This is a genomic window from Maricaulis sp., from assembly GCF_015665295.1.
Classification (GTDB): Bacteria; Pseudomonadota; Alphaproteobacteria; order Caulobacterales; family Maricaulaceae; genus Maricaulis.
In genome coordinates this window covers 1-56,204 of the sequence record NZ_JADFAJ010000011.1, presented here as the reverse complement: position 1 = coordinate 56,204, position 56,204 = coordinate 1, and the positions used below count along the sequence as shown (strand labels likewise).

Here is a 56,204-nt window from a genome sequence, read left to right as displayed (position 1 = left end):
AAGCCAGCTTTGCCTCTGTCGACCGCGATGGCAGCCAGGATTTTGACCTCGCCGAACTCTTCGAGGAGGCCGGCCTCACCGCCGACGGCCATCTCGGCCCGGAACTGCGCGCCGAGGTGACCGGCTCGGTCCAGACCGCCCTGGCCGAGCTCGGCATGGACGCCCAGCAAGGCGTCGCCTCGCCGGACTATCTCGCCCGCGTCATCGCCAATGCCGAGCAAACGGCTGCACAAAGCGTCACCGCCGTCTTCCACATGATCGACACCAATGGCGATGGCCGCGTCACCCGCGACGAGTTCATGAATTACCGCGTGGAGTGATTGCGCCGATGGACCCGGCCGCGCTGCGGCCGGGGCTGTTGGGGGGGGCAAAGAAATTCGAGATTGGTTGTGAGGCGGGGCTCAGGGCGCTTGCGCGCTCCAAATCGATTGTTCTCGTTGATCTCAGAAACTGTCGTTTTTAACACCCGATGACCTAGGACCCAACTGATCAATTGGCTAGATAAACCGAGGTTGATATCAATCCAATGTCTCCGCGATTGCCTCCACTCGCGGCCGGAAGGTGTTGACGTATCGATTCACACGCTCGCGCATCCACGAGACCAACTCCGCGCGATTGTTGGAGTCGTGCAGCGGGCCAAGAACATGCGCTTCGCCTATGTTGATCTTTCCAGACTTCGGCTCAGTCTGCCGAGCCTCAGGGCCAAGCTCTTCCAGGATGTCCTCGATTTCGGGAAGCATCGCGCGAGCAATTTCACCACCAAAGCCGGTGCGTGTGCCTGTGAAGAAAATTCCAGCCTGATTGCTGCTGCGGGCCAGATATAGGGTGATCCAGTTGTCTTTGATCATGGTGCCGCCACGGGGCGCGGGAAGCCAGAAATTGATCGTCTCGCTTGTCTTTGGTTTAGCCAGCTCTTGTGAGCGATCGTCCAGTTCTAGGTTGGAAAGCACGTCAGTCCAGAACGCAAAATTCTCGCCGCTGATGAGGCGTTTGGCCTCGTCTACGGTCTCGTCTTGCTCTTCTTCTTCGGTCGAGCCGTCATCGATAATTCGGGGAGCGCCATCCGGGGCGAAGCCAAACACGTATCGACCTATGATGGTTGTCTTCGCTAACGTGCGCGGCGTGACGAGACGTTGCCCGTCGGTGGTCTCGAATACAGGCAGTTCGACAAGGCCGAAGCTGAACTGCAATGCGCCTGATCCAGTCAGGTATTCGCCTATCGCCTCGACTCCCTCGCGAATGCCGTCTCCGACAACGAGGAGCACGCAGCGGCCATCCCGCAAGTTTCGGGTGACATTGTCGGTGAACGTCTTCTGATCGAGGTTTCCCGTGCAAGAGGCCACAAAATTGAATAGCTCGAAGTCCGCCCCTTTGCGCGCGGCGCAAGCTCGCTGGAGGTCTTCGTAGGACCACTTTTGAAGCTCTTTGGCGTAGTCGATGATCTGCCCGACGACTTCACGTCGAGCCTGGGGGTTGTTCCAGAGCTTGCATTCGACAAGCAGTGGCATGCCCGTCGGAGTGATCATGAATACATCGATAGGTCCGGCCCGCGTGGGCAGCTCATCACAAACAGGAACGGGATCGACGCAGGTTGGGTCGATTTCGTTCAGCGGCAAGAGCGCCGGGTGGTTGAGCACGAGGCGCTGGATAAACGCCTCGTCGTATCCGCGCACCTCTGCGCTCCCGCTCCGTTGCACCGGGGAAAGGGGCTTCGCTACAGTCCCGCTGGCGTCGATCAATATCGGTGATCCATATTGCCGCATCGATATCTCCTGGCTCACGTCGGCCTTTTTGCGCATCGATCTGTGCCAAAACCGCTTCCGCTCTGTTCAGGCGCCCCGGCGCAGACCTTGCCATAATCTGCTTGCTGGGAGTTCGCCGTATCGGGTTCTTCAGGTCAAGGGCGGCGCAGCCGCCGCTTCGCGGTTTCACCCTTGAGCTGAAGAACCCGATACGGCCTGCTGGCTGACAAGCAATGTATGGATCGGTCTGCGCGACGGCGCCGGGGTGGACGGGGGAGAGAGATATGTCACCTGTCCCCCACCCGCTTGTCATCCCGGCCGAATGGCCTGCGAAAGCAGGCCGCAGAGCCGGGACCCATTATCGCGAAAGCTGGCCGCACCGGGCGTATGGGTCCCGGATCTGCGCCCTGATCAAGTCAGGGCTCCGCCCGGGATGACAAGGGTATTGGAAACCCCGGACCCACCGTCATCCCGATGACAATCGGGACCCAGTCTGCGACGCGACGTCATTGCAGGGTTCGGCGAAATCGGGTCTGCGAGACTGGGTCCTGACTTTCTTCAGGATGACGGTATGTGGCGGGGTGAGTGTCGGAAAAAGTGCGGGACGTGTGCCTGCCCCCCAACCGCCCCCCGCATTTGCTCTCCCCTCCCGCGATTGTTAAGACTCTGCGACAGGAAAGCCGCCTGATTCACGCTGTCGATTCGCGCCCGCGCGCGAGGCTGGGTGAAGGGCGGCGATTTTCGTGACGGGCCGGTCGGGGCAAGCATGACCGGCTTCGCGATACAATGAAAAGAGGGCCGCCTTGAGCGATCACGACGACACGCCGAACACCCCGGACGAGGGACCCGAGAACGGACCCGAAAACGCTGGCGGCCTGCCGCCGGCCCTGCCGGACGGGATTGGCAATATCGCCATCGAGGACGAGATGAAGTCGTCCTATCTCGACTATGCGATGAGCGTCATCGTCTCGCGCGCCATCCCGGATGCGCGTGACGGGCTGAAGCCGGTCCACCGCCGCATCCTCTACACGATGCACGAGAACGGCCAGACCCACGAGAAGTCCTACCGCAAATGCGCCACCGCCGTCGGTGACGTGATGGGTCGCTACCACCCGCATGGCGACCAGGCCGTCTATGACTCGCTGGTCCGCCTGGCCCAGGAATGGTCGATGCGGGTGCCGCTGATCGACGGGCAGGGCAATTTCGGCTCGGTCGATGGCGATCCGCCCGCCGCCTATCGTTACACCGAAGCGCGCATGCAGAAGGTGGCCCAGTCGCTGCTGGCCGATATCGACAAGGATACGGTCAATTTCATCGACAATTATTCGGCCGAGCGCCAGGAGCCGGTCGTGCTGCCGGCCCGTTTCCCCAATCTCCTGGTCAATGGCGCCGGCGGCATTGCCGTCGGCATGGCGACCAATATCCCGCCGCACAATCTCGGCGAGGTGATCGACGGGACGCTGGCGCTGCTGGAAAACCCGGCCCTGACCGAGGGCGAGCTGCTGGATTATATCCCCGGTCCGGATTTCCCGACCGGTGGCCTGATCCTCGGCCGCTCGGGCGCCCGCAATGCGGTGCTGACCGGGCGCGGTTCGATCGTGATGCGCTCGCGCACCTCGATCGAGGAAGTCCGCAAGGACCGCATGGCGATCATCGTCCATGAAATCCCCTACCAGGTGAACAAGGCCTCGATGATCGAGAAGATCGCCGACCTGGTGCGCGAGAAGAAGATCGAGGGCATTGCCGATCTGCGCGACGAGAGCGACCGCAACGGCATGCGCGTGGTGATCGAGCTGAAGCGCGATGCCAATGCCGATGTCATCCTCAACCAGCTCTATCGCTGGTCACCCCTGCAGACGAGTTTCGGCGCCAATATGCTGTCGCTCGTCGGCGGTCGTCCCAAATTGCTGGGTGCGCTGGATATTCTCAAGGAATTCCTGCGCTTCCGCGAGGAAGTGGTGGCGCGCCGGGCCAAGTTCGAGCTCAACAAGGCGCGCGACCGGGCCCATGTCATCATCGGTCTGGCCCTGGCGGTTGCCAATATCGACGAGGTCATCGCCCTCATCCGCAAGGCGCCCAATCCGGCGACCGCGCGTGAGCAATTGATGGCGCGCGACTGGCCGGCTGTCGATGTGGCGCCGCTGGTGGAACTGGTCGCCGATCCGCGCTCCATGCTGCGCGCGGACAATACGCTGCGCCTGACCGAGGAACAGGCCCGCGCGATCCTGGAACTGCGCCTCAACCGCCTGACCGGTCTGGGCCGCGAGGAGCTGGGCAATGAGGCGGCGACGCTGGCCGAGCAGATCGCCGACCTCCTGGACCTCTTGCGCTCGCGCGAGCGGGTGCTGGGCATGATCCGCGACGAGCTGGTCGAGGTGCGCGACAATTATGCGACGCCGCGGCGCTCGGAATTCGTTGATGCCGAGCTCGATTTCGAGGACGAGGATCTCATCCCGCGCGACGAGATGGTCGTCACCGTCACCCATGGCGGCTATGTCAAGCGAACGGCACTGTCCGACTACCGCGCCCAGCGTCGCGGCGGCAAGGGCCGGTCCGGCATGGCGACCAAGGACGAGGATTTCATCTCGACCCTGTTTGTCGCCTCGACCCACGCGCCGCTCCTGTTCTTCTCCAATCGGGGCATGGTCTACAAGACCAAGACCTGGCGTCTGCCGCTGAGCGCGCCGAACACGCGCGGCAAGGCGCTGATCAACCTGTTGCCGCTGGAGCAGGGCGAGACCATCACCTCGATCATGGCGCTGCCCGAGGATGAGAGCGTCTGGGCCGACATGAATGTCATGTTCGCCACCAACAAGGGCACTGTCCGCCGCAACCGGCTGTCGGACTTCGTCCAGGTCAATCGCAATGGCAAGATCGCGATGAAGCTGGAGGAAGCGGACGACCAGATCGTCAATGTCGTGCTGTGTACCGAGGATGATGATGTCTTCCTGACCACGCACAAGGGCCGCGCGATCCGCTTCCCGGTGACCGATGTCCGCATCTTCGCCGGCCGCAACTCGGTCGGGGTGCGCGGCATCCGCCTGGCCGACGGGGATACGCTGATCTCGATGGCGATCCTGCACCATGTCGACGTGACCTCGCCGGAAGCCCGTACCTATCTCAAGCACGCCACCGCCATGCGGCGCGCGCTGGGTGACGAGGAAGACGTCGATCTCACCCACCATGATCCCGACGAAGAGGCCGAGGATGAAGCGGCCCTGTCGACCGAGCGCCTGGCCGAGCTCGGCGCGGCCGAGGAATTCCTCCTCACCGTCGGGTCCGACGGCATGGGCAAGCGCTCGTCGGCCTATGATTTCAGGGTGATGGGGCGCGGCAATAATGGCGTCGCCGCCACCGACATCAAACGCGACGTGCCCTTGTCGGCCAGTTTCCCGGTCGAGGATGCCGATCAGATCATGGCCGTCACAGATGGCGGTCAGTTGATCCGCTTCCCGGTCGATACCGTCCGTATCGCCAGCCGCTCGTCCCGCGGTGTTCGCCTTATCCGCCTGAATGAAGGCGAGAATGTCGTCGCCGTCGTGCGCATCCAGGATGCCGGCGATGATGGCGAAACGGTCGAAGAAATCGATGCCGAGGGCGGCCCTGCCGCCCCGGGCGATGCGGATGCCGGTCCGGCCGCCGGGGGCGAGACCGGACCCGGCGAGTAGAGCCAGCAAAGGGCCGGAGTGATTGAAATCGCTCCGGCCTTCTGCCAGACAAGGGCCGGGCGCCGGGCAGGCGCCTTGAGGGCATCAGGCCCGGGAGAGATTGGTCATGATCCGCACAGCGCTCTATCCGGGCACGTTTGATCCGCTGACCAATGGTCATATCGACATTGTCGGCCGGGCCGTGAAGCTGGTGGATCACCTGGTGATCGGGGTTGCCGTCAATGAGGGCAAGAATCCGCTGTTCAGCCTCGAGGAACGTGTCGACATGGTCCGCGCCGAGGTCGCCCCGTTTGCCGATGGTGCCGATATCGAGGTGCGCCCGTTCGACGGGCTGCTGATGCATTTTGCCGAGGAAATCGGCGCCCAGTCGATTGTTCGCGGGCTTCGTGCCGTGTCCGATTTCGAGTATGAATTCCAGATGGTCGCCATGAACCAGCAGCTCAATGACGATATCGAGACGCTGTTCCTGATGGCCGATCCGCGTCACCAGGCGATCGCGTCGCGCCTGGTCAAGGAAATTGCCCGTCTGGGCGGTGATGTCTCCGCCTTCGTGACGCCGAGTATTGAACGCCGATTGAAGGAGCGTCTTGCGTGATCATGCGTTTTACACTGTCCGCCTCCCTGGCACTCGCGCTGAGCGCCGCCGCCTGCGCCCGTGAGGCCGGGACCGATGCGAGCCAGGCTGAAGCCGGAAATGCCCGGGCTGATGCCGTGGCAAGCGCCCAGGCCGCGCCGGCGGCACCGCAATGGGAATTTCCCGAGGATGCCTGGCGGACGGCCGACCAGGAAGACCTGCTTTATATCGACACCGATCACGGCATGGTCATCGTCGAAATGGCACCGGAATTCGCGCCCAATCATGTCGCCCGCATGCGCAGTCTGGCGCAGGAACGCTTCTATGATTTTCTGGTCTGGCACCGTGTGATCGACGGATTCATGGCGCAGGGCGGCGGGGCCCGCTCCAATCCCGGCCATGCTGCGGAAGTCGAAGGGCTGGAGGCTGAATTCACGGTGCGCCGCGCCGGCGAACCGGTGGTGACCGAGCTGCAGGATCGCATCATCAATCCGCGCGCCTTGCCGCAGATAGCCAAGGCCGGCTTCTGGGATGGTTTCCATGCCGGGACGCAGACCGCCGCCCTGGCAGCGATCACCGGCGATGGCCAGGTTCAGTCCTGGCTACTTCATTGTCGCGGTGCGGCCGCGGCAGCGCGGACCGCCGATCCCAATTCGGCCCGCAGCCAGTTTTACATCACCCGCGGCAATGCCGAGCATCTCAACGCGCAATACACGTCCTGGGGCCGTGTACGAGTTGGCCAGGAAGCCGTCGATGCGATTGCCGTCGGCTCGTCCATGGATGATCCGGGCTTCCGGCCGGACAATATCCGCTCCATGCGGACCGGCGATGAGCTGCCGGCCGATGAGCAGGTGATCATCCAGGTGGCCGACACCGATTCAGCGGCCTTTGCCGCTTATCTCGACACGCTGCGCGACACGTCTGGAAATCTGCCGGACATTTGCGATATCACCGTGCCGACCCGGATTGTGGAATAGGAAGACCCATGGCTGAAGAACAACTCGTATTCACGCTTGAAGGCGGTGACGTCACCATCAAGCTGCGTCCTGACCTCGCGCCCAAGCACGTGGCCCGCATTACCGAGATGGCGAAGGAAGGCTTTTATGACGGGCTGAACTTCCATCGTGTGATCGACGGTTTCGTGGCCCAGGGCGGCTGTCCGAACGGCAATGGCATGGGCGGTTCCGGCCAGCACATTCCGGCTGAATTCTCGGCCGAGCCGCATGTGCGTGGCACCATGTCGATGGCGCGCGCCGCCGACCCGGACAGCGCCTCGAGCCAGTTCTTCATCTGCCTGGATGACGTGCCCTACCTCAACAACCAGTACACGGTCTGGGGCGAAGTGATCTCCGGCATGGAACATGTCGACGCGCTGCCCAAGGGCGAGCCGCCGGCCAATCCGGGCAAGATCATCAAGGCGACGGTCGTCGAGGCCTGAGGCCTTGAGCTGGATAAAGACACTCGATCGAAAGGCGGCCGATGGCCGCCTTTCGGCTATCTATGACCGGGTGGCCGGCAAGACCGGCCAGATCGACAATATCCTCGCTGCCCACGCGCTGCGCCCGCACACGCTGGAGGGCCATATGGCCCTTTATAAAGCCGTGCTGCACCATTACGGAAACAGTCTCGACAAGGCCTATCTGGAAGCCATCGGGACCTGGGTCAGCAAGCTCAATCGCTGCACCTATTGCGTCGAGCATCATTTCGAAGGATTGCGGCGGCTGGTCGCCGATGAAGAGCGCGCTGCACAGATCCGCGACGCCATCGACAGCGGCATTCCCGAGCGTGCCTTTTCCGGGCGCGAGCTGGCCGGCCTGCGCTATGCGGAAATCCTGACGCGTGCGCCCGACACGCTGAGCCGGCAGCATGTGATCGCCTTGCGCGAGGCCGGTTTTGATGATGGCGAGATCCTCGAGATCAACCAGGTGACCGCCTATTTCGCTTACGCAAACCGGACCGTGCTCGGCCTCGGTGTCAGCCATGACGGCGAAACCCTGGGGCTGTCACCGGGCAGCTCGGATGATCCGGACAACTGGTCTCACGACTGATCAGTCCGCCGACAGCTGCATCCGCGTCACCAGTGGGCGATGGTCCGAGCCGGTATTCGGTCCGGCCTCGATCGAGACGGTTTGCCAGGCCTGACCGGCAAAGACATGGTCGATCCCGATCAGCATGGGCGACACCCCGAAATTGGCCGACGGGTCAGCGCTGAACAGGCCTTCCGACGGCCAGGTCGGCAGGGCGACGGAGCGACGTTCGAGGGCCAGATCGCGTTCAATCCGGGCAAGGGCCCGGGACGGGGGGGCCGCGTTGAAATCACCCATCACCACCATGCTTGTCTGGTCCATCTGACCGAGCGAGCGGGCCAGATTGCGTCGCTGACAGTCCTGGGCTGCGCTGGGGAAGGGCCAGGTCAGATGGACGGAAACAACATTCGCTTCGCGCCCGTCCGGCAATTCGATGCGGGCCCAGACGGCCGGCGGCAGCTCCCAGTCACATGGCACCGCATTCTCGAAGGAAATCTCCGGCGGGTGGCGGACGCAGCCACTGTCCAGAATTGGCAGGCGCGACAGTAACCGGACCGAGCGGCAGCGGGCGATGTGCGGGTAGCCGGATTCGAGGGCATCGACGACGGGCTTGGCATTCCGGGTTGCTTCCTGAAGGGCCAGGATATCCGGCGCGAGTGCTTCGAGGACGGATGGTGCGCCGACCGGATTCGTGCTCAGACCCCAGAGATTGTGGGTGACAAAGGTCAGCTCGATCATGGCGTCGTCGCTGTCTGCGAGGGCTTGCCGGTCGGGGCGGCGAAGTCCTTCCGGAATCGCTGGCACCAGGATCGCGATACAGCCGAGGGCCAGCGCAGGCGCCAGCCAGCGATGGCGATTGCGCAAGGAGAACAGTGTCACGGCCATCACAAACACGACCACCAGCGGCCAGATCTGCCGCCAGGCATCGAAGCCGCGCCACATCGGGGCGAGGGTCGTGAAGGCAGCGACGCCCATGACGGCGCACAGGGCCAGGAAAGCGGAAATCGTGTGACGCACGTGATGAACTCGCCGTGTGAACCGGAGCTATTGGCAGGCTTTCTACACGCCAAAGATTGCGAAGCGGTGTGTCCGAATATAGACCCCGCAGCCATGCGTGTTTCCGATTTTGACTTTCACCTCCCCGAGGAGCGGATCGCCTTGCGTCCCGCCCGTCCGCGTGATGCGGCGCGGATGCTCCATATTGCCTCCAATGGCGTCTTTTCCGATCGCGGCGTTCGCGACCTGCCGGACATCCTCCGGAAGGGCGATCTCATGGTTTTCAACGACACCCGCGTCATCCCGGCCGCCCTCAGGGGCGTGCGTCCGGCGCGGGCTGTCGGTGGCGGCGGACCGGTCGAGGTCGAGGTCAATCTGCACAAGCGAATCGATGCGTCAGCCTGGCGGGCTTTCGTGCGGCCGGCCAAGCGCCTGCGGACCGGCGACCGGATTGCCTTCGGCGAGACGCTCGAAGCCGAAGTCACGGGCAAGTCAGAAGGCGGCGATGTCCGTCTGGTCTTCAATGCGACCGGTCCAGCGCTCGATGCCGCCATTGCGACCGCCGGAGAGATGCCGCTGCCGCCCTATATCGCCCGCAAGCGCGGCGTCGATGAACAGGACGAGGCCGATTACCAGACCCTGTTCGCCACCCATGAGGGCTCGGTCGCCGCACCGACCGCCGGCCTGCATTTCACGCCGGAACTGATGGCGGCACTGGAGGCGCGCGGTATCGAGCAGACCCGCGTCACCCTGCATGTCGGGGCCGGGACTTTCCTGCCGGTCAAGTCCGACGATACGGATGATCACCAGATGCATTCGGAGTGGTGCACCGTCTCGGCGGAGGCGGCGGCCGCGATCAATGCCGCCAAGGCCGAGGGGCGGCGTGTGGTTCCGGTCGGTACGACGGCCCTGCGCACGATCGAGAGCCTGGCCACCGGGCCGGGTGTGATCAAAGCCGGCAGCCGCGACACCGACATCTTCATCACGCCGGGCTCGGACTTTGCCATCACCGACATGCTGATGACCAATTTCCACCTGCCCAAGTCGACGCTCTTCATGCTGGTCAGTGCGCTGTCGGGCCTGGACGTCATGCAGAAGGCCTATGCCCACGCCATTGCCGCGGAGTATCGCTTCTACTCCTATGGCGATGCCTGCCTGCTGGAGCGCCGCACATGACGACCTTTCCCTACGAGATCCATGCCACCGATGGTGCGGCCCGTACCGGCGTTCTCAAGACCTCCCGCGGCGATATCCGCACGCCGGCCTTCATGCCGGTCGGCACGGCGGCGACGGTGAAGGCGCTCTACATGGACCAGGTCAAGGCGACCGGGGCCGACATCATCCTGGGCAATACCTACCACCTCATGCTGCGCCCCGGCGCCGAGCGGGTGAAGCGTCTGGGTGGCTTGCACAAATTCTCGACCTGGCAGGGCCCGATGCTGACAGACAGTGGCGGCTTCCAGGTCTGGTCCCTGTCCAAGCTGCGCAAGATGAGCGAGGAGGGGGTGAAGTTCCGCTCCCATATCGACGGGTCGGAGCACAATCTCACCCCGGAACGCTCGATCGAGATCCAGGCCGACCTCTTGGGCGCCGACATCTCCATGCAGCTGGATGAGTGCACCCCGTTCGGATGTTCGGAGAAAGAGGCGCGCACCAGCATGGAACTCTCCATCCGCTGGGGGCAGCGCTCCAAGGCCGCCTTCGGCACGCGCGACAGCCAGGCCCTGTTCGGCATCGTCCAGGGCTCGGTCTTTGAAAACCTGCGCCGCGAAAGTGCCGAGCGCCTGATCGAGACCGGCTATGACGGCTATGCCATCGGCGGCCTGGCGGTCGGCGAGGGCTTTGAGAAAATGTGCGATGTGCTCGATTTCACCACGCCGCACCTGCCGACCGAGCGGCCGCGCTATCTGATGGGCGTCGGCAAACCGATCGACCTGGTCGAGGCGGTCGCCCGCGGTGTCGACATGTTCGACTGTGTCCTGCCGACCCGGTCGGGGCGTCATGGCCAGGCCTGGTCGGATTATGGCCCGATCAATATCAAGCGTGCCGAGTTCGCCGAGGATGACAGCCCGCTCAATCTAGAGATCGATTGCCCGGCCAGCACGGATTATTCCAAGGCCTATCTCCACCACCTTTTCCGGGCCGGAGAATATCTCTCGGCGATGCTGCTCTCCTGGCACAATATCGCCTACTTCCAGCACCTGACGGCGCGCATGCGCGCGGCCATTGCGGCGGGTGAGTTCGAGGCCTTCCGGCGGGATTTCCGGGCGAAGTGGGAAGAAGGTCAGGCCGAAGCGGCAAAGCGGGCGGGATAGTCATGGCTGTAACGCTGCGGCAGCTCAGTCACGCCGAATTGCGCGCCGAACTCACCGCGTTTGCCGGTCTCCTGACCGCCTGTGTCGGGGCGGGCGCCTCGATCGGCTTCCTGTCGCCTTTCAGCCAAGGGCAGGCTGGCGATTTCTGGGCTGGTATCGCCGATCAGCTTGAGCGGAGTGACCGGCTGATCTGGTCGGCGCGGGACACCGCATCCGGCATGCTTCTCGGCACCGTCCAATTGATCACCGGCCTGCCGGACAACCAGCCGCATCGCGGCGATGTGGCGAAGTTGATGGTCTCGCCTAAGGCCCGTCGCCGCGGTGTGGCGGATGCCCTGATGGACGCGTTGGAGCGCCATGCGCGAGAGACAGGGCTGCGCACGCTGGTCCTTGACACGGTGACCGGCTCGCCGGCCGATGCGCTTTATCGCAAGCGTGGCTGGGTCGAGGTCGGGCCTGTGCCGGATTACGCGCTCTTCCCGGACGGAACGCCCTGCTCGACGACCTTCTTCTACAAGTCGCTGATCTGAGCATTGCCCCGAGACGGGCGAGGCGAAGGCCTTACTCCGTCTCTTCCTCCACCAGGCCATAGGCCTCGAAGGCACGGCGCATCTGGGCGGGCGGGCAGCCGAAACCGTCATAGAGACCGCGCAGATAGGCCCGGCGTCGCTGGGCCATGTCGCGCTGTTCGCGGGCTTCACGCTCGATGCGTCCGGCACCGCCGAGGAAGCGCACGACCGGACGGACCGGGTTCAGGCCGACAATCGTCGAGCGATACAGGCCGCGCGCGCCATCGGCGGCCGCGTCCGGCGCCTGGGCGGCGATATGGGCGCTCTGGCCCATCCAGGTGTCGTGATCATGCTCGTCTTCTTCCGCGAGACGACGCTCTTCCTCGACATCCGGGCCGAGCACGACAGTCAGGCGGGCAATGTCCTGGGCGACCGTCGAGCAGCGACGACGCGAGCCATCACCGCCATAGGGGGTGGGCACGGTGTCCTCGCCCTGATCAACCATGACCCGGCCCGGCCGCTCGCGCGGCAGTCCGACGGCATCCTCAAATGCCTCCGCTGTTTCCTCGCGCGCAAAGCTGCCGGCATTGCCGGCGGTTTGGCGTGTGGACGAGCATGCGGTCGCGGCTAACGCCCCGAGCAAGCATGCCAGCAGACTCAGTCTTCTCCTCATGCGCTGTATTTTAATCGGTGATTGCGGCGAAATCTCATCAAAAATGCTGAAATCCGCAGGCAAAGCCCGATTGACCCCCCCAAATCGCCCGTATAGGTTCCGCCCTCCTCGTTCGGGGAGCCGATAGCTCAGCTGGTAGAGCAACTGACTTTTAATCAGTAGGTCCAGGGTTCGAATCCCTGTCGGCTCACCATCCTTTTCTTCCATAAAATTCAAATGCTTGTTGCTCTTTCCGTTCGCCACCGGTTGGCGGATCTCTGGAGCCTTTTAACACTCGAACGTGTGAACTGGTGCGTGCTTAACAAGTAAGTTATTGAAATTCCTGCTAATTTCATCTGATTGCATATTCGTCGGTCTTTGGCTCGAATCGCTGGCACAGTGGTCGCCCTCCCGTTGAGAAGGCAGGCGGTCCTATGGGGAAGCCCAAGCGTCATCATTTCGTGCCACAGTTCGTAATCCGGAACTTCGCGAGATCGGACGGCCGAGTTTGGTATCTTGAAAGAGCGCGCGCCGACCGGAGAGCAGAGCTACGATCTCCGTCAGGCGTTTTTTGGCAGCGGCATTTGTATTCATATCGCGACGGCGAAAATCTGCGAGACCCGGCAGTTGAACGGGCGTACGGGCAGGCCGAAAGTGAATGGGCCCCCTTGATCGACAGGGCTGTTCGCGATTTGCGTGCAGGCCGGGCGCCATTGTTTACCGGACCAGAGCGGCGCTCTCTGGAAGGGTTTTTCTATCACCAGTTTATGCGGGTTCCCTATCAGCTTAATCGGGTGAAATGCGAGGAAATTGAACGTCTCGACGATGCGTTGCTGGATGGATCTGTGCCTGAGGAGAGCGTCGAAGGCGTCCGACTAGAGCTGCTTGATGTCCTAGATAATGCTCTGATCGACACCCTGGTGAAGGGTAGCGACAACATCGCGGAGGTGTTCGCTAGGAAAGACTTGTTCTTCGCGGTCCTCGCCAACTCAAAAAAGTCGTTCGTGCTGGGAGACGTGCCGATAGGACGGTTTCGTCAACGCGTGGCGAGCGTCCCCGATGCTTCACTCCCGCTATGGGACGCGAGTGTTGAAATGTCGATGCCGATCGCCCCGGATATCGCAATAGGCCTCTGCGGGGATGGAGGCGGCTACAAGGTTTTTGGAGTGAAGGACGATAGCGATGTTCGTGCGGTGAATGTTGCTACCATGCGCCGTAGCGATGCGGTTTGCTCCAGGTCAGAAATCCTAATTTCGAGTTTAAGTTCGATCTGGCCTGGTAAGGCCGATGGAGGGCGCGATGACCAGCGATGAGGCCGATGTGGTTGAGGAGGTTCCGGAAAGATTTGCTCGTTTGAGCGCGGAGCGACTTGCAAGACAGGTCGCTTCCTATCGAGCCTCCAAGGATAGTGCATGGCAGAAGGCAGAACAGGCGCTGCTCGAAATGAACAGGCTGCTCTTTCTAGCTAGCGGAGCAGCAGCCGGGTCGATCTTGATTTGGTTGGCTGATGCGGTCGCGGATGACGTCCCGATTGAGGCGTTCGTGCTAGCGGTCGTTGCCATCGGGATATTCGTCACGATCACATTTGTCGGGTTCCTGCTGCAGGATGGTTATGCGCTTCGCCAGCACGCGTTCGCGGCACATTCATTGGCGATGGCGCACGCTACAGAAGATCTTGAGCTCGCCAACCTTTCTGCTGCCATGGCAGGACTCAAGCAGCCGACCGAGGATATTGCCGCGCCGATACGGAACGAGTTGGCGGCATTGTCGAACAGAAATCCATACGACTTTTCAGAGGAGAATGTGCGGAAGGGGGTTACTCACACGCTCACAATGTGGCTCGGCAAACACACCCGGCGGGTTCTGTTGTTCGCGGCAATTGGTTTTGTTCTCGCTCTAGCGTGCACAATCGGAGCGATCTTCTGGAACTATTTGATGTGATGCGTAGCTTTCGCGTGTGGGCCAACCGGCTGCCGCGAAGAGTGTTGCCGTTTAACGTGGTTCATATAAGTGCTTGATTTCAAATGGCGCGAATTCGGCGGGCTAGACAGGTAACTCGTTGATTTAATGAAGTAATATTGTAAATTTTAATCAGTAGGTCCAGGGTTCGAATCCCTGTCGGCTCACCATTTCAGGATCTTCCGCCATATCACCTGAAATGGACATCCTCCGGCCGAGCAGATGGCTGATCCCCGGGCCCGCGCCGCGCGCGCTTTTCCGCGACGGGCTGGTCGTGTGACAACACGCCGTTCGCTCCGCACGCTTTCACGCCGAAAGAATGGGAGGGCAGGGGAGTGCTGGCCGATGCCGACAGCCGGTGGATTTGCACAAGGTGACTTCGCCGGCATCCCGTTCGCGGAGCTTTCCCGGACGCGCTCGCCGCCGATTCCAATGCGCCAGCTACTGAGGGGCGGTCGTTCAGTGCCGAAGCTGGGCCGGCGTTCTGTCACCGACCTCCCGTCACCCACGCCGTCTCGCCGCCATGGGGCGATCCGCTTCGCCCTGTCAGGGCGAAGAGCTACGGTCATCCCCTTTCCGATTGCAGGGCAATTCCACGCGCGCGCAGTGGCATGCTTGCGGCGCTGTGCGATGCCGGGATATATCAGCGACAATCCGTACCCCAACAGGGCCTGGTCAGGGAGAGCCTCGTGAGCGAATTCGAAACGGCGCGCAAGCAGATGGTGGATTGCCAGATCCGCCCGTCAGATGTCACGGACCGGCGCCTGATCGCGGCCTTCCTTGATGTGCCGCGACACCTCTTCGTGCCGCGCGCCCGGCGCGCCTCAGCCTATTCTGATTCCCAGGTCGCGATCGGCGATGAGCGCACGCTGATGCGGCCGCGCGATTTCGCCAAGCTGGTGCATGCGGCGGACATCCAGCCGGATGAGCTGGTGCTCGATATCGCGTGTGCCCGCGGCTATTCGACTGCAATCCTGGCGCGTATGGCCGGAACCGTCGTGGGGCTTGAGTCAGACGAGGACAGCCTGGCGCGCGCGCCCAGCCTGCTGTCTGACATTGGTGCCGACAATGCCGTCGTGATCGAGGGCGATCTGGCGGCCGGCGTTGCCAAGCAGGGACCGTTCGACGTGATCTTCGTCAATGGGGCGGTCGATGAGGTGCCCCAGGCCTGGCTCGACCAGCTGGCGCCCGGCGGACGTCTGGCTGCCGTGATCAGCAAGGGGCCGATCGGCAAGGCGACCATCTTTACCCGTTCGGCAGCAGGGATCGGCGAGCGTGTCGTTTTCGACGCCAATGTCGCGCCGCTGCCGGGTTTCCAGGCCGAGGCCGGATTCGTCCTCTGACAATACCCGGTGCCGACTTGTTTCCGGTCCGGAAGGAACGGAATCAGTGGTCTCGCCCGTTCAATCCCGACAGGCTCGGCCGCCGGTCCGGGTCTGCGTCTGGCTGCGAATGCGGCAGGGACGGGAATTGTTACGGAAATATCAGAGTGAACAGTGTTCACTTTTAATCATGGCGTGCCTATATGCTGGCGTGGTATGCGCGTGGGCAGATTTTGGCCGCACCCGGTCACCAACACTGGATCGGGACGGATGACGCGCTAGTATGAGGCAGGGCGCCGGACACGGTTCCGGCGCTGCAAGAGGGGTTCGTAATGTCGCGATTGAAGAATTTGGCGCTCGTTCTGGCAGCGGGTGCATCGGCCCTCGCGCTTGCCGGCGCCGGGCAGGCACAAACGCTCGAAGAGACGCTGGCACTGGCCTACAACTCCAACCCGACCCTGCAGGCCGAACGCGCCCGCCTGCGTGCCACCGATGAGGGGCGCGTCCAGGCCGAGGCGGGACGTCTGCCGTCGGTTTCAGCCTCGGCCTCGATCTCGCGATCGCACGCGGAAGGCGAAAGCTTCTCGCAGATCAACAATTCCACCAATAGTTACGAGTCGGATGCAACGCCCAAGAATTACGGCCTTTCGGCCAGCCAGCCGATCTATCGCGGTGGCCGGATCGACGGGGCGATCGACCAGGCGACCGCGGTCGTGATGGCGGGGCGTGAAAACCTTCGTGCGACCGAGCAGACCGTGCTGGTGAGTGCCGTCACGGCTTTCATGGATGTGCGACGCGACAGCAATGTCGTCGAGATCCGCCAGAACAATGTCGAAGTCCTCGCCCAGCAACTGCGGGCCGCGCGCGACCGGTTCGAGGTTGGCGAGATCACCCGGACCGACGTGTCGCAGGCCGAGGCGCGCCTGTCGCTGGCCCAGACCCAGCTGTCTGCCGCCCAGGCGCAGATGGCGGCCAGCCGCGCTGCCTATGAGCGCGTGACCGGTCAGCCGGCCGCCTCGCTGAGCGAACCGCCCGCCCTGCCGCCCCTGCCGGACAATCTGGCCGATGCCGCGGAATACGCCTTCGACAACAGCCCGCAATTGCTGGCTGCCCGTTATAGCGAAGAGGCCGCCCAGCATGCGATCCGCATTGCCCGCGGCGCCTTGCGTCCGGAAGTCTCGCTGACCGCCTCGGCCTCTTCGGCCCGGGATTCAAGCTTTTCCGGCGATGTTCGCGACAGCGCATCGATCATGGGCCAGGTCTCGATGCCGATCTTCACGGGCGGCCTCAACCGGTCGCGCGTCCGCGCCGCCGTGGCGCAGGAAGAGCAGGCCCGCTTCCTGGTCCGTGACGCGAGGCGCCAGGTCACCGAAGCCGTGACCAATGCCTGGTATTCCTATGTTGCGTCGCTGGCCGTGATCGAATCGAGCCGCCAGGCCGTGCGTGCCAACGAGATTGCGCTGGATGGCGTGCAGCAGGAGGCCTTCGTCGGCATCCGCACCACGCTGGATGTGCTCAATGCCGAACAGGAATTGCTCGAATCGCGTCTCACCTTCGTGACCGCCGAGCGCGACAGCTTTGTTGCCGGCTATCGCCTGTTGCAGGCCATGGGGCTGGCCTCTGCGGAAACGCTTGGCCTGGACGTGGAAATCTATGATGCCGCTGCAGGGGTTTCCCGCGAATCGCGTTTCCCTAACCTTGACTTAACGCCCTGGAATTAGGGTTTTCGAAGAGTCTCGGGCTGGACAGGCGAGTTGCGGCCCGGTTTATTCGCGTATCACGGGAGGCTGCCGCGTGCGGTGGCCCGCAAACGCCGACGAAACTGCAGACGCAGACTGCAGACGCAAACCGAAGACGCAGACTGCAGACGCAGACTGAAGACGCAGACCGAAGACGCAGACCGAAAACAAGGACTTGGGCGCTCATGGCCGATGCCGCTGAAAACGAACCGTCGATGGAGGAAATCCTCTCCTCGATTCGCCGCATCATCAACGAGGACGATGATGATGCGCCGGCCGAGGCTGAGGCCGTCGATGAGGTCCCGAAAAGCCAGGATGATGTCGATGCCCTGTTCGACGCGCCGGTCGAGGAAAGTGGCGCCGATGACGTGCTCGAACTGACCGAACGGGTCGACACGAACGACGCCGGCTCCGAACCGATGTCCGTTGATGATGATCTGATGATTGTCGATCGTGAGGAGGAGATCGAGGACGAGCCGGTCATGGCCGAGCCCGAGCCCGAAATCGATTTCGACGCGCTGGCTGATGAAACCGCCGATGGTATCATGAGCGAGCCGGCGGCCGCTGCCGCCATGGGATCGTTCCACACCCTGGCCGAGAATATCCGTATCTCAGACGAGGAAGGCCGCACGCTGGAAGGCGTGGTTCGCGCCCTGCTGCGTCCGATGCTCAAGGAATGGCTCGATGCCAACCTGCCGTCGATCGTCGACGAGAAGGTCCAGGCCGAAATCGATCGCGTCGCCCGTCGCCGCCGCTAGGCTGAACCGGCAGACCGAACAGACAGGGGCGCGTCCGTCGGGCGCGCCCTTTTTTCCGGGGCATGTTCAGCCAGGGCGCGCGGTCCGGGTCAGAGGTCCTGGGCAGCCAGCATGGCGCGGTATTCTCGGATTTTGGCGACATAGCGGACCGGCTCGTGACCACGGGCATAGCCATAGCGCAGCGTCGGATAGTATTGCGGATCCGACAGCAGGGGCAGGGTCTCGGCGAGGTCGTCCCAGCTGTTCTTGTCGCGGCCGAGGCGTTCCGCCAGTCGCCGTGCATCATACATGTGGCCCATGCCGACATTGTACGCGGCGAGCGCAAACCACAGCCGGTCCTCGCCGGTCACCCCGTCGGGAACACGCGCGTAGAGATCATCCAGATAGGCGGCGCCGCCCCGAATGCTCTGGCGCGGATCCGTACGGTCCTCAATGCCGACCCGTTCGGCGGTCGACAGGGTCAGCATCATCAATCCGCGCACCCCGGTCGCGCTGACCGCATCAGGGTCCCAATGCGATTCCTGGTAGGCCTGCGCGGCCAGCAATTCCCAATCAAAGGGCAGGTCTTCAGCGACGGTCTCGAAGATGCGGCGATAGCGCGGCAGACGATCGTCGACGCGGCGCACGAAACGCGCAATGTCGACATAGTCGTAATCGCCGTACTGCCCGAACCAGGTCTCGTCGAGGGCCTCGAGAAGTCCGTTGGCGTGGGCTTCGGCAAACCAGCTGGTCAAGGCGTCTGGCAGCCCGTCCACGCGCGGGTCCACGGCCCAGGCCAGGGGTTGCTCGCCCGTGAGATTTTGCGCCACGACCAATTCGGGATGGCGGCGCCGGGCGAAGTCGGCGAGATGGGAGTCGGCGACGGTGCAGTCGGCATCGCCGCCCTCCACCGCGTCCAGCAGCGGCATGGCAGACCCGGCCGGCTGTGTCCGCCAGCCCAGATCCGGCAGGCCGGCCTGCAGCGAGCGCAAGGTCTCCTCGTAGCTGGAGCCTTCCAGCACCAGGATATCGGTTCCGGGCAGGCTGTGACGCCGGGTCGGTGTCGGCCCGCCGCGCCGACAGACCAGCTGCTCGGTCACCGACTTGTAGGCGGGCGCAAAGGCAAGCCTTGCCGCCCGCTCTGCAGTCTGGGTCAATCCGGCTGCAGCGATATGACCCTCGCCGTTTTCGAGCGCACCGAGCAGGCGAGGAATCGAGTCGGCGGTCTCGAACCGCACCGCGACGCCCAGGCTGTCCGCGAAGGCGCGGGCGAGGTCGACCTCATACCCTTCGGGGCCGTCCGAGCCGTCCTCATAGCTGGTCGGGCCGGGCAGGGTCAGCACGATCAGCTCACCGCGCTCGCGAATCAGCGCCAGCGTGTCCGGTTCGGGGGCGGGCATGCTCGAGCGCGGGCTGCAGCCGGCCAGCAATGTCAGCAGGAGGCCTGCGGCGAGGCCGCGATTCCGTCGTGATCCAATTCGTCGAGCGATATCCGTCATCTGTCCAAGCTAGGGGCTGTGAGGTGGAAATACAAATCGCACTTTATGACGGTTGATCGGCCTTTGTTCCGTTTTGTTAACCATAGATGTTCCGCTTGTGTTCCGGGAACAAAATTGGTACACCGGAGCTCGGTTGCCCATACCTGAGGGGCGTGAAATAAGGGATGAAGGCTATGAGCAAGGGCGCGATTCGACTCGTGAAGAACGAAAAGAACATGGACAAGGAAAAGGCCATCGAGGCGGCGCTGAGCCAGATCGACAAGGCCTTCGGCAAGGGTTCGGTGATGAAGCTGGGCCAGAAGCCGGCCATGGAGATCGAGACGATTTCCACCGGCTCGCTGGGGCTCGATATCGCGCTCGGCATTGGCGGTCTGCCCAAGGGCCGGATCATCGAGATCTACGGTCCGGAAAGCTCGGGCAAGACGACGCTCGCTTTGCACACCGTCGCCGAGGCCCAGAAAGCGGGCGGCGTGGCCGCTTTCATCGATGCCGAGCACGCGCTCGATCCGATCTATGCCGGCAAGCTGGGCGTCGATGTCGGCGAGCTCCTGGTGTCGCAGCCCGATGCCGGTGAGCAGGCGCTCGAGATTGCCGATACGCTGGTTCGCTCCGGTGCCGTCGACATCCTGGTCATCGACTCCGTCGCCGCGCTGACGCCGCGCGCCGAGCTTGAAGGTGAAATGGGCGACAGCCTGCCGGGCCTCCAGGCCCGCCTGATGAGCCAGGCGCTGCGCAAGCTGACCGGCTCGATCTCGAAGTCGAAATGCCTGGTCATCTTCATCAACCAGATCCGCATGAAAATCGGTGTCATGTTCGGCTCGCCGGAAACCACGACCGGCGGCAATGCGCTGAAATTCTACTCCTCCGTCCGGCTCGACATCCGCCGGATCGGGGCAATCAAGAATCGCGACGAGGTGATCGGCAACCAGACCCGCGTCAAGGTGGTGAAGAACAAGGTCGCGCCGCCCTTCCGCGAGGTCGAATTCGACATTCTCTACGGCGAGGGCATTTCCAAGATGGGCGAGCTCATCGATCTCGGCGTCAAGGGCGATGTGATCGAGAAGTCGGGGTCCTGGTACTCCTACAATTCCGAACGCATCGGGCAGGGCCGTGAAAATGCCCGCCAGTTCATGCTCAGCAATCCGGACATTGCCAGTGAGATCGAGTCCAAGGTGCGCGCCAATGCCGGCCTGATCGCCGACGAAATGCTCACCGGTCCTGACCTGCCGGAAGAGGAAGACGTCGCGGCGGGCTAGCCGCGACTGGCGGACGCCACAACCGGATTCGACGGGCTGCTTCCCGGGCGTTGTCCTGCGGTGCTGATTGAGCGCATCGATCCGGGACATCGATCCGGGACATCGATCCGGGGCATGGCCAAGGCGCTGGCGCTGCGGGTCCGCCATCTCGTGCGCGTCGCGGGGGACGGCTCCGGCCGGGTCCTGCAGGGCGCAGGTTGAGGCCTCGATGCCGACCGGTCCGCGACATGTCCGTCACGCTGTCGCGACAATCGCAGCTTGATTGTGAACGGGTGCTTGGCTAGGCCGGGCACCCGTTTCTATATGTCAGTCTACAGAAACCGGTTTGTGTCGACCTGTCAGGTCGGCGCGCGACACTCCAGCCGACGGGATCGGACATCATGGCCAGCCTGCGCGACATCCGTGCGACTTTCCTCGACTATTTCGCCAGCCAGGACCATGAAGTGGTCCAGTCGGCGCCCCTGGTCCCGCAGGACGATCCGACCCTCCTGTTCGTCAATGCCGGCATGGTGCCGTTCAAGAATGCCTTCACCGGCCAGGAAAAGCGCGCCAAGCCGCGCGCGGCCTCGTCGCAAAAATGCGTGCGCGCCGGTGGCAAGCACAATGATCTCGACAATGTCGGCTATACGGCGCGCCACCACACCTTCTTTGAAATGCTGGGGAATTTCTCCTTCGGCGATTATTTCAAGGAAGAGGCGATCGCGCATGCCTGGCAGCTGGTGACCAAGGAATTCGCCCTGCCGGCCGACAAGCTCCTGGTCACCGTCTATGCCGAGGATGACGAGGCGCGCGCCCTGTGGCGCAAGATCGCCGGCCTGCCGGACGAACGCATTATCGGCATTTCGACCTCGGACAATTTCTGGTCCATGGGCGAGACCGGCCCGTGCGGTCCGTGCTCGGAAATCTTTTTCGACCATGGCCCGTCGATCGCCGGTGGCCCGCCCGGTTCGCCGGACGAGGATGGTGACCGTTTCATCGAGATCTGGAACCTCGTCTTCATGCAGTTCGAACAGCTCGGCCCGGACGAGCGCATCAACCTGCCCAAACCCTCCATTGATACCGGCATGGGACTGGAGCGCATCGCCGCCATCCTCCAGGGCAAGCACAATAATTACGAGACCGACCTGTTCCGCAATCTCATTGCGGCCGGTGAGGACGTGCTCGGCGTCAAGGCCGAGGGTGACGCCCTTGCCAGCCACCGCGTCATTGCCGACCATCTGCGCTCGACCTGCTTCCTGATGGCTGATGGTGTCAGCCCGTCGAATGAGGGCCGCGGCTATGTGCTGCGCCGGATCATGCGCCGGGCCATGCGCCATGCGCATATCCTTGGCGCCGGCGAACCGGTGATATGGAAGCTGGTGAAAGCGCTCAGCGCCGAGATGGGCGATGCCTATCCGGAACTGGTGCGGGCCCAGGCCCTGCTCGAGGAGACGCTTGAGGTCGAGGAGGAGCGCTTCCAGCGCACGCTCGGCCGTGGTCTCTCCCTTCTGGAAGAGGCAACCGCCGACATGACCGAGGGCGAAGCCCTGCCCGGCGAAACCGCGTTCAAGCTCTACGACACCTATGGCTTCCCCCTCGACCTGACCCAGGACGCGCTGCGCGCCAAGGGCATGACGGTGGATGAGGCGGGCTTTGATACGGCCATGGCCAAGCAGCGCGCCGATGCGCGGGCCAGCAAGTTCTCCTCCGGCGATGCAGCGCCGGATGCGGTCTGGTTCGCCGTGCGCGACAAGGTCGGGGCCTCCCGTTTCACCGGCTATGCCGGCACTGGCGGCAAGGGGCGGCTGGCGGCGATCATTTCAGGCGGCCGGGAAGCCAAGGCGTTGGGGGCCGGCCAACGCGCCGAGCTCGTCTTCGACCAGACGCCGTTCTACGGCGAGAGCGGCGGCCAGTGCGGCGATACCGGTGAGATCCGCTTTGATGATGGCGCCATCTTCACGGTCGAGGACACGCAAAAGCGCGGCGGCGACATGCATGCCCATATCGGCGTGCTGACGAAGGGCGAGATCACGCTCGGCGACACCGCCACGCTCGACGCCGACGCCCCGCGCCGTGCCGCGATCCGTGCCAACCACTCCGCCACCCACCTGGCCCACGCCGCGTTGCGCGATGTGCTGGGCGCACATGTCACCCAGAAGGGCTCGCATGTCGGCCCTGACCGGCTGCGCTTTGACTTCTCGCACAACAAGTCCGTCACGGCCGAGCAGATCGTGGCCATCGAGGCCCAGGTCAATGCGGTCATCCGCCAGAATACCGCCGTCTCGACGGCCGAAATGACGCCGGATGCGGCCATCGAGGCCGGCGCGCTGGCCCTGTTCGGTGAGAAATATGGCGACAAGGTCCGCGTCCTCACCATGGGCGAGGCGCTGGGCGATCATGACAAACCCTATTCGGTCGAGCTGTGCGGCGGCACCCATGTCGCGCGTACCGGTGATATCGCCCTGTTCAAGATTGTCTCGGAAGGCGCTGTGTCCTCCGGCATCCGCCGTCTCGAGGCGATGACCGGCGAGGGCGCGCGTCTCTACATGGAAGAACAGCTCGGCTTTGGCCGGGCCGCGGCTGACGCGCTGAAAGTCCCCACGGCGGAGCTTGCCGGCCGCGTCTCCGGCCTGATGGAAGAGCGCAAGAAGCTCGAGCGTCAGCTTGCCGAAGCCAGGAAGCAGCTGGCCATGGGTGGCGGCGCCGCTGGTGCTCCGGCCGGCCCGGAGAGCGTCAATGGCGTCAACTTCATCGGCCGCGTGGTCGAGGGTGTGGGCGGCAAGGATTTGCGCGGCCTCGTCGATGAGGCCAAGGCGCAGATGGGCTCCGGCATTGCCGCCTTCATTGGCGTCAATGATGGCAAGGCCGCCCTCGCGGTCGGCGTGACCGACGACCTCAAGGAGCGCTTCGGTGCGGTTGATCTGGTCAAGGCCGGCGCCGCTGCCGTGGGCGGCAAGGGGGGCGGCGGCCGGCCGGACTTCGCCCAGGCAGGCGGACCGGACGGCGCCAGGGCCGAAGCCGGCATCGCGGCCATTCGTGACGTGCTGGCGGGCTGATGGCCCGCAAGCCGGCCGGAACCGACACCCAGCTCGTGGGTGACAAGGCGGCGGCGCGCGCCGTCGCAATGGCCCGCGCCGATTTCAATGCGGCGCTGGAAAACCGGTCCCTGAAGGCGATCGCCGCGCATCTGGTTGAGGATGTCGTCCTGGTGCCCGGCGACGAGGCCCAGCTGATTACCGGTCGCGAGGCGCAGCTGGAGGCCTGGTCCTCCATTTTCACCACGATGCCGGACGTGCGCTATGTGCGTGCCCCGTCGCGGATCGAGGTCTGCGAGGACAGCCATCTGGCGGCCGAAACCGGTCGCTGGACCGGCAGTTGGTCCAGCGACGGCTTTGCCATCCGCTATACGGGCCGCTATTTCGCCAAATGGCGCTGCGTTGAGGGGCGCTGGCGGATCGAGGCAGAAACCTTCGTCACGATGAAGCGCAGCGGCGGCGGTTGATCAGCGCGGTTCAGACAACCAGGCGCGGGCTTTGACCTCGCTGGTGAAGACCCGCTCGTCGGTCGTCAGGGTTTTCCCGGCGACCATCTCCCAATAGGTCAGCATGGCCCTGGACAGGTCGTCATCGTAGACGATGGCGGCACGCCGGCGCGGCCCCTTGTTGACCGGATCAGCGTCGGCCATCTGTACCTGCAGCCGCGTCATGGCGTCGGCCGGAAGCTGGGCGAGGGAGGCGTTGGAAAGCAGGGTGAGGAAGTCGTAGCGGTCCGACCAGTCCGGGTGCGATCGGGCGCGGGCGAACGTATTCAGCAGGGCTCTGGCGCTGATCACGCCCGAAATCCGGTAAATACAGAGACCGTTGTCAGGGTCGAATTCGAAATCCGCATTCATTCTTCGGCACAGGGCTTGGGGTGTCAGAGATGGCGGGGCCTATTGGTCATATTATCTGATGGCGCCAGATTTCAACCCGTTTCGAAATGCATCCTGATGTCGGACTGATCCGTCGCCATGCATAATACCGTTCACCGGCTGTCCGATCCGTTCAATCCGGTTGGTCAGGATGCCGCCGCGAAAGTGTTCGGGCGGAGCTTCGAACCGGGCGCCATCCGCAAACAACCGACCAGCCCCCCACACACAAGAAAAAGGGCGGCCCCGTCGGAGCCGCCCCTGTCATTGTCGCCGTGATGGTGGCGCTTACTTCCAGTTGGCCATCGCGACCTGGAAGCGTTCGTCGACCTTGTCGAGGAAGCCCTCGGTCGACAGCCAGCCCTGGCTTTCGCCGACCAGCAGGGCCAGGTCCTTGGTCATGAAGCCGGCTTCGACCGTCTTGATGATGGTGTCTTCCAGCGTCGCTGCGAACTTCATCACATCGGCATTGCCGTCCATGCGGCCGCGATGGCTGAGGCCCTGCGTCCAGGCGAAGATGGAGGCGATGGAGTTGGTCGAGGTCTGCTCGCCGCGCTGATGCTGGCGGTAGTGGCGGGTGACCGTGCCGTGGGCGGCTTCCGCTTCCACCGTCTTGCCATCCGGGCTCATCAGGACCGAGGTCATCAGGCCGAGCGAACCAAAGCCCTGGGCCACGGTGTCGGACTGGACGTCGCCGTCATAGTTCTTGCAGGCCCAGACGAAACCGCCGGACCATTTCATCGCGGCGGCGACCATGTCGTCGATCAGGCGGTGCTCATAGGAGATGCCCTTCTCGGCGAAGGCGTCCTTGAACTCGGCCTGGTAGATTTCCTCGAACAGGTCCTTGAAGCGGCCGTCATAGGCCTTGAGGATGGTGTTCTTGGTCGACAGGTAGACCGGCCAGCCGCGCTGCAGGCCGTAATTGAGCGAGGCGCGGGCAAAATCGCGGATCGAGTCGTCGAGATTATACATGCCCATGGCGACGCCCGGGGACGGGAAGTCGAAGACTTCGCGGGTGACTGGATCGGAGCCGTCGGACGGCTCGAAAGTCATGGTCAGCTTGCCCGGACGGTCGACCAGGAAATCGGTGGCGCGATACTGGTCACCAAAGGCGTGACGGCCGATCACCATCGGCTGCTGCCAGCCCGGCACCAGGCGCGGCACGTTGGAGATCACGATCGGCTCGCGGAAGACAACGCCGCCGAGGATGTTGCGGATCGTGCCGTTCGGCGAGCGCCACATCTTCTTGAGGCCGAACTCTTCCACACGGGCTTCGTCCGGGGTGATGGTGGCGCATTTCACGCCGACACCGTAATGCTTGATCGCCTCGGCAGCGTCGATGGTGATCTGGTCGTCCGTCTCGTCACGCTTGGTGACCGAGAGATCGTAATACTTCAGATCAATGTCGAGATAGGGCAGGATCAGCTTGTCCTTGATCAGCTGCCAGATGATGCGGGTCATCTCATCGCCGTCGAGTTCGACGACCGGGGTATCGACTTTGATCTTCGCCATGGGTGCTCTGCTTTCTTTTCGGACAGTCGGAAGTCGCGCTAGGACAGCGCTGACAAGTCATTTGCGCGCTCTCTAGCATCGGTGCGCGCCAAGGTGAAGGCCCGCTTCCATGCCAGAAATTTCCGCCACACCCGCTTTCATACTGCACACGCCCCAGCTCGGCGAGAATATCGGTGCGGCAGCCCGTGTGATGGGGAATTTCGGCCTGCCCGAGCTGATCATTGTCGATCCGCGTGATGGCTGGCCAAACGACAAGGCGGTGACCATGTCGGCCGGTTCACCGGTGCTCGGCAATGCCCGGGTGGAATACCGCCTCGGCGATGCGATTCATGACCGCACCCGCCTCTATGCCACCACCGCCCGGCCGCGCGGGATGGAAAAGCCGGTGATGACGGCGCGCGAGGCGGTCAGCGACATGAAGGCAGCCATCGCTGCGGGCGAAAGGCTCGCGGTGATGTTCGGCGGCGAGAAGTCCGGCCTGCCCAATGAGGCGGTCAACATGGCCGATGTCATCATCACCCTGCCGGTCGACCGCACCTTCTCCTCGCTCAACCTGGCCCAGGCGGTCGCCGTCATCGCCTATGAATGGACGGCCGGCGAAGGCGTTCCGGCCGTGTTCGAACCGGTTTCCGACATTGCAAAGCGAGAAGACCTGGAACGCATGTTCGAGCATTTCGAGCATGAGCTCGACCGCGCCGGCTTCTTCCACCCGCCGTCAAAAACCCCGCTCATGGTCCAGAATCTCCGCAACGCCTTCATCCGCGGCCGCTGGACCGAGCAGGAAGTCCGCACCTTCCGCGGCGCCGTGAAAGCGCTGGCGCTCGGCCGCGGCAAGGCGCGGGTGGTGCGCGAGGATTAGGGCGCGCAGACAGGCCCTTTACGGGTCCGCCCGGTCTTCCCAGAACGCCCGGTCTGCCGCTGACAAGCCCAGCGACCCGCAGAAGCGGTCACCGCCCGGTTCAGCATCATCGCCCGCAGCCCAGCCCAGCACCGACTCCATCAACCGCGCATTGCGCAGTATTTCGTCGAGATCCATCGAGCCCGGGAAGATCCGGGCTTCGAAGGTCGTCTTGCCGGGCAGTTCGTGGGCCAGGTTCAGGAAGTTGAAATCGGCATATTTGGTCGGCTTGGCCTCGATCAGCATGGCGCGGGCCTTATCCCAGTCAGCGGCCAGGAAAGCCTTTGAGCTGGCCAGATCGACGAGGGTGTCGGCAATGGGTCCGAGGCGGACGCAGCGCGGATTGGTGCCGACCCGGTGTCGCAGCTCGTCGCCATGGCGGGCCAGAAAGGTGACGAGGCGGGACAGGGTGCGGGCAGAGCGCAGCGGTGCGGCGTCGAAATGCACGTGGACAGCGGCTTCGGCCGGTACCGTGAAACCCAGCGCCCGGGCATCTTCAAGCAGGGCGGCCAGCGCCGAACCGGGATCACGCTCATAGGGCGGGGTGATCAGCTCGCAGGGCCGTTCCCGCTCGCCGGGCAGGGGCGCGACCATGGCGATCGAGCGGGCGGCTCGGTCGACCACCTTGGCGATCCCGCCCTCGGTGTGTTCAAGCCGGGTTCCGAACAGCGTCGCGATGGGCGTCAGGACATTCCCCGTGTCAGCGTCCGGGTCGCAATGTTCGGTCACCAGGGCGAGGAGGCGGGCATCATCGCTGAGGATCCGCATCCAGCCAGGCAGCGGCGCGGCCTGCGGGTCCAGCCCGTCGCGCAGGGTGAGGTCATCGACGCACAGGGCAACCCGCTCGCCGGCGGCGCTCAACACCTCGAAACCCAGGACGAGGTTTTCAAAGACCGGCATGCCGGGAACAAGGCTGGGTTCGGATTGCGGGTAGAAGACGGTGTGGACGCGGCCGCCCACCCGGTTTGCGATCCGGGCGGCGAGATCGCGGCGGCTGAGCCCGCGCGGGGCCATCAGCTCGATCTCGAATCCCGTCTTCCAGGGACGGCGCGTCGGGTCTGCCATGTCTGTCTCCGCCCTCTTTCGCCTGATCCGGTTCGGGCAATCTGGCAGCGATCCGGCCGGTGCGGGAGTCCGCATGTCAGGCGGTGGACGCATTCTGATTGCCGGGCCCGGCCAACGCGGTTAAGGCTGGGCAGGATTGAAATCCGGGGGAATTGAAATGTCGAACACGTCGGTCATGAGTGCACTGGCTCTGGTCTCGCTTGTCGGAGCATCGGCCCAGGCCGAAGTGGCGGGGGCGGACATTGCGCTGCCCGGCGCGGATATGTCGGCCCTTCTCGCCGTGTCGTCAGCCGGTCTGGCGTTTGGCCAGGACGAGGCCGCCCGTCTCGACCTGTTCTTTTCCAGCGAGTATGGCTATTGCGATGCCCGCAAGGTTGCCGATGTCTGGAAAACCAGCCCCTTTGCCGCCAAGGCGATTATCGGCGGCAAGATCGCCAATGGGCTGACCGACCTCGTCGATGCCGATATCGCTTCGACAGCCGGCCGGGTCGCCTGTGACTGGGGCGAGCTGGGCCTGAGCTGGGAACAGGCCGTGGCACTGGCCGATTACTGGGGTCGCAGTCCCGGCGAGGCCAAGGCAAAGTCCGGGGATATCGCGACTGATCTCGGCCATAAGGGTTTCAGGCGGGCCATGGCGCATGTCCTCAATTCGGCGCCCCCGCAAAACCCGTCCGGAAACGACGGCGCTTACCAGCAATTATTCTTCAACAGCGATTACGGTTATTGCGACGCGCTCAAGGTCGCCCGGGTCTGGGGTACGGATGTCGGGTCAGCCAAGACCGTGATCGGCCAGAAGATTGCCGGCGGGATCACAGACCTTGTGGACGTGGACATCGCCTCGACGGCGGCGTCCGTTCAGTGCAGCTGGGTTGATACCGGACTCGATTTCAATGACGCGGTGACCCTTGCGGGTTTCTGGGGCGTCTCGTTGGGTGAGGCCAAGGCGAAGGCCACGGCCTATACCTCCGAATGGGGCAATGCCGGATTCCAGCGCCGCCTCGGCAGCGTGCTCGCGCGCGGCTAGTTCTCGCCCAGCAGATCGAGCAGTGTGGCGGCCATGTCCGGCGCCTCGAAGCGCTTGTCATTGGCTTGCACAGCGAGCGCCAGTCCGGACCCGCTGTCATACATCGCCGCCGAGCGGTAGCCCCCGAAATCGCCGCCATGCGCGATGCGATAGGTCCCGTCATCGCGCAGGCGGACATAGAGGCCCAGACCATAACCGCTGGTGCCTGTCGCGTTCAGCGGGTTGGGATCAAGCCGCATCTCCGCGCCTTCGGCGGCGAACAGGCCGTTCTCGCCCAGTGAGCGGTAGAGCTGCGCCAGATCGCCCGGCGTGGTGACCCATCCACCCGCTGTCCATTCATGATCGAGATTTTCATTGAGGCGTCCGTTGCGCGCGGTCGTGCGGCGCCCGAAAAGACCGCCGCGACGGCCGTCGGCGAGATCGTCGAACACCCGCCCCTGCAGCGGTTCGGTCCGTTCAAGCTCCAATGGCCCGATGACCCGGCGTTGGGCGAGATCGTAGAAGTCCTCGCCCGTTACGGCCTCGATGACCAGACCGACCAGAATGTAGTCGGTGTCCGAGTAGGAAAAATGCGCCCCCGGTGGGCCCTCCGGCCCGTCACCGGCGACAAAGCCCACTGTCTCTTCCGGGGTGAAGCCGCGCGCGCCACGGGTCAGTCCGGCCAGGAAGAAGTCGATATCCTCGAGATAGTCCGGCACGCCGGCGGAATGATTGAGCAGGCGGCGCAGGGTGAGGGCGTCGTGGTTGGCCAGGCGGGGCCACCAGTCATGGCCGGAAAGCCAGGGGGCAACCGGAGCGTCGAGATCAAGCACGCCATCATTGGCCAGCTGGACGGCGAGGAGGGCAGTGATGGTCTTGCCGACACTGCCGGAAAGAAAGCGGGTGTCCGTGTCGACCGGCACGTGCCCACGCCGGTCCGCAAACCCTGACTGGTGGTCGATGCGCGCCCCGTCGGCCGCGAGGAGTGTGGCCGAAAGGCCGGGTGCGGCATCGTCGGCGATGGCGGCGTCGAGGCGCGTCTGGATCTGGTCGCCCTGGTCCGTCTGCGCCAGGGCGGCGACGTTGAAAACACAGGCGGCGAGGGCAGGCAAAAGGAGCTGGCGCATGGCGGTGAGGTAGGAAGGATTGCGGCAGGCCGCAAGTTGTTCCACAGGGGATGTCCCGACTGACTGAATTCCTTCAGGAGAACAGCGGGTTGGTGGGGCGCGTCGCGCCCGGATGCCCCGCGAGGCGCCGCCCGGGGGGATCACAGGCGCTTTCACGCCCGCTTGACCCGTCCCACAACGACAGCCCGGGCATTGACATCCCTGTCCACACAGGTAAAACCCGCGCTTCCTTCGGAACAGGTGCGCCTGGGCCGGGGAAATCATTACGGGTGATGCGAGCGCCGCCGTTGCAAACGCAATCTCAATCGTGAGGTTGCCGGTCCGCATCAAGCATATAGAGAGACCAGAATGTCGAAGCGTCATTCGCAGAAATACAAGATTGACCGCCGCATGGGTGAAAACCTGTGGGGCCGTCCGAAGTCTCCGGTCAACTCGCGCTCCTATGGCCCCGGCCAGCATGGTCAGCGCCGCAAGACCAAGATGTCCGATTTCGGTCTTCAGCTCATGGCGAAGCAGAAGCTGAAGGGCTATTACGGCAACATCACCGAGAAGCAGTTCCGTCGTACCTATGACGAAGCTTCCCGCCGCAAGGGTAACACCGCCGAGCTTCTGATCGGTCTGCTGGAAAGCCGCCTGGACGCCATCGTCTACCGCTGCAAGTTCGTGCCGACGGTCTTCGCCGCGCGCCAGTTCGTCAATCACGGCCACGTCAAGGTCAATGGCATCAAGGTCAACATCCCGTCCTACCGCTGCAAGCCGGGCGACGTGATCGAAGTCCGCGAGCGTTCGCGCTCGATGGCGCTGGTCCTGGAAGCCCTGGAAAGCCCGGAACGTGATGTTCCCGATTATGTCGATCTCGACCCCAAGGCGATGAAGGCTACCTTCACCCGCATGCCGGAATTCTCCGAAGTGCCGTACGCGGTGCAGATGGAACCGAACCTGGTCATCGAATTCTACTCCTCGTAAGAGGACGAAAATCGACCGTGCAAAAAGGCCGCTCCGGGAAACCGGGGCGGCCTTTTTCGTGGACGCGCCGCAGTCGCTGCCTGGCCCGCACGCAGACCTGCCCGCTCTTGCAGCATATCACTTCGGGAATTCGCGTCTCACGAGTCCATGGTTGATCTGGCGTTAATCCCTGATTGTATGGCGCATCGTTCGGGGCCGCGGGGGCAATATGCGGGATCCGGATGCGTATCGGGGCTGTCTTTGGGGGCAAGGATGACAGGACGTTGGCGGGGCGTATTGGCCGGTTTGGGGCTGGCAGTGTCACTTTCGGCATGTGCAACGAGCGGGGATCCGCAGGTCGAGGCCAGGCGCAGTCTCCTGCCCAGCCTGCCGGCCATGCCGGCGATGCCGGCCCTGCCGACGATCAATATCTCCGACATGCGCATTCCCGGCACCAGCCGTCAGGCACCGGCGCCGGACCCGTCGCTGGAGGACATCATCTACTGGCGCGTGATCGAGGACGATATCCTGATCGTCCATGCCGATACGAATGGCTGTACCTCGCGCGCGGATTTCCGGGTCGATGTCCAGCAATATCATGATGAAATCTACACGGTGCGCCTGACGCGCCAGTCGCCCGACCTGTGCGCCACCGACGTGCCCTGGGGCACCCAGCTCGGTTTCGGTTTCGAGGAACTCGGCGTGCCGATCGGCGGCCAGGTGATCGTGCTCAATCCGGTTGATACCGAGCGTCCCTGGGACTGGAATGAAGACCGTACCCATGTTGCAACGCGCCGCTAGGGCACGCGGCCACAGGCATGCTCGAGCACGGGCGGCCCGGCCCGATGACAGGCGCGCGGCGGCATTGATGACGCCGAACATGGAATAGGTCGGGGGAAATTGCCCCACAGCGCGCCGCTCGTCGCTTCAGTCGGACCCGTTGCCGCCGCTTTCCCTTGCGCGATTTCCACACGGTCAATGCCAGCCCGCGAGCGCGGGCCATCATCGCTGCTTGCACCGGGGACGGGGTTTCACGGCGCTCGGGGACAGGGCAAGGCGAGGGCCCGCTTCAATGCGGGCCGGGATGACATGGCCAGTTTGGGGAGCCGGATGGCGCCGAAGCGGTCACGCCGCTCGACGGCCAGCGATCACGCGGCGTCGATGACGCCCTTGTCCTTGAAATAGGCCTGAAGCTCACCGGTCTCGAACATTTCCTTGATAATGTCACAGCCGCCAAGGAATTCCCCCTTCACATAGAGCTGGGGAATGGTCGGCCAGTTCGAGAATTCCTTGATGCCCTGGCGAATGCCGTCATCCTCGAGCACGTTGACGCTTTCGAAACTGACCTGGAGATGATCCAGGACGCGCGCCACCACCGAGGAAAAGCCGCATTGCGGAAAGACCGGCGTGCCCTTCATGAAGAGAACGACGTCGTTAGTGTCGATGGTCGACTTGATGCTGTCCTGGGCGGTCACGGACATGGCTGAACTCCTCGGGTAAACCTTGTCGATAGCTAGGACGTCGGCTGCCCGGCTTCAAGAGCGGCGACCAGTGCCGCATTGGCGGCCAGGTGGGCCGGACGTGTGGTCAGGCAGATGACACTGTCGGCGAAGGGCTGCGAGAGTGCCCAGCGCAGGCCGTCAACCGGACTCGTGCCGGCCACGACAGGTGGATCGCGTCGCAGGCGCCGTTTGACCTGGCGCGCCAGATACCACAGATCGCCGCGCGAAGCGGGCAGGCCGGTGGGCCGGGCCGCGCCGGCCATGGCTTCGATGCCGATCACCGAAAGGCCGGCCGTTCGGGCGCGCTCGAGGCGCTGCTGTTCGGGCACGCTGATGCCGGCGTGGACCGGCGCCATGAGGGCGTCGAACACGCCCAGCTCGATGGCCCGGTCCAGTTCGGCGCCGCGGCCGCACACGCCGATATGGCGGATCATGCCGCGATCCCGGAAAGCCTGCAGGCGGCGGATCAGCCTGTCGGTTAGCTCGTCTGGCGAGGGGCCATGCAGGAGCAGAAGATCGACATGATCCCGCTGCAGGCGTTTCAGGGAATCGCGCAGCGACATTTCAACCGCGCCGGCCGAGAAGTCGCGATAGCCGCCGGCCTGGACGCCCGCCTTGGTCGCGACGAAGACCTTGTTGCGGGGCACGCTCCTGAGGGCGGTGCCGAGACGGTTTTCCGCTTCGCCCCTGCCATAGGCGGGACCGGTGTCGAACAGGGTGACGCCGAGATCGATTGCCTGGTGGATCAGGCGTGTCGTGGCGCTGCGCCCGGTGCCAAGCCCGGCATGCGGACCGGTGACGCCGAAGCCCAGGCGCGAGAAGCCGTCCGCCTCGATCATCAGCCGGGCGTCCGCGTTTCCAGCGCCAGCGCATGCAGCTCGCCGCCCATCTTCTCGCCGAGCGCGGCGTAGACCATCTGATGCTGGGCGACGCGCAGCTTGCCGCGGAAGCTCTCGGCCGTGACCACAGCCTTCCAGTGATCATTGTCACCGGCCAGGTCGGTCATCTCGATCTCGGCATCCGGGATGCCGGCCTTGATCAGGGCAATGATGTCGTCGGCAGGCATGGGCATGGCGTGTCCTCGTTGAGTTTCCGTCCCGGGGTGCAGATCGGCCGTGAGGGGCTGCGCGTTCACGATGGATCACAACGGCCCGGCGCGTCCGTGACCGGATGTGTCGTCTCGTGGACTATCACCCAAAGCCTTTGCAGCCCATATCTGCGCCAAGCTAGTCGTGACCGCTGCACGGGAAAAGACCATGACCGCCATCCTTACTGCGAAATCTCTCCTCCGCCTTGCACTGGGCCTCGCCAATCTTGTCCTGGCGACGGTTTTTCTTGTCGGGTTCGCCGATGCCGGTGAGCCCTTTGTTGATCGCGAAGGCCGTCCCGTGGGGGGCTATGACGTGGTCAGCTATCACACGGAAGACATGCCGCTGCAGGGCCGGGAGAGCATCACGGCGGACTTCAATGGCGTGACCTGGTTCTTCGCCAGCGAGGCCAATCGTGACCTGTTCGTCGCCAACCCGGCCCGCTATGCGCCGGCCTATGACGGGCATTGCGCCTATGCGCTGGCCAATGACCGCAAGGTCCGCAGCGACCCGCTGGCCTATCGCGTCGTCGATGAGGTGCTCTACATGAATTTCTCGCCCGATATCCAGGAGCGCTGGGAACGCGACATCCCCGGATACCTGGAACAGTCCGAGGCCAACTGGCCCGCGCATGAGGACGAACCGGCCGCGCGCCCGAGCCGCTGGTTCTGAATGTTACGGAAAATTTGGTGGGGCGGCTGACCCGCGCATGGCAATCTGGCTGACATCTTTGTGAACCGGGGGTTTTCCATGCGTGCCATTCTGGCTTCTTCCATGTTTTCCGCGATCCTGCTGACGACGGCCTGCACGGCGATCCAGCCCGCAAACCAGGTCGCGGACTGGTCGCTTGACCGACCGCAATTGCTTGCCGATCTGCGTGTCCTGGCTGCCGATGACATGGAGGGCCGCGAGGTCGGAACCGACGGCAATGCCCGTGCCCGCGCCTATATCGTTGAACGGCTGGAGATGATGGGGCTGGCCCCGGTCGGCGACAGCTATGAGCACGGCTTTTCATTCGAAATGCGGCGCACGGGCGAGAAGGTAGACGGGGTCAATATCCTGGCCCGCATTGACGGGACCAGCGACAGCGCGCGAACCATGGTTGTCTCGGCCCATTACGATCATGAGGGCATGCGGGGCGACCAGATATGGAATGGCGCCGACGACAATGCCTCCGGGGTTGCCTCCGTCCTCGCGGTGGCCGAGATGTTCCTTGCCGAACCGCCCGAGCATGATGTCATCTTCGCCTTTGTCGACGCCGAGGAGCGCGGCCTGCAGGGCGCGCGTGCCTTCGTCGCCAACCCGCCCATCCCGATCGAGAACATCACCTTCAACCTGAATATGGACATGGTCGCCATGTCGAGCGACCGCATCCTGTGGGCGGTCGGCACGTACCATTATCCCTTTCTGACGCCGATCGTCGAAGACGTGGCCGGTCGGGCGACGGTCGACATGCCGATGGGCTATGACGAGCCCACCGATGAGCCGGGCGGGGACTGGACCAATCTGACCGATAGTGGCGCCTTTCACGCCGTCGGCATTCCCTTCATCTATCTCGGTGTCGATTTCCACCCGCACTATCACCAGCCAACCGATACCTATGAGAACATGACGCTGGATTTCTTCCAGGATGCCAGTGAGGCGATCGCCGACTTTGCGCGTCAGTCAGACGCGAATCTCGACATGATCGGTGAAGCGTCCGGGCGCTGATTTCGCTCCGGCGTTGACGATCTGAAACAGGCCCGGTGCGTGCGCCGGGCCTGTTTCATCCCCGGAGCGAGTTGGGAATTATACGTCCCAAGTTGACACCTTGAGGTATCATTGTGTATATCACAGGTATCGAAGTCGCTCCGGAGCCAATCATGTCTTTCTTCTCACCCCGCAATCGCGCCGAGGCCGGTGACCGGCTCGCCGGCATGACCGGCTGGGCCGCCGCCCTGGCCGCCCTGGTCTACGCCCTGAACGTGGTTCAGGCGCTGACCGGGCCGCCCATGTCGAACTATCTGAATGATGCCGGGCTGATTGGCAGTCTGCTGATTGTCCTGGTCTTCCTGCCGAGCTTCTTCATCATCAAGCGACGGCTTGGCGGTCCGCCGGTCAATCCGTGGAAGGAAGACGGCTTCATGAGCCAGGCGATCCGGCGGGCAGCGCTCACCGGTTTCGCCACGACCTTCCTTGCAATGAGTGTGTTGACGATGCTGGACGGGCTGGTGCTCGAGCGGATTGCAGCGGACGTCCTGCTTGACCTGGTCCTGACCATCGCCCTGGCCAGTTTTGCTCTGTCCTTTTTCCTCTTCAGCCGGGACAGCGACCCGGGAGAGACGCTGTGAGTGCGCCGCTGACCAACCGGCTGCGTGTGCTGAGAGCCGAGACCGGGATGAGCCAGTCCGACCTGGCTGACGCCATCAACGTGTCGCGCAAGACCATCAGCACGATCGAGGTCGGACGCTTTGTGCCATCAACCGTGATTGCCCTGCGTCTGGCTCGTCATTTCAGGGTCCCGGTCGAAGACGTGTTCGCGTTGGCCGAGGGCTGACCCTCTCATTCGGCCGCGAGGCGCCGCTGGCTGCTGAGCTGCGGACCCATGAAAATGTTCTGCCAGACTGAAAACGCCTCGGCCCAGGCCTGTCGGGCATTGTCCTGCCCGGCAGACTGGCGCAACTGGCGGACATAGCTGCCCATGCCGGCGGCATAGGTGCGGCACGCGCTGCAGTCGAGATTGGGGTTGCCGCACTTCTGGGCACTGACGGACCGGTCGATCTGGTGATGGCGGTGCCATCCGTCGGCGCGGAAGGAGCAGTCGGTGGCGATCCCCTCGGCATCCAGCGCGTAGGGCGCCGGTGAGGCGGTAATCCACCGGTCGTAATCCATGGAGTAGAGGACGGTGTCCGGCCAGGTCTCCAGCACGGATTTCAGAACGGTCCTGCAGCGCGCGAACGCGGTCTCGTCGAGCAGGAGATTGTCGTCCGGCGTGGAGAAGCGGAAATAGTCGCTGCGGTCGCCGGCCTGCTCGGCCAGTCGGGTCAGATAGTCACCGGTCGGGCTGTAGTAATTGAAGCTGATGGGAACGCCGGCAGTCGCGCACCGCGCCACCATCGGCGCGATCTCGTCAATATTCTGGGCGTTGATCGTGTAGATGAAGAGGGCACGCGGATCGCCGGCATAATTGCGAAAGGCCTTGTTGTTGACGCTGGCACCGCGCACCCGGTCAGCCGTGTCGTCATCGCCCCAGAGCGAGATGTGCAGCCGGTAGGGAATGTCTGCCGGAATGCGCCGCGTCCCGTTGGTAAAGACCATGCCCCAGGGAATTTCGGCCGCCGCCGCGCGAATGCGGTCAAGGTAGAGGGAGGGTTCGGCGCCCGCGAGGAAGGCATAATTCACCCCCCGCCCGCGCTCCGCCCTGAAGAAGGCCTGCCAGTCGGACAGGACAGACGTATCCGCCTGGATGTTGGAGGCTTCGCCGGAAAAATAGAAACAGCCCTCACAGCGCAGATTGCACGTGGAGGCCACATCATAGCCCGATGACCGCAAGTCGGCGCCAAAGCGCAGCATGCGGACCAGGCTGCGCCGGTCCATCGCCGTGGGGCGGCGATTATCTGCCTGCAGTTCTGTGGACGACGAGGCCAAGCGCCAACTCCTAGATGATTCCCCTTGGCTGCAAGCCTATCATGAGGCAATTTTTAGTTAAACGGGCTTCAGGGCGCCGTCTGTCAGGCTGTCCAGCACGGTCAGGATAATGTTGTGGCGCGCCGTATTGCGGCACGGGCAGAGCCGGACCCCATCGCGTCCGTCCAGCAGCATGGCGTGGGCCCGGTCTATGGCCATGTCCTCGGCAAAATGGAGCGTGATGTCCGGCCGCTTGCGGTACTGGCCGATGATCGCGTGCACCGGCTCGGTGAAATCGCCCGGTCCGGCCCGCGCCACGGTCCGACGTGAGACGACCGGTACCCGTGTATCGCCCAGCTCGGCCAGGTCGTCGGGATGGCATACCGTGCCCCCCGAGATCACGACGATCCGGTCTGCGCCCAACTCAAGCCCGTAGCGCAGGCTCGCATAGCCGCCGCCGGAGGTGCCGATAACCAGCAATTCCCCGCCGACCTCCGGGACGGCGAGGGGCCTCAGGGCGTCAATCGTGGCGTGTGCGGTCGATCCAAGCGAGGCGATGCCACAGGCGAAGGCAAATCGGCTGGGGTCACGCAGGAAGATGGTCCGGTAGCCGGCTTCGGCGAGCAGTCGGTCGAAAATGGAGATCGGCAATCCGCTTACACGTTCGGCCAGGCCGGTGAAAATGATGGCCGTATGCGGGCCGGAACCGCGATCGGAAACGGCCATGTCACGCGGTCGATCGTCGAGAATGGCCCGGTCAGGGGGCGGCGCTTTCTGGAGGCGTGCCAGCAGGCGGAGCGCCTCGTCGATACGTTCCTGGGTGAAGCTTTGGGGCGCCCGGCCATGCAGTTCGGCCAAAGCCGTTTGCGCGCTGTGGAAATCCCCATCCAGCGCGCTTTGAAGCGACGCGGCGACTTCCTCGGCATAGCTGACGGACGGCCGTTCCTCGCGTGGCTGGCTTGTCACCTGCAAGGTGGCCTGGGACCAGTCGCGCGCGAGCTTGCTGACTGATGCGTCGCGACGGTCGATCCGCTTTGTATAGTGATCCGGCTCGACCTCGATGCGATGATGGGCCTTCAGGCGGTTGCAGAAAGTCCGGAAGGTGGCGGAATCGGAACAGGCGGTTTCGATCGCCCGCAGGAGCGGGGCGACAGCATCATCCTGCGCGGGCCGGGACAGGTTGGCAAAGATGCGCTCCAAAGGGTGTAGCCGGTCGGGGCAGGCGTCCGTGAATCGGTTGATCGCGACCGTGGCGCCCCGCAAATCTCCATGCCGGATGTGCAGTACGGCTTGGTCGATCCAGTGCTCGGGATCAACGGGTGGCCCCTGTCGTGGCGCTGCTGGGTCTGCCATCGAAATTTGCCCCATCACTTCACGCCCGCCTAGGTGGTGCGTAACTTCAAACTATAGGAAAATCAGGCACAACTAGCAATTGCCGCCGCGATGCTACTCTGCGGCTTCGACCAGCTGGTCCATCAGCGCAGGCATCCAGCCTTCCCAGGCCGCACGCAGGCGATCCAGTTCCAGCGGGTGGGCGCCATTAACGGTGACCGCCGTGCCGCCGGCGAGGCCGACCACATGCACCGGCACATCATCGGCCTTGGCGTCCTGCAGGATGGCGATGGCGTCTTCCTTGGCGGCCGCCAGCAGATAGCGTCCCTGGTCCTCGCCGAAGAGATAGCCATGCATGGGCACATTGCCTTCATGGGCGAGCTTGATGCCCATATCCGAGGCCAGCGCCATGTCGGCCGCCGCACAGGCAAGACCGCCATCGGACAGGTCGTGACAGGCCGACAGGCGGCCGGCACGGATCTGGCCGCGCACGAAATCGCCATGGGCTTTCTCGGCGTCGAGATCGACCAGCGGTGCGCCGCCATCCTCGCGGCCCTCGATGACCTTGAGATAGACCGAGGCGCCCAGCGCGCCTTCGGTTTCGCCGACGACCAGCAGGATATCGCCTTCGCGCATGCCACCGAAATGGGCGCGCTTGGCCATGTCCGGGATCAGCCCGACACCGCCGATGGCGGGCGTCGGCGGGATCGCCACACCATTGGTCTCATTGTAGAGGCTGACATTGCCGGACACGACCGGGAAGTCGAGCTTGGCGCAGGCTTCGGCCATGCCGTCGATACAACCGACAAACTGGCCCATGATCTCTTCACGCTCGGGATTGCCGAAATTCAGGCAATCAGTGATGGCGATCGGATCGGCACCGGTAGCGGTCAGATTGCGCCAGGCTTCGGCGACGGCCTGCTTGCCGCCCTCGAACGGGTTGGCAAAGCAATAGCGCGGTGTGCAATCGGTGGTGATGGCCAGCGCCTTGTTGGTGCCGTGCACGCGCACGATGGCGGCGTCCGACGGGTCCTCGGAGGAGGCGGTCGTGTCGGCCATGACGTGGCGGTCATACTGTTTCCAGATCCACGCTTTCGAGGCCATGTCGGGGCTCGACATGATCTTCAGCAGGACCTCGCCCATGTGTGATGGCTGGGCGACGTCCTTGGCATTGAGCTGGGCGCGCACTTCCGGCGCAAAATAAGGGCGCTCGTATTTCGGCGCGTCATCGGCCAGCGGCGCGACCGGGATATCGCACACGACCTCACCCTTGTGGGTGAGGACCATGCGGCCCGTATCCGTGGTCTCGCCGATCACCGCGACGTCCAGCTCCCACTTCTTGAAGATCTCGTAGGCGACGTCCTCGCGGCCCGGCTTCATGATGACCAGCATCCGCTCCTGGCTTTCCGAGAGCATCATCTCATAGGTGGTCATGCCGGTTTCGCGCTGGGGCACCTTGTCCATGTCGAGCGCGATGCCGATCCCGCCCTTGTCGGCCATCTCGACCGAGGAGGAGGTGAGGCCGGCAGCCCCCATGTCCTGGATGGCAGCGATGGCGTCGGTCGCCATCAGCTCGAGGCAGGCCTCGATCAGCTTCTTCTCCACGAAGGGGTCGCCGACCTGCACGGTGGGACGCTTCTCTTCGGACTGGTCGTCAAATTCCGCCGAAGCCATGGTCGCACCATGGATGCCGTCGCGGCCGGTCTTGGAGCCGACATAGACGATCGGCTGGCCCGGCTCGGCGCCGCGGGCGTAGAAGATATTGTCGGCCTCGGCCAGACCCACCGCCATCGCATTGACGAGGATATTGCCGTTATAGCCGGCGTGGAAATTGGTCTCGCCGCCCACCGTGGGCACGCCGACGCAATTGCCATAGCCGCCAATGCCGGCGACGACGCCGGAGACCAGCTGGCGGGTCTTCTTGTGCTCGGGTGCGCCAAAGCGCAGCGCATTCATCAGCGCCACCGGACGCGCGCCCATGGTGAAGACATCACGCAGGATGCCACCGACACCGGTCGCCGCGCCCTGATAGGGCTCGATGAAGGAGGGGTGGTTGTGGCTCTCCATCTTGAAGATGCACGCCATCTTTTTTCCATTCGGCCCGTCACCGATATCGATGACACCGGCATTCTCGCCCGGCCCCTGGATCACCTTCTCGCCCTTGGTCGGCAGCTTGCCCAAATGGGCGCGCGAGGACTTGTAGGAGCAGTGCTCGGACCACATGACCGAGAAAATGCCCAGTTCCACGAGGTTCGGCGCCCGGCCCAGACGGTCCAGGATGACGGCGTATTCGGCGTCATTGATACCGTGTTCCTTGACGATCTCGGCGGTGATGCCTTCGGCGTATTGGGTCATCGTCAAGCGCTCCCGAGAAGAGATTCAAACAGCGCCAGCCCGTCCGTGCCGCCATGGCCGTCGTCCACGGCGCGTTCCGGGTGGGGCATCATGCCCATCACATTGCCCTGCTCATTGATGATGCCGGCGATGTCGCGGGCAGACCCGTTGGGGTTCCTGCCATAGCGGAAGACGACCTGGCCTTCGCCCTCGATGCGGTCGAGCGTCTCGGTATCGGCGAAATAATTGCCGTCATGATGGGCGATCGGCACCAGCAGCTGGGCCCCGGCCTCATAGCGCGAGGTGAATTGCGTATTGGCGTTCTCGACGGTGAGCGGGGCTTTCTCGCAGACGAATTTCAGACCGGCATTGCGCATCAGCGCGCCCGGCAGAAGCCCGCTCTCGGTGAGGATCTGAAAGCCGTTGCACACGCCCAGGACCGGCGCGCCGGTCGCAGCATGGGCGACGATGGCCGGCATGATCGCCGAGCGCGAGGCCATGGCGCCGCAGCGCAGATAGTCGCCATAGGAAAACCCGCCGGGCACCATCACGAATTGGGTGCCTTCGGGCAGCTCGCTTTCCTGGTGCCAGACCATGGCCGGCTTTTGACCCGTGACCTTCTCGATCGCGTCGTGGGCGTCACGATCACAATTCGAGCCCGGGAAGACGATGACGGCGGATTTCATGAGCGCGGCCTCTCCCTACGCCAGCTCGATCGAGTAGCTCTCGATCACCGGGTTGGAGAGGAGTTTGGCGCACATCTCGTCGACGCGCTTGCGGGCCGCCTCGACATCATCGCCGGTCAGGTCCAGCTCGATCAGCTTGCCCTGGCGGGCCGCCGTGACTTCGTCATAGCCCATATTGTGCAGGGCGCCGGCAACGGCGGCTCCCTGGGGATCCAGGACGCCGGGTTTCAGGTAGACGTGGATTTTCGCTTTCACGGGCTCGACTCGCTTGTGCTGATCACGACATTTCGCCCCTGCATAAAGCGGAGTCGGCGTTGGTGCAATTCGCCGAGCGTGGTGATTCAGCAGGGCGGGGATGCAAGGTGTCAGATCTGCGCTCGCAAAGCCGGGAAGGCGGACCGCCGCGCAGCTGTCATGCGGTGCGCGGTCGGGAGGGGCTGTCGCCAGCCCCGGTCAATCGCCCCACTCAAATGGCGACGCGGATTCGCGCCGGTCCGAGTAAACGCCGGCAAGCCCGCGCATGAGGGCGGCCGGAAAGGCGCTCTCATGCTGTTCTCCGGGCAGGAGTTCGGCATTCAGGCGCAGATTGTCGTTCCGACGGGACCGCAAGGCATCGAAGAGCACGAAGACATCGGTCGCGAGCCCGAATGTGTGCTCGGCCTCGCCGGCTGCGAGGTAAACGCGTGTCTCGACCGGGTATTCGGTGTCACGCGTCGCGGCCTCGGCGCGCATCACCCAGCGCTCATGACGTGGCAAGAGCCAATCATCCCACCAGAGGGCGGGGGAGATGATGACATAGCGGTTGAACATGCCCGGGCGCTCCAGCAGTGCATAGGTGGCGCCGAGCCCGGACGTGGACTTGCCGACCAGGGCACGGTCGGACGGGGACACGTCATAGCGCGTCTCGACAAGCGGGATGATCACCGTTTCAAAGAAGTCGAAAAAGGCTTCGGCCCCGCCGGAGCCTTCCCAGTCCTGGCGTGAATTGTAGAGGAAATGGTTCTCGTCCGGCGTGAAGGCTGTCGGTGTATAGTCCCGTGTGCGGTCATATTCGTCGAAACTGTCGGCGCCATCTTCCTGATAGCCAATGCCGATGAAGTAACTCGACGGGATGAAGTCGAAATATTCCTGATTATAGGTCATCGACGCAGCCGGCGTGAAAAGCTGCCGGGCATCCAGAAGATAGATGCTGGAGGATTGCTCTCCCTCGGCGGGATCGCGCAGGGGTGGACGTATGTAAAGGCGGTAATCAATGCCGTTGGGCGCTGTCGGGAGGTCGAGCACCTCGACGGGATAGGGATAGTTGAAGTCCCGGCTTTCCAGGGTCTCGGCGAGTACCTCGATATCGAAATCCGCCCGGGTGTCTGTCTGGGCTTGGGCCATATCCGCTTGAATGGCGAGGCTGAGAGCCCCGGCCAGGATGGCGTGAATCATGTCGTTGTCCCCACTTCAATGGGCCCGAGCACCGACAATAACCGGTCGAACCGCTCGGGGAGTAAATCAGACAGGGGGCGGCTTTCTGAATTGTAATCATGGCGGGTCGGGTGACGCGCCGGTTTCGATATCCGCAACACCAATAAAAATGAAAAAAAAGGGGCGCGCCATTCGGCTGCGCCCCTCTTGTTCTGGCTATGCGGGTGAATCTACTTCGCCGCGTCGCCCTTGCCGACATCGCCATTGGCGGCACCCTGGCCGCTTTCCTTCATGATGCCCAGACGGCGGGCGACTTCTGCGTAGGCCTCGGTGACATTGCCCATATCGCGGCGGAAACGGTCCTTGTCCATTTTCTCGTTGGTCTCGAGATCCCACAGGCGGCAGCTGTCCGGGCTGATCTCGTCGGCCAGGACGGTGCGCACCATGTCGCCCTCGTAATGGCGACCGAATTCCAGCTTGAAGTCCACCAGGCGGATGCCGGCACCGGTGAACAGGCCACACAGGAAGTCGTTGACCCGCAGGGTCATCGCCATCATGTCGTCGATCTCCTGGTGGGTCGCCCAGTTGAAGGCCGTGATGTGCTCCTCGGAGATCATCGGATCGCCGAGCTCGTCCTTCTTGTAGTAGAATTCGACGATGGAGCGCGGCAATTGCTCGCCTTCCGGTACGCCGAGGCGCGTGCTGATGGAGCCGGCGGCGACATTGCGGCAGACCACTTCCAGGGGAATGATCTCGACCTGGCGCACCAGTTGTTCGCGCATGTTCAGGCGCTTGAGGAAATGGGTCGGGATGCCGATCCGGCCGAGGCCGAGCATGACATGCTCGGAAATCCGGTTGTTGAGCACGCCCTTGCCTTCCAGCGTCGCCTTTTTCTGGTTGTTGAAGGCGGTCGCGTCGTCCTTGAAATACTGGACGATAGTACCCGGCTCGGGACCCTCATAAAGGATCTTGGCCTTGCCTTCGTAAATCATCTTGCGGCGGGACATGAGCAGCGCTCCAGCGTCAGAACCGGAAGCCCCCAGCGGACGCCCGGCCGTGAAAAAGCACGACGCGGCCCGAATCGAAGACCGGACCGCGTATCGGAGAGTGAAAATATCCCTCGCGGCCCTGCGGTGCAATCTCTTGTCGCGGTGCGGCATGAAGCCTGTGCGAGCTTCAGCGCAAAGATTGATTTGGCCGGACGGCCAAGCTACTCAACGAGGCAACACAACCGTCCATCAGGACCGTCTTCAGGGAGAGACCCATGTCGGGCATCGACGACCGCGAAAAAGGCTTCGAGAACAAGTTTGCCCACGATCAGGAGATCGAGTTCAAGGCGACGGCCCGTCGCAACAAGCTGCTGGGCCTGTGGGCTGCCGAGCTGCTCGGGATTGAAGGCCAGGAAGCCGAGGCCTACGCCAAGTCGGTGATCGTGGCCGATTTCGAGGAGGCCGGCGATGACGACGTTTTCCGCAAGGTGCGCGCCGATCTCGATGCCAAGGGCGTCGACCTGTCAGACCATCTCCTGCGCAAGCAGATGGACGACCTTATGGTCACGGCACGCGAACAGATCCGCTCGCAGGGCTGATGCCGACCGGTTTGACTGACGAAAAAGCCCCGGCCTGGCCGGGGCTTTTTTTGTGACCCCTCACCCGGCCCTCCGGGCCACCCTCTCCCGCAAGGGGAGAGGGCGTTCTTGCCAGCGGCGCACTCATACGCCTTCTCCCCTCGCGGGAGAAGGTCCCCGTAGGGGGGATGAGGGGGCAGCTCAGACGCCTTCCGCTTCCAGCCGCTCGACCACGTGCAGCCAGCGATCCAGCGCTTCGCGAATCTGGTCGCGGTCGTAATCCATGGTGATCATCTCGAAGACCTGGCCCGTTTCGCGATCGATCAGCAGCATGAAGCCGGTCGAACCGGCGGCCTCGCTGTAAATCCCTGACAAGCCCTCGGCTTCGGCCAGCTCGGCCAGGCTGTCGCGACGGCCCAGCGTGAAGTCGAACTTTACCCAGCCGATGGCCGCGTCCTCGTATTCCGTGCGGACATCCTCGACGCGCGGCTCGATGATGCGGCAGGCCGAGCACCAGGAGGAGCGGAACATGGCGGCGACCAGGCGCGGCTCTGTTGCGGCCGTCTCGGCAATCTCGGCCTCGGCAGCCCCGTCCCAGCTGGAGCGGAAAAAGTTCGGCGCCATGAAGACGGCGAGGGCGGCGATGAGGATCAGGCTGATGCGCATGGAACGGCTTTCATGGAACGGTGTCGAAGGGTGGCTGGCCGGGAGTTAGCCCGTCTGCCCGGGCCTGACCAGTCCCGGCAGTCCGTCGATCGAGACGGCATTGGACTGGTAGCGGCGCTCCGTCCACTCCGTGTCCGTACGGTGGGCATTGACGCGCACCAGCTGGTCACGTTCGCCGGCATATTCGTAAAACGGCACACCCCAGCCGCAGCTGTCCTGGATCCGGTCGATCGTCGCGGTGAAGATGGTGCGCGCCTTGGGGAAGTCCGGGAAGAGGGCGAGCCTGTCGGCAAAGCCCGGCTCGTCGAAGGATACCGCCTCGGCCTGGCCGTAGAGGCGCAGGATATTGGCCGCCCCTTCAAAGGCGCAGAACATGAAGGTGATGCGGCCATTCTGGCGGACATGGGCCAGGGTCTCGATGCCCGATCCGCCGAGATCGAGATAGGCGACCTCATTGGGCCCCAGGATGCGGAAACTGTCATAGCCCTTGGGCGACAGGTTCACATGCCCGCCGTCTCCCGACGGAGCCGTGGCAACAAAGAACATCTGCTGCTTCTCGATGAAGGCGCGGATGCGGTCGTCGATTTGGGGGTGAGTCTTGGCCATGGCGGCAATGTAGGCGGGCGCTGGCTGGGCCGCCAGAGGCAGGCACGGTTTTCTGCCCCCGCTTGGGAGTTTTGTGGGGACAGGTACAATTAACGGCACGCGTTAATAGTACCTGTTCCCATTGTACGCCGGACCTCCCCCGCAGGCGGGGGAGGAAAGGGGCGTCAGCCAAACACCCGCGCGAAAATCGTGTCGACATGCTTCATGTGATAGGCCTCGTCAAAACAGGCCTCGATCTGCTCGTTTGAGAGCAGGGCGGTGACGCCTTCATCGGCCTTGAGGTGATCGACCAGCATGCCGCCCTCATCCCAGGTCTTCATGCCGTTGCGCTGGACGAGGCGATAGCTGTCCTCACGCGAGGCGCCGGCCTGGGTCAGGGCCAGCAGGACACGCTGGGAGTTATGGATACCGCCATAGGCGTTGAGATTTTCCGCGCAGCGGTCGGCATGCACGATCAGCTTTTCGATCATGCTGGCCGTGCGGTGCAGGGCAAAATCGAGATGGACATTGGCGTCCGGACCGATGCCGCGCTCGACCGAGGAGTGCGAGATGTCGCGCTCATGCCAGAGGGCAATATTCTCCATCGCCGGCACCACGGCCGAGCGCACGAGGCGGGCCTGGCCGGTGAGGTTTTCCGTGAGGATCGGGTTGCGCTTGTGCGGCATGGCCGACGAGCCCTTCTGGCCCGGCGAGAAATATTCCTGCGCCTCGCGCACTTCCGAACGCTGCAGATGGCGCACCTCGATGGCGATATTCTCGATCGCCGAGGCAATCAGGCCCAGCACGGCGAAATAATTGGCATGACGGTCGCGCGGGATGACCTGGGTGGAGACCGGCTCGACGGTCAGGCCCATCTGTTTGGCGACATGTTCTTCCACGGCCGGATCGATATTGGCGAACGTGCCAATCGCGCCGGAAATGGCGCAGGTCGCGATCTCCTCGCGGGCAGCGACCAGGCGGGCGCGGTTGCGGTCGAACTCGGCGTAGAAGCGGGCGAATTTGAGACCCATCGTGGTCGGCTCGGCATGGATGCCGTGCGAGCGGCCGATGCAGGCGGTGAACTTGTGCTCTTGTGCGCGCGTCTTCAGCGCCGCCAGCACCCGGTCCATGCCCTCCAGCAGGAGATCGGCGGACTGTTTCATCTGCACCGCCAGGCAGGTGTCCAGCACGTCCGAGGAGGTCAGCCCCTGGTGGACGAAACGGCTCTCCTCGCCGACATGCTCGGCCAGATGGGTGAGGAAGGCGATGACGTCATGCTTTACTTCGCGCTCGATCTCATCGATCCGCGCCACGTCGAACTCGACGTCTTTCGCTTTCCACACCGCGTCGACCGCCGATTGCGGCACCACACCCAGCTCGGCCAGCTTTTCCGTCGCGTGCGCCTCGATCAGATACCAGATCTTGTACTTGTTCTGGTCCGACCAGATGGCGGCCATTTCCGGACGGGTATAGCGGGGGATCATGAGCGGGCTCCGCGCGATGTGAGACAGAAGCGCGGGGGATGCGACGGAAATGGCGCGGGGTCAAGATTGGGGGGTGCAGGGGAGGTGTGCGGGATACTGCCGGGCCGCGGGCGCGTGGCAGTTTTCCTTCGCCCCTCATCCGCCCCTTCGGGGCACCTTCTCCCCGGTCGGGGAGAAGAAGACGCACCACCTCTCCCCGACCGGGGAGAGGAATTAAAGGTGAGGGGCGCGCAGCGACAGCTGCGCCATCAAAGAATCGCGTTCCGGCGTTGAGCCAGATGTACGGCCTCACCGATGACCTCCATGACAGCGTCGATATCCGTCAGAACGTCGTGGTTCCAGAAGCGCAAGACCTCAAAGCCTTCGCGTTCCAGCCAGGCGGTGCGCCGGGCATCATAGTCTTCCTGGTCGCCATGTTGGCCGCCATCAGCCTCGATCACGATCGATAGCTCTTTGCACAGGAAGTCTGTGATGAAAGGCCCGACAGGGACTTGCCGCCGGAATTTGGCGCCGTGGAGCTGGCGCCCGCGCAGCCGGGCCCACAGCCGGGCTTCAGCCGGTGTCTGCTCGCGACGCAATTGCCGGGCGCGCTCTCGGTGCGGGTGACGCATGGTGAGAGGCTACCGCGCCGGTTTGCAATGCCGATGTGATCCCGGTTATGGAGGTCAGGTTTTTGATCGCCCCTCATCCGCCCCTCCGGGGCTCCTTCTCCCCGGTCGGGGAGAAGGAGACGGCAGCTCGTCCCCATGTATCAACAGCACCAAGACGTGGGGTGCTGCTTTTGATATGCTTTGGGTAGTTTAGGCAGAAGAGGAGATGGGGTAGATTTGGGGTATGATAAATAGACCGCCGACAGAAGAAGAAAAGTTTACGTTTCTCTGCAATGCTATAGGCGCATTAGCCTATAAACTTACAGGGGAGGTGCTTGAGGTGCCGATTAATTTGCATGGACGTGGTGAGCGCGACCAAGTATTTACTCTAGGTATCTCGGCTTCCGTACTTCCTTCTTATCGTCGTCAGACAGTTGGGCAAAAGCTTTTTCAGTCTCCCTGTCACAGTGATGCCAGCGAGAAAGAAGGCCCCCAAGACGCTTAGCGTCTGGCCACTTGTGGTCATCTATCGTCTCAATTGCGGTTCCAGCTCTTTCAACAGGAAGCTTGGTGTATCCGTCTACCGAGCACATTTCAGGATTCCCACGGAGCAGCGCTCCATATCGCACTACCAAAGCGGCGACTTCTTTTAGCTCTCGGTCAACCGCTTCGAATTCCTTCCGCAAACTAATGTATTGAGCTACGTCCATATCTCTCCCCTAAATTGCCATGTCAGACCACGCTATCAGTGCGCTAAAGAAAAAGCGATCCGAACTGGCCGGAGAGCTAGAGCGGGTGAAGTCCGATTTGCGGGCCATAGACCGCGCTCTGCTGGTGTTTGGGTTCGAGGATATCGAGAGTATCGAGCCGCGCAGAAAGCCCGTGAGAGCGCGCCTGTTCCGCTCTGGTGAGCTGGTCGCCTTAATTGGTGAGGCAGAGCGCGCGGGCCTTGAGAGCAATGCCGACATTGCCGCTTGGATTGTCGAGCGTAGGGGCTGGGATCAGGTGAGACTTAAGCGCGTGCACCAATCCGTGAAGGATAGGCGAAAGCCTAGCGCGAACTAAGCCGCACCACGCTGCCAGTATCCCTTGAACGCCCGGCTCACCGGGGCGGACATAGCGGCGCTCACCGTGCGACCCACCAGGGCGCCGTTATCTTCTTCGCGGTGGTCTTCCAGCCATGCGGCATGATTGGCGTACTGGTAGAGGTATTTCGGGCTAACGAAGTGGTGCTGCCCGCGCACCATGCGGCGCAGGCGAGAGAAGAAGCTTTCCGCCATGTTCGTGCTGTTGCCATTCAGCGAATAAGCCTCTTGGTGATTGATCCGGCCCATGTCGAACTTGCGGGCCAGACCGTCCCAGTGGCGCGCCTCGTCAGCAAACAGGACAGAGCCAGGCGCAACGCGGTCATTCGCGTGCTGGACGCCTTGAGCTTCCGTCTTGGTTACAAAGGTCAGCGTCCGGCCCTTGCGCTCACGGATCACGATAACCGAACGGCGCTGGCCATTCTGGTTTTCAGCAAGGCGGCGGTCCTTGCGATCTTCGCGCTTGTTGGCGGGCTTCACGTGGCCACCAAAATACGCGCCGTCAATCTCGACCTCACCTGACACCGTGGCGTTTTCGTATTCGCCCTGCATGGCTTCACGCAGCTTGTGGCAGAGAACCCAAGCGGTCTTGTACTGCACATCCAGCTCGCGGCTCATCTGGACGGCGCTCTTACCCTTAGAGCTATTCACAAACAGGAAGATCGCGGCCAGCAGATCGGTGAAGTCCATCTTGCGGCTGGCGAAGATCGTGCCGGACGTAACCGAGAACTGGTGATAACAGGCCTTGCACTTGAACTTGCGGCGGGTGGCAATGTCGTAAGTCTCGATACAGCCACAACGCGGGCAAACCGCCTCGCCATCCGTCCCAGCCCAACGCATGGACTTGAACGCCTCATAAGCAGCTTCCTCGCCAGCCTTGTAGATGGCCTTGAGGGACATGGTGCGGGCTTGTGCAGAGAGAAGGAAGTGTTGCGCCATGTCGAAATCTCCATATTCAGTGCTGTTGTCACTAAATATGGTGATTATGCATGCCCTTGTCAATGAGATAATCACCGAATATGATGATTGTATAATCAGGAGGCGTGATTAATGTCAGATGTTGATTGGAACAAGCAGGCAAAAAATATCCTCCGGGCTGAGATGACCCGGAGGGATGTAAGCGTGAAACAGCTTGCAGAGATGATTGGAGAGAATGAACGCAGCTTGGCAAACAAGCTAAGTCGTGGATCGTTTACGGCTGGCTTTATGCTGCAGTGTTTGAGCGAGATTGGCGCGACTGACGTTCGGATTTAATTGCTTTTTCAAAAACGGCTTTGTCTTTTTTTGGAATAGAAAAATTCGCCATCCTATAAAATGATATTGGGTCGGATTTATTCTCCCCCAACATCACCGCTTCCATTTGGCACTTCTTTTTGTCGTTTTCTGAAATGCTGTAGCCGGGAATTTTACCGTCAAAGCGCAATTGCCGTATCATGTAGAGTACGGATGACGCGTCCCCCGTAGGTTCGCTATCCGAAATGGGCATTCCGGCCAGATCATGGCAAAGCTGGTGCAAGGTGTAGTGCGTCTGACCAGAAACTAGCCTTTGCCCCTTCAAGAATGGGACGGCTTCCCAAATCCAAGCAGCCAAGATCATGGCCAGACCGAGGCCGCCTCCCAGCCAAAACACCCAGCCCTGATAGTCGGGATCAATCATGCCAGACCCAACGCCGACAGCGAAACCGAACAGCCACCCACCAAAGGCAAGCGCAGCGCGTCTAAATAGCGTCCACATACCCGCACATTAGCGGCAGGCGAGATACGATCAATCACGGATAGAATGGGGACCGACATGCAAGGCACGCAAACGGCATTATCGCTAGAATTATTCGCCATCACTTTGCGCCTCCCGAAAGAGCAGACAGGAGTGACAAACGAAGATGTTTGCAGGCACCTAGAAGCAAGCGCCAAGCATTACGGAGATGACGACCCGGTGAGAGATGCCTTGTTGAGCTATCTTGCTGCACTCCAAGACGGAGAGCCTCACTAACCGTCTCTCTGGCTATCACTCGAATATCATCGGGCGAGATGTGATCAATCATCTCTCACCTCCTTGGTGCGGTTGATGGATAAGGGCGCGGCAGCTCCGCCTCTCCCCGACCGGGGAGAGGAATCAAAGGTGAGGGGCGCGCAGCGGCAGCTGCGCCACTAAAGACTCCCCCAATCCACCTCGCCATGCCGGTCCAGCGCCATCGCCCCGTCCGGCATCGCGTATTTCAGCCCGGACCCGCAATTGAACAGCACGCATTCCGCATCGCGTTCCAGCAAGCCGTCGCCCATTGCTTTCTCCATGGCAGCCAGCGTCGCAGCACCTTCCGGACAGAGCAACAGCCCGTCCTGTCGCGCACACCGCGTCCGGGCGGTCTCGATCGAGTCCTCCGAGACGGCGAGCGCGGCACCGCCGCTTTCCCGGACAGCGTCGAGGATCAGGAAATCACCGATCGCCTTGGGGACGCGAATGCCCATGGCGGCGGTCTGGGCGTCGAGCCATTCCTCGGCGTGCCTCGCGCCGTCCTCGTAAGCCTTGACGATGGGGGCACAGCCCTCGGCCTGGACGGCGAACATTTTCGGGCGTTCGGAACCGATCCAGCCGAGCTTTTCCATCTCGTCGAAGGCCTTCCACATGCCGATCAGGCCGGTGCCGCCGCCGGTCGGGTAGAAGATGGCGTCGGGCACGCGCCAGCCCAGCTGGGCGGCGAGTTCCAAGCCCATCGTCTTCTTGCCCTCGATCCGGTAGGGCTCCTTGAGGGTGGAGACGTCGAACCAGCCCATCCTGTCCTTGCCTGCGCCGACGAGGGCGCCGCAATGGTGGATGTATCCGTTGACCTTGAAGACCCGTGCGCCCTGCAGCGCCATCTCGCGCAGATTGGCTTCCGGCGTGTCTTCCGGCGCAAAGCACCAGCTCTCCATGCCCATGCGGCTGGCATAGGCCGAGAGGGCCGCGCCGGCATTGCCATTGGTCGGCATGGCGAGGCGTTTGAGGCCGTATTGGTGGGCCATGGCGACGGCGAGGGCGAGGCCGCGGGCCTTGAAACTGCCGGTCGGCAGGCGGCCCTCATCCTTGACCCAGACCTTGCCGGTCGCGCCGGAAGCCCTGGCCGTCGCGGGCACATCAATCAGCGGCGTGTCGATCTCGCCCAGGGCGCAGACATGCGCCTCATCGGCGACCGGCAGCAGCTCGCGCCATTTCCAGAACCCGCCCGCGCGCGCCCAGATCGCGCCGCGATCGGTCTCGGTCTTCATCTTCTCAAGGTCATAGCGCGCCAGCAGCGGCTTGCCGGCCTTCGACAGATTGTGCGGCTGGTCGGCCTCATGGCGCTCGCCGGTTTCCGAACACGCCAGATGGGTGAAGTAATGGGCGGGGGCTTGCATCATGGGGACGCTCCTTCTGGTTCGCGCCAGAGGCTAGGCGAGTGGCTCGCTGCGTCCAGCCCGCTTTTCATCTGTGCGAGCCAGCCGGACGTGACTAGATTGAGGCATGACCGAGATCTACGACCATGCCCTGCTGCGCGGACCGATGGATATCGCCTGTCCGCGCTGCGGCGGAAGGGCGGTCTTTTCGACCCGCCACGACAAGGCCTTGCCGGTCACGGTCAGGCGGGCGGACGGGACGATATTGACTGATAACCGGGACGGTCAGGTCGGCTGCACGGCCTGTGGTCATGCGGCATCGCACACGCTGGACTGGCCGGGCCAGGCCTGGTTCCAGGTCGAGTACCGGGGGCAGGTATTGTGGGCCAAGGATCGGGCCATGATGACCGAGATCCGCCGCTTCATCGCCGCCGGAGCCGACCGCAATGCCATCGGCAAGACCAGTGAGTGGTGGCGATATCTGCTGCGCATCCCGGCGATCTTCCTCAGCGCCCGGGCGCGTGATCCGATCCTCCGCAAAATCGACAAACGGCTGGCCTGAGCGGCTATTGCCGCTATCCTTGCGGACAATCATGGAGGTGAGCATGGCAAGGGTGATTGGTGTCGGCGGGATTTTCTTTCACAGCCCTGATCCATCCGCGTTGATGGCCTGGTATGCCGACAAGCTCGGTCTCGAGCTCAATGATTATGGCGGTGCCGATTTCCTGCACGCCGACGCCGGCAAAGCCTTCCCGAAAGGCGCCCGGACGATCTTCTCCGGCTTCAAGACCGGGACGGATTATTTCAAGCCGTCGGACAAGCCCTTCATGATCAATCTCATGATTGACGACATGGATTCGATGCTGGCGCGTCTGAAAGAAAAGGACGTGCCGCTGGAGGGTGAACCGCAGGATTTCGACTATGGCCGTTTCGCCTGGGTGATGGACCCGGACGGCACCAAGATCGAGCTCTGGCAGCCGATCGAGCCGGCGGGGTAGGGCTTTCCAGGCATTTCGTGCTGTTGTCATCCCGGAAGAATGCCCCGCGAAGGCGGGGCGCATATCCGGGACCTGTACGCTCATTCTGGCGGGCAATGGCGCCAATGGGTCCCGGCTCTACAGCCTGCCTGCGCAGGCTATCCGGCCGGGATGACAAGCGGTTCATGGTTCAATTCGCGCGCGGCGCGTTATTGCTCTACGCCCTCTACCATCACATCAAGCCCAGCGTCTTGAAGCTCGCCGTATTTTCCCGGCCGATCACCAGATGATCATGCACCGCGATTTCGAACGGTTTGCAGATCTCCATCAGTGTTCTTGTCATCTCGATATCGGCCTGGCTGGGCGTGGCGTCGCCGGAGGGGTGGTTGTGCACGAGGATGATGGCCGAGGCCTCGTGGGCGAGGGCGGCCTTGACCACTTCGCGCGGATAGACCGGGGCATGATCGATCGTGCCTTCACCGAGGACCTGGTCGGCGATCAGCTTGTTCTTGCGGTCTAGGAAGAGCACGCGGAACTGCTCGGTGGTGGCGTGCTGCATGGCGGTGCGGCAATAGGCGACCAGGGCCGACCAGGAGGTGATGACCGGCCGCCCGATCGCCTGTTCGCGGGCGAGCCGCTCGGCCAGTGGCTGGATCAGCTTGAGATCGGCGGCGACACGTTCGGAGACGCCCTTGATGGCGGTGAGGTCGCGGACGCTCGCCCCGGCCACACCGCCGAGATCCCCGAAACGGGCAATCAGCGCCTTGGCGATGGGTTTGGTGTCGCGGCGCGGGATGGAGCGGAAGAGGTAAAGCTCCAGCAATTCATAATCGTGAAGGGCCAGACCACCCGCTGAGGTTAGCTTTTCGCGCAGCCGGTCCCGGTGACCTGTATGCGGGGCCAGCTCGGTCATCGTCTAGCGGAGCGAATAGGGCGGCTTGTCGAGGCCCTTGGGCGAGGCGGTGAAGATCTCGACACCGGTCTCGGTGACGCCCACCGAGTGCTCGAACTGGGCCGACAGGGACTTGTCGCGGGTCACCGCCGTCCAGCCATCGGAGAGGACCTTCACGTCCGGTCGGCCGAGATTGAGCATCGGCTCGACGGTAAAGAACATGCCCGGCTTCAGCTCGGGGCCTTCGCCATGCTCGCCGAAATGCAGGACATTCGGGCTGTCATGGAAATTCTGGCCGAGGCCGTGGCCGCAGAAATCGCGGACGATGGAGCAGCGGCGCTCCTCGGCATAGTCCTGGATGATGGCGCCGATCGTGCCCAGCGTGACGCCCGGCTTGATCGCATTGATGCCGGCCATCATGGCTTCATAGGTCGTGTCGACCAGAAGCTCGGCCTTCCGGCGCGGCTCGCCGATCGTGTACATGCGGCTGGTATCGCCATGCCAGCCATCGACCACCACGGTGACGTCGATATTGACGATATCGCCCGCCTTGAGCGGCTTGGGGCCGGGAATGCCGTGGCAGACGACATGGTTGATCGAGGTGCACAGCGAGTGCCGGTAGCCGCGATAAAACAGCGTCGCGGGCACGGAATCATGGGCGAAGGCATAGTCCCGCGCCAGCTTGTCGAGATAGGCGGTCGTATTGCCCGGACGGGCATGCTCGACCAGCATGTCGAGGATTTCAGCGGCCAGTCGACCGGCCTTGCGCATGCCTTCGAACGCCTCCGGCCCATGCAGCTTGATGCGGCCATCGCGCGGACTGGCACTGTCGGTATCGGTCACGGTCTCGTAGGCAGTGGTCAAGTTCAGGCTCCCTTTGCCCAAGCTTATAAACAGGGCGCGCGCCGTTTGGAACGACGCGCGCCTGCATTTCTCAGCCATCCGGTCCCGGTCATTTGGCCGGGGGCGGGAAGATACGACCCTAGTCGGCGTCTTGGCCGAACAGATTGCCGAAGAAGCTGTCATCATTCCAGGCCGGCCGCTCGTCGCTGTCGGCGATTTCGCGGGCGATCATGTAGTTGATATTGGCAAACTTGGCGCCCTGTTCGAACAGGACTTCCAGCTCGCCGTCCAGCTGGTCGGTCTGGCGGTGATAATGGGTGTTCAGGAAGCCCATGAAGCCCTCGCCCTCGTCCCAGCGCGGGTCGGGTGAGGAGAAGCCGGTCATCAGGAAGAGGGCCGGCACGCCTTCACGCACGAAGTTGTAGTGATCGGAGCGCACGAAGAGCGACTGCTCAGGCAGCGGATCCTCGGACACTTCGATGCCCATGCGGGCCGCGGCACGGGTGGCGATCGGTCCGAGATTGGAGTGGTTCGAACCGAAGGCGATCACGTCGGCGAAGTCGTAGACGATGACCGGCATGTCGAGATTGACGTTGGCGACAATATTCTCGGCCGGAACCGTCGGATTGCGGGCGAAATGCTCGGAACCCAGCAGACCCTTTTCCTCGGCCGTCAGGGCGACGAACAGGACCGAGCGGCGCGGCGCACCTTGCTCGAGGAAGGTGCGGGCCGTTTCCAGCATGATCGAGACGCCCGAGGCATTGTCGACCGC

57 protein-coding genes and 1 tRNA gene (1 of these 58 running past the window's edge) are annotated in these 56,204 nt (G+C 63.2%); 30 read left to right on the top strand and 28 right to left on the bottom strand.

The genetic code is table 11. The features are described from left to right. Positions 1–320, top strand: partial view of an EF-hand domain-containing protein gene (locus tag QZZ02_RS05430; RefSeq protein WP_291842879.1) — the 3' portion only. The gene continues 286 nt to the left of window position 1, outside the view; only the last 320 of its 606 coding nucleotides appear in the window; the start codon falls outside the window, past its left edge; it ends in the stop codon at positions 318–320. A gap of 198 nt (positions 321–518) precedes the next feature. Here the strand turns inward: QZZ02_RS05430 and QZZ02_RS05425 are convergent, their stop codons facing one another. Further along, positions 519–1,799 carry a hypothetical protein gene (locus tag QZZ02_RS05425; RefSeq protein WP_291842878.1) on the bottom strand — a complete coding sequence of 427 codons (1,281 nt, stop codon included), beginning with the start codon at positions 1,797–1,799 and terminating at the stop codon, positions 519–521. Between the two features lie 818 nt (positions 1,800–2,617). Here QZZ02_RS05425 and gyrA point away from each other — a divergent pair. The 5 genes from gyrA to QZZ02_RS05400 all read left to right on the top strand — a co-directional run bounded on the left by gyrA (position 2,618) and on the right by QZZ02_RS05400 (position 8,032). Further along, positions 2,618–5,410 carry a DNA gyrase subunit A gene (gyrA, locus tag QZZ02_RS05420; protein WP_366511504.1) on the top strand — a complete coding sequence of 931 codons (2,793 nt, stop codon included), beginning with the start codon at positions 2,618–2,620 and terminating at the stop codon, positions 5,408–5,410. A 109-nt stretch (positions 5,411–5,519) separates the two neighbouring features. Beyond that, positions 5,520–6,005, top strand: a complete 486-nt coding sequence (gene coaD, locus QZZ02_RS05415; RefSeq protein ID WP_366511503.1) for a pantetheine-phosphate adenylyltransferase — start codon at positions 5,520–5,522, stop codon at positions 6,003–6,005. Between the two features lie 2 nt (positions 6,006–6,007). Then, the gene (locus tag QZZ02_RS05410; RefSeq protein WP_291842964.1) at positions 6,008–6,961 is read left to right on the top strand and encodes a peptidylprolyl isomerase; all 954 of its coding nucleotides are present in this window, start codon (positions 6,008–6,010) and stop codon (positions 6,959–6,961) included. Between the two features lie 8 nt (positions 6,962–6,969). Next, entirely contained in the window at positions 6,970–7,422 is a 453-nt protein-coding gene (locus QZZ02_RS05405) for a peptidylprolyl isomerase (protein WP_291842874.1), read from the top strand. A gap of 4 nt (positions 7,423–7,426) precedes the next feature. Then, positions 7,427–8,032 (top strand): peroxidase-related enzyme, encoded by a 606-nt coding sequence (locus QZZ02_RS05400; protein ID WP_291842873.1) that lies wholly within the window; start codon positions 7,427–7,429, stop codon positions 8,030–8,032. Here QZZ02_RS05400 and QZZ02_RS05395 read toward each other — a convergent pair whose 3' ends face one another. Next, a complete protein-coding gene (locus QZZ02_RS05395) occupies positions 8,033–9,028 on the bottom strand; it encodes an endonuclease/exonuclease/phosphatase family protein (RefSeq protein ID WP_291842872.1) in 996 nt (331 codons plus the stop codon). Positions 9,029–9,121: 93 nt separating this feature from the next. Between QZZ02_RS05395 and queA the strand changes: the two genes are divergently transcribed. The 3 genes from queA to QZZ02_RS05380 are packed head-to-tail and all read left to right on the top strand — an operon-like array spanning position 9,122 to position 11,852. Continuing rightward, a complete protein-coding gene (queA, locus tag QZZ02_RS05390; protein ID WP_291842871.1) occupies positions 9,122–10,183 on the top strand; it encodes a tRNA preQ1(34) S-adenosylmethionine ribosyltransferase-isomerase QueA in 1,062 nt (353 codons plus the stop codon). Continuing rightward, a complete protein-coding gene (gene tgt / locus QZZ02_RS05385; protein ID WP_291842870.1) occupies positions 10,180–11,322 on the top strand; it encodes a tRNA guanosine(34) transglycosylase Tgt in 1,143 nt (380 codons plus the stop codon). The genes queA and tgt overlap by 4 nt, the downstream gene beginning before the upstream one ends. Before the next feature lie 2 nt (positions 11,323–11,324). After that, a complete protein-coding gene (locus tag QZZ02_RS05380) occupies positions 11,325–11,852 on the top strand; it encodes a GNAT family N-acetyltransferase (RefSeq protein WP_291842868.1) in 528 nt (175 codons plus the stop codon). Between the two features lie 31 nt (positions 11,853–11,883). On the opposite strand, the gene QZZ02_RS05375 is transcribed toward QZZ02_RS05380, so the two are convergent. Next, on the bottom strand, positions 11,884–12,504 hold the full coding sequence (locus tag QZZ02_RS05375) for a hypothetical protein (protein ID WP_291842867.1): 621 nt from the start codon (positions 12,502–12,504) through the stop codon (positions 11,884–11,886). Between the two features lie 117 nt (positions 12,505–12,621). On the opposite strand from QZZ02_RS05375, the gene QZZ02_RS05370 reads away from it, so the two are divergent. The 6 genes from QZZ02_RS05370 to QZZ02_RS05345 all read left to right on the top strand — a co-directional run bounded on the left by QZZ02_RS05370 (position 12,622) and on the right by QZZ02_RS05345 (position 18,261). After that, positions 12,622–12,697: transfer RNA gene (locus tag QZZ02_RS05370), tRNA-Lys, on the top strand. Positions 12,698–12,917: 220 nt separating this feature from the next. Next, positions 12,918–13,796, top strand: coding sequence for a DUF4238 domain-containing protein (locus tag QZZ02_RS05365; RefSeq protein WP_291842866.1), 879 nt, complete (start codon positions 12,918–12,920; stop codon positions 13,794–13,796). Further along, the gene (locus tag QZZ02_RS05360; protein WP_291842865.1) at positions 13,783–14,424 is read left to right on the top strand and encodes a hypothetical protein; all 642 of its coding nucleotides are present in this window, start codon (positions 13,783–13,785) and stop codon (positions 14,422–14,424) included. The genes QZZ02_RS05365 and QZZ02_RS05360 overlap by 14 nt, the downstream gene beginning before the upstream one ends. 707 nt (positions 14,425–15,131) lie before the next feature. Next, positions 15,132–15,785 carry a protein-L-isoaspartate O-methyltransferase gene (locus tag QZZ02_RS05355; protein ID WP_291842864.1) on the top strand — a complete coding sequence of 218 codons (654 nt, stop codon included), beginning with the start codon at positions 15,132–15,134 and terminating at the stop codon, positions 15,783–15,785. A 311-nt stretch (positions 15,786–16,096) separates the two neighbouring features. Continuing rightward, positions 16,097–17,485 (top strand): TolC family outer membrane protein, encoded by a 1,389-nt coding sequence (locus QZZ02_RS05350; RefSeq protein ID WP_291842863.1) that lies wholly within the window; start codon positions 16,097–16,099, stop codon positions 17,483–17,485. Between the two features lie 203 nt (positions 17,486–17,688). Then, the gene (locus QZZ02_RS05345) at positions 17,689–18,261 is read left to right on the top strand and encodes a DUF2497 domain-containing protein (protein WP_291842862.1); all 573 of its coding nucleotides are present in this window, start codon (positions 17,689–17,691) and stop codon (positions 18,259–18,261) included. A gap of 89 nt (positions 18,262–18,350) precedes the next feature. On the opposite strand, the gene mltF is transcribed toward QZZ02_RS05345, so the two are convergent. Next, entirely contained in the window at positions 18,351–19,739 is a 1,389-nt protein-coding gene (gene mltF / locus QZZ02_RS05340) for a membrane-bound lytic murein transglycosylase MltF (protein WP_291842861.1), read from the bottom strand. A 173-nt stretch (positions 19,740–19,912) separates the two neighbouring features. On the opposite strand from mltF, the gene recA reads away from it, so the two are divergent. The 3 genes from recA (at position 19,913) to QZZ02_RS05325 (ending at position 24,476) form a co-directional block, all read left to right on the top strand. Beyond that, positions 19,913–20,995 carry a recombinase RecA gene (recA, locus tag QZZ02_RS05335; protein WP_366511501.1) on the top strand — a complete coding sequence of 361 codons (1,083 nt, stop codon included), beginning with the start codon at positions 19,913–19,915 and terminating at the stop codon, positions 20,993–20,995. Positions 20,996–21,375: 380 nt separating this feature from the next. Continuing rightward, entirely contained in the window at positions 21,376–24,030 is a 2,655-nt protein-coding gene (alaS, locus tag QZZ02_RS05330; protein ID WP_291842858.1) for an alanine--tRNA ligase, read from the top strand. Beyond that, positions 24,030–24,476, top strand: a complete 447-nt coding sequence (locus QZZ02_RS05325) for a nuclear transport factor 2 family protein (protein WP_291842857.1) — start codon at positions 24,030–24,032, stop codon at positions 24,474–24,476. Before alaS ends, QZZ02_RS05325 begins: the two co-directional genes overlap by 1 nt. On the opposite strand, the gene QZZ02_RS05320 is transcribed toward QZZ02_RS05325, so the two are convergent. Both QZZ02_RS05320 and QZZ02_RS05315 read right to left on the bottom strand, forming a co-directional pair. Next, entirely contained in the window at positions 24,477–24,806 is a 330-nt protein-coding gene (locus QZZ02_RS05320; protein ID WP_291842856.1) for a hypothetical protein, read from the bottom strand. A 363-nt stretch (positions 24,807–25,169) separates the two neighbouring features. Continuing rightward, positions 25,170–26,393, bottom strand: coding sequence for an NADP-dependent isocitrate dehydrogenase (locus QZZ02_RS05315; RefSeq protein WP_291842855.1), 1,224 nt, complete (start codon positions 26,391–26,393; stop codon positions 25,170–25,172). Positions 26,394–26,502: 109 nt separating this feature from the next. On the opposite strand from QZZ02_RS05315, the gene QZZ02_RS05310 reads away from it, so the two are divergent. Continuing rightward, complete coding sequence (locus tag QZZ02_RS05310) at positions 26,503–27,252, top strand: RNA methyltransferase (RefSeq protein ID WP_291842854.1); 750 nt, start codon at positions 26,503–26,505, stop codon at positions 27,250–27,252. A gap of 18 nt (positions 27,253–27,270) precedes the next feature. On the opposite strand, the gene QZZ02_RS05305 is transcribed toward QZZ02_RS05310, so the two are convergent. Next, complete coding sequence (locus tag QZZ02_RS05305) at positions 27,271–28,356, bottom strand: amidoligase family protein (protein ID WP_291842853.1); 1,086 nt, start codon at positions 28,354–28,356, stop codon at positions 27,271–27,273. 157 nt (positions 28,357–28,513) lie between these two features. Between QZZ02_RS05305 and QZZ02_RS05300 the strand changes: the two genes are divergently transcribed. Continuing rightward, positions 28,514–29,380, top strand: a complete 867-nt coding sequence (locus QZZ02_RS05300; RefSeq protein WP_291842851.1) for a hypothetical protein — start codon at positions 28,514–28,516, stop codon at positions 29,378–29,380. Here QZZ02_RS05300 and QZZ02_RS05295 read toward each other — a convergent pair. Further along, positions 29,377–30,531: a serine hydrolase domain-containing protein gene (locus tag QZZ02_RS05295; RefSeq protein ID WP_291842850.1), complete on the bottom strand. Its 1,155-nt coding sequence runs from the start codon at positions 30,529–30,531 to the stop codon at positions 29,377–29,379. The genes QZZ02_RS05300 and QZZ02_RS05295 overlap by 4 nt on opposite strands. A gap of 303 nt (positions 30,532–30,834) precedes the next feature. On the opposite strand from QZZ02_RS05295, the gene rpsD reads away from it, so the two are divergent. Together rpsD and QZZ02_RS05285 are read left to right on the top strand one after the other, a co-directional pair. Further along, positions 30,835–31,452 carry a 30S ribosomal protein S4 gene (rpsD, locus tag QZZ02_RS05290; protein ID WP_291842849.1) on the top strand — a complete coding sequence of 206 codons (618 nt, stop codon included), beginning with the start codon at positions 30,835–30,837 and terminating at the stop codon, positions 31,450–31,452. Positions 31,453–31,749: 297 nt separating this feature from the next. Further along, on the top strand, positions 31,750–32,232 hold the full coding sequence (locus QZZ02_RS05285; protein ID WP_291842848.1) for a hypothetical protein: 483 nt from the start codon (positions 31,750–31,752) through the stop codon (positions 32,230–32,232). 347 nt (positions 32,233–32,579) lie between these two features. Here QZZ02_RS05285 and grxD read toward each other — a convergent pair whose 3' ends face one another. From grxD to QZZ02_RS05270, 3 genes are read right to left on the bottom strand one after another with little or no spacing between them, the layout of a single operon-like run. Next, positions 32,580–32,912 carry a Grx4 family monothiol glutaredoxin gene (gene grxD, locus QZZ02_RS05280; protein ID WP_291842847.1) on the bottom strand — a complete coding sequence of 111 codons (333 nt, stop codon included), beginning with the start codon at positions 32,910–32,912 and terminating at the stop codon, positions 32,580–32,582. Positions 32,913–32,944: 32 nt separating this feature from the next. Beyond that, positions 32,945–33,772, bottom strand: a complete 828-nt coding sequence (locus tag QZZ02_RS05275; protein WP_291842845.1) for an aldo/keto reductase — start codon at positions 33,770–33,772, stop codon at positions 32,945–32,947. Then, positions 33,772–34,005, bottom strand: a complete 234-nt coding sequence (locus tag QZZ02_RS05270) for a BolA family protein (protein ID WP_291842844.1) — start codon at positions 34,003–34,005, stop codon at positions 33,772–33,774. Before QZZ02_RS05270 ends, QZZ02_RS05275 begins: the two co-directional genes overlap by 1 nt. A 184-nt stretch (positions 34,006–34,189) precedes the next feature. On the opposite strand from QZZ02_RS05270, the gene QZZ02_RS05265 reads away from it, so the two are divergent. The 4 genes from QZZ02_RS05265 (at position 34,190) to QZZ02_RS05250 (ending at position 36,557) form a co-directional block, all read left to right on the top strand. Next, positions 34,190–34,693: a YHS domain-containing (seleno)protein gene (locus QZZ02_RS05265; protein ID WP_291842842.1), complete on the top strand. Its 504-nt coding sequence runs from the start codon at positions 34,190–34,192 to the stop codon at positions 34,691–34,693. 78 nt (positions 34,694–34,771) lie between these two features. Next, the gene (locus QZZ02_RS05260) at positions 34,772–35,731 is read left to right on the top strand and encodes a M20/M25/M40 family metallo-hydrolase (protein ID WP_291842841.1); all 960 of its coding nucleotides are present in this window, start codon (positions 34,772–34,774) and stop codon (positions 35,729–35,731) included. Between the two features lie 152 nt (positions 35,732–35,883). Continuing rightward, complete coding sequence (locus QZZ02_RS05255; protein WP_291842840.1) at positions 35,884–36,351, top strand: hypothetical protein; 468 nt, start codon at positions 35,884–35,886, stop codon at positions 36,349–36,351. After that, complete coding sequence (locus QZZ02_RS05250; RefSeq protein ID WP_291842839.1) at positions 36,348–36,557, top strand: helix-turn-helix transcriptional regulator; 210 nt, start codon at positions 36,348–36,350, stop codon at positions 36,555–36,557. Before QZZ02_RS05255 ends, QZZ02_RS05250 begins: the two co-directional genes overlap by 4 nt. A 5-nt stretch (positions 36,558–36,562) precedes the next feature. Here QZZ02_RS05250 and QZZ02_RS05245 read toward each other — a convergent pair whose 3' ends face one another. From QZZ02_RS05245 to purC, 7 genes are all read right to left on the bottom strand, one after another. Then, complete coding sequence (locus QZZ02_RS05245) at positions 36,563–37,648, bottom strand: radical SAM protein (protein WP_291842838.1); 1,086 nt, start codon at positions 37,646–37,648, stop codon at positions 36,563–36,565. Between the two features lie 57 nt (positions 37,649–37,705). Then, a complete protein-coding gene (locus tag QZZ02_RS05240; RefSeq protein ID WP_291842837.1) occupies positions 37,706–38,980 on the bottom strand; it encodes a hypothetical protein in 1,275 nt (424 codons plus the stop codon). 93 nt (positions 38,981–39,073) lie between these two features. Then, complete coding sequence (gene purL, locus QZZ02_RS05235; protein WP_291842836.1) at positions 39,074–41,314, bottom strand: phosphoribosylformylglycinamidine synthase subunit PurL; 2,241 nt, start codon at positions 41,312–41,314, stop codon at positions 39,074–39,076. A gap of 2 nt (positions 41,315–41,316) precedes the next feature. Beyond that, positions 41,317–41,979: a phosphoribosylformylglycinamidine synthase subunit PurQ gene (gene purQ / locus QZZ02_RS05230; RefSeq protein WP_291842834.1), complete on the bottom strand. Its 663-nt coding sequence runs from the start codon at positions 41,977–41,979 to the stop codon at positions 41,317–41,319. A 15-nt stretch (positions 41,980–41,994) separates the two neighbouring features. After that, positions 41,995–42,234 (bottom strand): phosphoribosylformylglycinamidine synthase subunit PurS, encoded by a 240-nt coding sequence (gene purS / locus QZZ02_RS05225; RefSeq protein ID WP_291842833.1) that lies wholly within the window; start codon positions 42,232–42,234, stop codon positions 41,995–41,997. Positions 42,235–42,432: 198 nt separating this feature from the next. After that, entirely contained in the window at positions 42,433–43,413 is a 981-nt protein-coding gene (locus QZZ02_RS05220) for an alpha/beta hydrolase-fold protein (protein WP_291842832.1), read from the bottom strand. 209 nt (positions 43,414–43,622) lie between these two features. Beyond that, positions 43,623–44,399 carry a phosphoribosylaminoimidazolesuccinocarboxamide synthase gene (gene purC, locus QZZ02_RS05215; protein WP_291842831.1) on the bottom strand — a complete coding sequence of 259 codons (777 nt, stop codon included), beginning with the start codon at positions 44,397–44,399 and terminating at the stop codon, positions 43,623–43,625. A gap of 257 nt (positions 44,400–44,656) precedes the next feature. On the opposite strand from purC, the gene QZZ02_RS05210 reads away from it, so the two are divergent. Further along, positions 44,657–44,980: a DUF1476 domain-containing protein gene (locus QZZ02_RS05210; protein ID WP_291842830.1), complete on the top strand. Its 324-nt coding sequence runs from the start codon at positions 44,657–44,659 to the stop codon at positions 44,978–44,980. A gap of 180 nt (positions 44,981–45,160) precedes the next feature. Here QZZ02_RS05210 and QZZ02_RS05205 read toward each other — a convergent pair whose 3' ends face one another. The 5 genes from QZZ02_RS05205 to QZZ02_RS05185 all read right to left on the bottom strand — a co-directional run bounded on the left by QZZ02_RS05205 (position 45,161) and on the right by QZZ02_RS05185 (position 50,308). Next, a complete protein-coding gene (locus QZZ02_RS05205; protein WP_291842829.1) occupies positions 45,161–45,625 on the bottom strand; it encodes a thioredoxin family protein in 465 nt (154 codons plus the stop codon). A gap of 45 nt (positions 45,626–45,670) precedes the next feature. Then, positions 45,671–46,231 (bottom strand): pyridoxamine 5'-phosphate oxidase family protein, encoded by a 561-nt coding sequence (locus QZZ02_RS05200; RefSeq protein WP_291842828.1) that lies wholly within the window; start codon positions 46,229–46,231, stop codon positions 45,671–45,673. A gap of 164 nt (positions 46,232–46,395) precedes the next feature. Beyond that, positions 46,396–47,694, bottom strand: coding sequence for an adenylosuccinate lyase (purB, locus tag QZZ02_RS05195; protein ID WP_291842826.1), 1,299 nt, complete (start codon positions 47,692–47,694; stop codon positions 46,396–46,398). Positions 47,695–47,942: 248 nt separating this feature from the next. After that, positions 47,943–48,305 (bottom strand): DUF559 domain-containing protein, encoded by a 363-nt coding sequence (locus tag QZZ02_RS05190; protein ID WP_291842825.1) that lies wholly within the window; start codon positions 48,303–48,305, stop codon positions 47,943–47,945. Positions 48,306–49,345: 1,040 nt separating this feature from the next. After that, a complete protein-coding gene (locus tag QZZ02_RS05185) occupies positions 49,346–50,308 on the bottom strand; it encodes an IS1595 family transposase (RefSeq protein ID WP_291842824.1) in 963 nt (320 codons plus the stop codon). Between the two features lie 111 nt (positions 50,309–50,419). Between QZZ02_RS05185 and QZZ02_RS15045 the strand changes: the two genes are divergently transcribed. After that, complete coding sequence (locus QZZ02_RS15045) at positions 50,420–50,623, top strand: DUF6471 domain-containing protein (RefSeq protein ID WP_366511500.1); 204 nt, start codon at positions 50,420–50,422, stop codon at positions 50,621–50,623. On the opposite strand, the gene QZZ02_RS05180 is transcribed toward QZZ02_RS15045, so the two are convergent. Next, complete coding sequence (locus QZZ02_RS05180; RefSeq protein ID WP_291842823.1) at positions 50,574–51,026, bottom strand: hypothetical protein; 453 nt, start codon at positions 51,024–51,026, stop codon at positions 50,574–50,576. The two genes, QZZ02_RS15045 and QZZ02_RS05180, sit on opposite strands and share 50 nt — an antisense overlap. Positions 51,027–51,517: 491 nt before the next feature. After that, entirely contained in the window at positions 51,518–52,744 is a 1,227-nt protein-coding gene (locus QZZ02_RS05175) for a threonine synthase (RefSeq protein WP_291842822.1), read from the bottom strand. 103 nt (positions 52,745–52,847) lie between these two features. Here QZZ02_RS05175 and QZZ02_RS05170 point away from each other — a divergent pair, with 103 nt between their 5' ends. Next, entirely contained in the window at positions 52,848–53,282 is a 435-nt protein-coding gene (locus QZZ02_RS05170; RefSeq protein WP_291842821.1) for a hypothetical protein, read from the top strand. Positions 53,283–53,325: 43 nt separating this feature from the next. After that, positions 53,326–53,718, top strand: coding sequence for a VOC family protein (locus tag QZZ02_RS05165; RefSeq protein ID WP_291842820.1), 393 nt, complete (start codon positions 53,326–53,328; stop codon positions 53,716–53,718). Between the two features lie 211 nt (positions 53,719–53,929). On the opposite strand, the gene radC is transcribed toward QZZ02_RS05165, so the two are convergent. The 3 genes from radC to QZZ02_RS05150 all read right to left on the bottom strand — a co-directional run. Next, complete coding sequence (gene radC, locus QZZ02_RS05160; protein ID WP_291842819.1) at positions 53,930–54,610, bottom strand: DNA repair protein RadC; 681 nt, start codon at positions 54,608–54,610, stop codon at positions 53,930–53,932. A gap of 3 nt (positions 54,611–54,613) precedes the next feature. Continuing rightward, positions 54,614–55,453, bottom strand: a complete 840-nt coding sequence (gene map / locus QZZ02_RS05155; RefSeq protein ID WP_291842817.1) for a type I methionyl aminopeptidase — start codon at positions 55,451–55,453, stop codon at positions 54,614–54,616. A gap of 118 nt (positions 55,454–55,571) precedes the next feature. After that, a partial coding sequence (locus tag QZZ02_RS05150; protein ID WP_291842816.1) for a M28 family peptidase occupies positions 55,572–56,204 on the bottom strand: 633 nt, incomplete at its 5' end.

Bases quoted from the DNA above. Each gene is read 5' to 3' on its own strand.
- QZZ02_RS05425 (WP_291842878.1), bottom strand. From the start codon at position 1,799: ATGCGCAAAAAGGCCGACGTGAGCCAGGAGATATCGATGCGGCAATAT.
- QZZ02_RS05410 (WP_291842964.1), top strand. From the start codon at position 6,008: ATGCGTTTTACACTGTCCGCCTCCCTGGCACTCGCGCTGAGCGCCGCC.
- QZZ02_RS05405 (WP_291842874.1), top strand. From the start codon at position 6,970: ATGGCTGAAGAACAACTCGTATTCACGCTTGAAGGCGGTGACGTCACC.
- queA (WP_291842871.1), top strand. From the start codon at position 9,122: ATGCGTGTTTCCGATTTTGACTTTCACCTCCCCGAGGAGCGGATCGCC.
- tgt (WP_291842870.1), top strand. From the start codon at position 10,180: ATGACGACCTTTCCCTACGAGATCCATGCCACCGATGGTGCGGCCCGT.
- QZZ02_RS05380 (WP_291842868.1), top strand. From the start codon at position 11,325: ATGGCTGTAACGCTGCGGCAGCTCAGTCACGCCGAATTGCGCGCCGAA.
- QZZ02_RS05375 (WP_291842867.1), bottom strand. From the start codon at position 12,504: ATGAGGAGAAGACTGAGTCTGCTGGCATGCTTGCTCGGGGCGTTAGCC.
- QZZ02_RS05365 (WP_291842866.1), top strand. From the start codon at position 12,918: ATGGGGAAGCCCAAGCGTCATCATTTCGTGCCACAGTTCGTAATCCGG.
- QZZ02_RS05360 (WP_291842865.1), top strand. From the start codon at position 13,783: ATGACCAGCGATGAGGCCGATGTGGTTGAGGAGGTTCCGGAAAGATTT.
- QZZ02_RS05350 (WP_291842863.1), top strand. From the start codon at position 16,097: ATGTCGCGATTGAAGAATTTGGCGCTCGTTCTGGCAGCGGGTGCATCG.
- QZZ02_RS05345 (WP_291842862.1), top strand. From the start codon at position 17,689: ATGGCCGATGCCGCTGAAAACGAACCGTCGATGGAGGAAATCCTCTCC.
- mltF (WP_291842861.1), bottom strand. From the start codon at position 19,739: ATGACGGATATCGCTCGACGAATTGGATCACGACGGAATCGCGGCCTC.
- recA (WP_366511501.1), top strand. From the start codon at position 19,913: ATGAGCAAGGGCGCGATTCGACTCGTGAAGAACGAAAAGAACATGGAC.
- alaS (WP_291842858.1), top strand. From the start codon at position 21,376: ATGGCCAGCCTGCGCGACATCCGTGCGACTTTCCTCGACTATTTCGCC.
- QZZ02_RS05325 (WP_291842857.1), top strand. From the start codon at position 24,030: ATGGCCCGCAAGCCGGCCGGAACCGACACCCAGCTCGTGGGTGACAAG.
- QZZ02_RS05315 (WP_291842855.1), bottom strand. From the start codon at position 26,393: ATGGCGAAGATCAAAGTCGATACCCCGGTCGTCGAACTCGACGGCGAT.
- QZZ02_RS05310 (WP_291842854.1), top strand. From the start codon at position 26,503: ATGCCAGAAATTTCCGCCACACCCGCTTTCATACTGCACACGCCCCAG.
- QZZ02_RS05305 (WP_291842853.1), bottom strand. From the start codon at position 28,356: ATGGCAGACCCGACGCGCCGTCCCTGGAAGACGGGATTCGAGATCGAG.
- QZZ02_RS05300 (WP_291842851.1), top strand. From the start codon at position 28,514: ATGTCGAACACGTCGGTCATGAGTGCACTGGCTCTGGTCTCGCTTGTC.
- rpsD (WP_291842849.1), top strand. From the start codon at position 30,835: ATGTCGAAGCGTCATTCGCAGAAATACAAGATTGACCGCCGCATGGGT.
- grxD (WP_291842847.1), bottom strand. From the start codon at position 32,912: ATGTCCGTGACCGCCCAGGACAGCATCAAGTCGACCATCGACACTAAC.
- QZZ02_RS05275 (WP_291842845.1), bottom strand. From the start codon at position 33,772: ATGATCGAGGCGGACGGCTTCTCGCGCCTGGGCTTCGGCGTCACCGGT.
- QZZ02_RS05270 (WP_291842844.1), bottom strand. From the start codon at position 34,005: ATGCCCATGCCTGCCGACGACATCATTGCCCTGATCAAGGCCGGCATC.
- QZZ02_RS05265 (WP_291842842.1), top strand. From the start codon at position 34,190: ATGACCGCCATCCTTACTGCGAAATCTCTCCTCCGCCTTGCACTGGGC.
- QZZ02_RS05260 (WP_291842841.1), top strand. From the start codon at position 34,772: ATGCGTGCCATTCTGGCTTCTTCCATGTTTTCCGCGATCCTGCTGACG.
- QZZ02_RS05255 (WP_291842840.1), top strand. From the start codon at position 35,884: ATGTCTTTCTTCTCACCCCGCAATCGCGCCGAGGCCGGTGACCGGCTC.
- QZZ02_RS05240 (WP_291842837.1), bottom strand. From the start codon at position 38,980: ATGGCAGACCCAGCAGCGCCACGACAGGGGCCACCCGTTGATCCCGAG.
- purL (WP_291842836.1), bottom strand. From the start codon at position 41,314: ATGACCCAATACGCCGAAGGCATCACCGCCGAGATCGTCAAGGAACAC.
- purQ (WP_291842834.1), bottom strand. From the start codon at position 41,979: ATGAAATCCGCCGTCATCGTCTTCCCGGGCTCGAATTGTGATCGTGAC.
- QZZ02_RS05220 (WP_291842832.1), bottom strand. From the start codon at position 43,413: ATGATTCACGCCATCCTGGCCGGGGCTCTCAGCCTCGCCATTCAAGCG.
- purC (WP_291842831.1), bottom strand. From the start codon at position 44,399: ATGTCCCGCCGCAAGATGATTTACGAAGGCAAGGCCAAGATCCTTTAT.
- QZZ02_RS05210 (WP_291842830.1), top strand. From the start codon at position 44,657: ATGTCGGGCATCGACGACCGCGAAAAAGGCTTCGAGAACAAGTTTGCC.
- QZZ02_RS05205 (WP_291842829.1), bottom strand. From the start codon at position 45,625: ATGCGCATCAGCCTGATCCTCATCGCCGCCCTCGCCGTCTTCATGGCG.
- QZZ02_RS05200 (WP_291842828.1), bottom strand. From the start codon at position 46,231: ATGGCCAAGACTCACCCCCAAATCGACGACCGCATCCGCGCCTTCATC.
- purB (WP_291842826.1), bottom strand. From the start codon at position 47,694: ATGATCCCCCGCTATACCCGTCCGGAAATGGCCGCCATCTGGTCGGAC.
- QZZ02_RS05190 (WP_291842825.1), bottom strand. From the start codon at position 48,305: ATGCGTCACCCGCACCGAGAGCGCGCCCGGCAATTGCGTCGCGAGCAG.
- QZZ02_RS05185 (WP_291842824.1), bottom strand. From the start codon at position 50,308: ATGGCGCAACACTTCCTTCTCTCTGCACAAGCCCGCACCATGTCCCTC.
- QZZ02_RS15045 (WP_366511500.1), top strand. From the start codon at position 50,420: ATGTCAGATGTTGATTGGAACAAGCAGGCAAAAAATATCCTCCGGGCT.
- QZZ02_RS05180 (WP_291842823.1), bottom strand. From the start codon at position 51,026: ATGATTGATCCCGACTATCAGGGCTGGGTGTTTTGGCTGGGAGGCGGC.
- QZZ02_RS05175 (WP_291842822.1), bottom strand. From the start codon at position 52,744: ATGATGCAAGCCCCCGCCCATTACTTCACCCATCTGGCGTGTTCGGAA.
- QZZ02_RS05170 (WP_291842821.1), top strand. From the start codon at position 52,848: ATGACCGAGATCTACGACCATGCCCTGCTGCGCGGACCGATGGATATC.
- QZZ02_RS05165 (WP_291842820.1), top strand. From the start codon at position 53,326: ATGGCAAGGGTGATTGGTGTCGGCGGGATTTTCTTTCACAGCCCTGAT.
- radC (WP_291842819.1), bottom strand. From the start codon at position 54,610: ATGACCGAGCTGGCCCCGCATACAGGTCACCGGGACCGGCTGCGCGAA.